Source organism: Marinifilum sp. (assembly GCF_965230805.1).
Taxonomy (GTDB): Bacteria; Bacteroidota; Bacteroidia; order Bacteroidales; family Marinifilaceae; genus Marinifilum.
Map to the genome: position 1 here is coordinate 1,326,443 of NZ_OZ246019.1, position 57,671 is coordinate 1,384,113.

A 57,671-nucleotide genomic window follows, 5' to 3' on the forward strand; every position below is an offset into this window, starting at 1 on the left:
TCGAAATTGCAGTATTATAAATGATTCGATAAACCCAAGTTGAAAATTTGGCATCTCCTTTATATGTATCAATCGCTTGGTAGGCTTTTAAAAATGCATCTTGAGCAACTTCCTCGGCATCTTCTCGATTACCCATTAATTGCAAAGCCACATTAAATGCCATTTTCTTATACTTGTCAACAAGAACCGCATATGCGCCAGGATCTCCTTCCTTTATTTTTGCAATGTAATAGCTATCTCTTCTTATTGCCATATTCAAACAAACTTTCAACCATCAACAAAAAAGAATCCTTTAAAAAGACAATCTTTTGTTGTTAAATGTTGCTTCGAAATCAAAATTTTAATGCTTTTATTAAATCATCTGTAACTTAGACGCACAAGCTTTGCATTCAGTTACAGCCTAAAATAAATAACGTGAGTTCGACGTAAAATAAGTATAAACTCTCTTTTCTCTCACTCAACAAATACAAGATAACGCAATGACTTTCATCCCGAATAATATATAGCATTAAAACTTTCTTAAAACTTTTTGTAACCCAATTAAAAGAGGTGGCGTCATAAGAATGAAAGCAAAAAATCAGTACTCGATTTTAGTTTGTAAAGTATAAATTAATTAAAAGTATAACCTTAAATCACATATTATGGATATCACACCAGTAGTAGCAATAATTTCGGTATTTGGAGTAATTCCTTTGGTTGTTTATTTAGTGCACCGTCACAAAGAAAGAAGAGCATTAATTGAAAAAGGAATGGACATAAGTTTATTGCAAGGAGAAAAGAAGTGTAGCACACTTGAAAGCTTAAAGTACGGTATTTTATTAATTGGACTAGCTGTTGGAATCTTAATTGGTAACATTTTGGATGCTTACACAAGACTAAACGAAGAAGTTTCTTACTTTTCAATGATCTTTTTATTTGGAGGCTTGGCGTTGTTAATTTTTTACAGTATTGCTAAAAAACAAGAAGAAACAGAGTAATTAAAAGCAATTCCCCAAACAAAAAATGCGCCTCATCATTGAAGCGCATTTTTTTTACATGTATTTTCGAAAGCTAAAGTATTACCGCTTTATTGTGAATTAGACTTGCTTGATGGCAATACCGGTATTATTCCCCAATATGGTAAAGAATCATTTGTTCGATAGCTCTTTGGCAAACTGGGCAAAAATGTTTCTCCTTATTCGATTTCATTTTACAATCTTGAACAGGTGAATAAATGCCCTTTGCCGAATATCCTCCACCTTCATAAACTCCTATTGTTTTTTGAAACGCCGGGGTTCTTGGAGTTGGAACGGGTGTTGATTCATCCAGCATATCTTTCCATTTCGAGTCAAAATCAACCATAGTTGTAATATTTGGTTCCCATGGCTCAATTTCCAGATTGTAAAAACCATCGTAAGCAACTTTAGAGTTGTAATACTCATCAGCCAAACCTGCAAAGCCATGCCCAAATTCATGACTTGATACTTCGTAGGTCAACTCGTTATCAGCCGAACAACTTGAATAGTAATTATAGAATCCTCCTCCACCATATCGGTCAGTATTAATCAGCACATAAATCTGATCGTAAGGTACGTTGGCGCAAATATCATGAAGGGCTTTAATATCGAAAGTTGTTAAATAGCGAGGCACATCAAAGGTATAGAAAGTAGTGTTTACCGCCGTATTCTTATAAATATTCTCTCCTGGCACATCTGTCCCCGATTCTTCTGATACAGATTCCAATGCATAGATATTAAATCGTTTTGCATATTTATTAAATGGAGGTACATCCATTAAATAACCTGCAACTCTTTTTACATCAGCCTTAAATTTATCAATTTCTTTGGTGGTATATCCTTCTGCAATAAAGGCAATATCAACACTTTCTTCCGTACTGCCTTTCCCCATAACTTTTGTAAACGGAACAGGTATTGGCTTGTCTCTGATTATAAAATAATTGGTGGGATCAATTTTATACTCCCATATTTTCTCCATTGTACCATCCCACTTTCTCGATTCCAAAACAAAGCGAGCCGTTTTTTTGGGAAATGGCATCACATTTACCTGATAGAAAGCCCTTTTCATCTCTTTTGCTTCAGCAGTGGTTTGCCATTCCTGAAACAATGAATTGAAGCCTTTGGAATAAATCAATTCGTTTGATTCAACATCATAAAGTTTAAAGCAGAAGGTTCCATACCCAAATTTATCAATCAAATTTACCGTACTACCTCCCCAATGTGGTTCTTCTTTTAATTCTTTTAAAAATACAGTTTGAGATTTAGCATCCCCACCCATCAAATAATCAATGCGCAGCGTTTTGTTCTCGAAGTATTTTTCAAATTTGTCTTGCCCTTTGCAAACAAAAGCTATGACAATAAGTACCAGAAAGAGTGAAGACTTTAGTTTCATTTTTAACTTTTTTATATGATTTTTTAAATGCCCTAATTTATTCGAACTTGATTAAAAACACAAACCAAGTTATTATTCACGAACTAAAATTGCGATGAAATTCAATTTCTCTTTGATAAAGATTTTCCTTCTACGATATCTGTACTTTAAAAATGATTTCACACTTTTCTTTTCCTGATCGAAATAGATATCTTAGGTTTTTAATTTTTACACAAATATTATTACAAAATGAAAGAACTTTTGGGAGTTCAATTAAAGAACTGGTTAATTAACGAAGGCATTTCCGATTATTGGGCCATAATCTTGCAATCGGCCATCGCCATAATTATCGTATTAATTATTGCGTGGATCTCTGATATTATTACAAAAAAAATTTTAATGTCCTTTATCACCCGTGTGGTTCGGAGAACAAAAACTCAATGGGACGATATTCTTTTAGAGAGAAAGGTTTTTAATAAAATCTCACATTTCGCACCGGCTTTAATCATACATTCAAGCGCAAGTTATATCGATCAAGAAAGTTGGAGCAAGGTTATTGAAAATGGATCAGTAATTTACATGATTGTTTTGGCTATTATGCTTGCCAATACATTTTTAAATGCCGGTAACGACATTTACAATACCATGCCTGTTAGTAAATCGCGACCAATAAAAGGCTACCTGCAGGTTATTAAAATATTTGTTTATTCATTAGGAATTATATCCATTATAGCCTTAGCATTTGGCGAAAATCCTTTAAAAATAATTGCCGGAATGGGAGCCTTTGCTGCCGTTATTCTATTGATTTTTAAAGATACCATCTTAGGGTTTGTTGCCTCCATACAACTTTCGGCCAACAAAATGGTGAATATTGGCGATTGGATTTCTATGCCATCAAAAGGCGCCGATGGAACTGTGATTGATATTAGTTTGAACACGGTTAAAGTTCAAAACTGGGACAAAACAATTAGTACAATTCCTACCTATGCTTTGGTTTCAGAATCATTTAACAATTGGAAAGGAATGGAAGAATCGGGAGGTAGAAGAATTAAAAGACATTTAAACCTTGATGTAAAGTCGATTTACTTTCTTTCCGGGGATGACATGAACAAGTTTGAGAAAATCAAATTGATTCAGGATTATATGAAGGAAAAGAAGGAAGAAATTAAAGCTGCCAATCCCGAAGGTGAGATCCCTGTAAATCAGAGAAGGTTAACCAACATTGGTACATTTAGAAAATACATAGAGGAATATCTGCACAATCATCCAAAAATTCATAAAAATATGACCTTTCTGGTTCGCCAATTACAACCATCAGAAAAAGGTTTGCCAATTGAGATCTATGTATTCTCTAACGATCAGGCCTGGGCAAATTACGAAGCGATACAAGCAGATATTTTCGATCATATTTTTGCCATTGTTCCTGAATTTGGTCTGAAAGTATTCCAAAATCCAACTGGGGATGATTTCCAAAAACTGATGAACTAAAAAACTAATGAAAAATATATTTAAGAAGCTTACTTTTTTCGAATCACTAGGTTGGTTTGGAAACATTATTCTTAGCATTGGAGTTATTCCACAGGTTGTGCAAACCTGGAAAACACATGATGTGGATAGTTTTAACTGGCCTTTTCTGCTGATGTGGGCTTTTGGTGTGCTGTTTACTTTTATCTATATTGTGAATGGTGATTTAGAGTCTGGCAAAAGACAATATCCCCTTTGGTTAAATTATTTGGTAAATATTATAGCTACTTTTTATTTGTGCTATGCCAAATTGATATACTCCTAAATTTTAAACTAAGCTTAAACCAAAATTGATATGAAGAAATTATTTACACTTTTCATTATACTTAGTAGTTTTTATTCATTTGCTCAAACAAAGGTAGGTGGTGTTGAATTGCCATCGGAAATGATGGTGAAAGAAACACAAATGCATTTACAAGGTGCAGGAACCAGAGTAAAACTTTGGATGGATATGTATGCAATGGGTTTGTATTTGGAAAATAAAACCACAGATGCAACACAAATCATTAATGACGATAAGTGCATGGGAATTAGACTTGAAATTATTTCTGGCTTAATTACTGCTGAAAAAATGGAAAAAGCAATAAGGGATGGATTTAAAAATTCAACCCAAAACAATATCAAACCAATTGAATCCAAAATAAATGATTTCCTCTCCGTTTTTTTAAGCGGAGTAGAAAAGAAAGATGTGTTTGAATTTGTTTACAATCCTTCGGAAGGAAGCTTGGTTTACAAAAATGGAGAACTTAAAAAGGCAATTGATGGATTGGATTTTAAAAAAGCACTTTTTGGCATTTGGCTTTGCGATAAACCTGCCGATAAAAATTTAAAAGAAGATTTGCTTACAGAAATGGAGTGATTTTCCAATCACTCCATTATACTTTTCTTCTTACTTCCAGGAATACCCAATTCCTACTCCGAACCAATGATATATTCCATCCTTGTTTAGGAGGGGATAATAATTTATATTGAAGAATACACCTTTGTTTTTAGGTGTTATTCTAAGGCCGGCTTTCGCATATGGCATAATTCCGAAATTATTGATATCTTCCAGCAGTGCATTATCTTCACCTTCAGAATCATCGTGAATTATTGCGGATGTTAAACCAAGTCCGTATTCGAATGCGAATTTATTCTTCCCTATTAAGCCATTTACTTCCAATGGAATTAATGTTGCCATAGGTAAATATGATATTCCTCCCCTCATTCCGAGTCCATCATTACCTGGTTTAAATCGAAAGTCATAATTCACCGAACCAATACCACCGCTTCCCAATAATTCTGCATATACAACTTGCCTTTTGTTTATTATTTGACTGAATGCATTAAGAGATATTATTACTAATAATAATGTTAGTGCTATTTTATAATTTTTCATATTTTTATGATTTATCTTAAAACTTGCTTAAATATGAATAAAGTTTATGTTTTACTTATGGTGTTCAGCTTTATATCTTGTCGTGCGCCTCAATTCTCTCACATTTATCATTCTGCATACACCAGTTTAGATTTACGAAATGGCAATTGGCTTGTTAATTGCACCGAAAGTGATATGAATTTAACAAACGAAGATTCATTTGCTGAGATAACAGTAAAGTACTTCACAAAATTAGGTATTGACTCTATTGATAATGCGAGAAAATTAACCCTTCATTACATAACTCCAGAACACTTAACTTTCATCCCTTCTACAGAAGTGTTAAACTTACTTAAACAAACCACCAAATACAATTATTTAGTTAATATTAAAGCAAACAATATAAGTAATATTGATTTTGATATGGGAAGTATTGATATCGTAAAAAGAACTGTAAAAACCGAACTATGCGTTTACGATATCAATACTCAATCTTGCATTTATCATCAACAAGTTAATGCTCTGGTAAGAGCAGAGAAAAATCCTGATGAGAAATTAATCTATTTTATCGATGATCTTGAACAATTAAAATTTAAGGCTTTAAGAGAACTATTGCAAGACATAAAAAAAAGATCATTAAAATGAATTATTTCAATTACATTGCCTGTATTTTAATCTCAAAAATTTAAATATGAATCGAATCTGCATACTATTTATAATCATTATTTGCACATCATGTGTAACTCCACATTTTACTCATACTTATCAATCGGCATATACAAGTTTAGATTTACAAACCAACAATTGGTTGCTTAATTGCAATAGCGGTGGAATGCATCCTGTTAATGATAAAATTTTTACAAAAAAAGCCATAAACGGTTTTTCCAAAATGGGTATAGATACCATTAATAATTTTAAAGACACTACTCTCAAATACATTACCCCTTCTTTGTTATCATTCAATACGCCGGAAGAAATATTAAAAGTTTTACGATCAACAACCAATTACAATTACCTTGTTAATATATTGGCAAAAGAAGTACACAATAATTACTTTTCGATGGGTGGTGCAAGCATTAAAAGAAGATCAGCTAAAATAGAAATCAAGGTTTATGATCTTGCTACCCTTAAATCCTGTTATCACAAAAAAGTAATTGCAAGCGTTCGTTTTGAAAAAGACAAAGAAAACAATATTCTGTATTTCATTGATGATGTAGATCATCTAAAAATTAAGGCTCTTCGAGAAGCTTTAAAGGATATTAAAAAGAAATCATTTACTAAATAACAGAAAAAGAGGAAGAACTTAACATCTTCCTCTTTTAACTCTCAAACATTTAAAACATTAAGCCAAGCTTTACTCCCAAAGAATGGGTGTAAAAATCTCTTACCCGATTGCGATTGTGAATTTCTCTGGTTTTCTTTACCTCTCCATCTTTAAGGTAGGTTAACTGGTAATTAAGGCTAAGGTTAAGAGAAGTTTTTTTTCCCAATTTAATGTTCCTACCATAGCCTAATTCTCCAAGTAATGTTTCCATACCATTGTACCCATCCATTGCTTTTCCGGCATTAAAAACCAGGTAATTTCTATTTGCTTTATCGCCAAAATATTTTCTAACATCTAAAACTACCGGCCACTCTGTTACCGGAGCCAATTCCAAACCAATTCCAAACCCTACACTTAAATTATTTGTAACAAACCAGGCATTGGTGTACCTAAAGCCAAAAAAGTTCTCTGGTGTATTAATTACATGAACACTATTGCCCTGTTTATTTTTTGCCAAATACTCTTTTAAATGTTCTTCATCATTAATATGCACAAAATACAATCCACTTTCGGTGTATTTGTAAAGGCTGTCACCAACTTGAATTTCGCCATTTTCATTTAAAAGGCTGGCGAATTCATCATCAGCAACCAATGTTTCAAGTTCTTCGTTAATATCTTCTTCGTTTGAAGATTTTAACTTATCCGTTTTGGGGATAACATTCTGCAATACGGGCCTATTATTTCGTTTCTGAAGATAATTATTAATTTTTTCTTCGTCTTCACCATTAACCATTGGTCTAAACGAAAGAAAACCTTAGTTGTACAAGTTATCCATCTGTAAAAAAGTACTATCAAGATCTTGACTTTTCATCCTGTCAATCTCATTGTTAAGTCCTCTTTTCGATGCAAACTTCAATCTTCCATTTTACAATGAGTAATCAATTACCTGTGCAGTTACTTCTTGATTTTCTTCATTTAAAGAATCTGTTATTTCATTATTATCACATGCGTTAAATACAAATAATTAAGGAAGAAATAAGTAATAGATTATTTTTCTCATTTTAATAAAATTTCATAGGCAAACTACCATTCTTTATACAAGTGTCAATTGTACAAATCACCTTATTTAGGTAGCTTTGCAATTGCAGAGTAGCATAGCTACCAAGTCGCTTTGTTGTTAGGATGGCATTAGATTATCTAAAACACAAAGCGGCTTTTATTTTCTTAAAGTCAATACATTATTATAAAAACATCTAAATCTTTTTAATAAAAAGCTTAAACATTTTTTAATAAAATCAAGGTTTTATTTTAAAAAGTCTTGATGTTTTTCAGAAAATACTTGGATTTTATTATTCACTTACAATTATACTTTCTTGTGAATTGGATATTTTCTCAAATTTGGCACTAGCCAATTCATCTTTAAATAGTTTTCCCGGGCGGAAATTAACTTTTACCCCATTAATATGGCTGGCATTTAAGTCTTCTGCTTTTTCTACAGCTTCACTTTTTGCTGTTAAGCCCATATTGCCAAATTCTCCCAGATCTACTGTGTAACCGTCGAGCAAAGTTTTTGGGACAATTTGAAGGAATCCTTCTATAACCGACATAATATCCATCTCATTTAAACTAGAACGATCGGCAATTTCTTCTGCTATAAAACGAATGTTTCTCTTTCCTTTTGTGTTAATAGATGCATAATACTTTGCAGGTGCTTGTCGGTCTCTCGGGTTTTTACGCCCAATACTCTTAAAATTAATACTCATTTTTAAAGGTTTTTAAATTAGTATTTTGTTTTTTAGAATTGTTTTAAGTTAACATTTTTCAAAAATAACAACATTGTTTTCATTTGCAAAATTTTTTTATTGTTATTATATAAATACGTAATTTCAGCTTTTAATCACGTAATTTCGGTTTCTAGTCACGTAATTTTATCTATTTGAGAAATCTATCAATAAAAAATAAAATTAAAACCAATACATGAATATCTTACTTAATCATGTAACACATACCATAAATTCCTTCAATTAAAAAAAACGTATTTTATTACGACTTATGCTTTTGCTTTGACTGTATCTATTTTATTCGACAACAGGTGCAATTCCGCTCTAAATAATGCTTTTGCCAAGGGGGTTCGAAAAAAAACTTTATCTTAGCACCCACACCAAACTTACCGTTCTTTGGAACGAAACTCTTAACGATTAAGAATCTGTTTCTTAAGGTATTGCCAAGTGCTTTGCAATTTACACCTGGTTATGTGAAACAAAAACAAGGATAATGAGTACCAAAAGATTTTCGAAGATTATTGGTTCGGGCAGCTATTTGCCAACCATTCAAGTTAAGAATGATCACTTTTTAAATCATGATTTTTTTGAACCAAACGGACAAAAAATTGAAACTCCAAACGAGGAAATAATTGAAAAATTCCGCGAAATAACCGGAATTGAAGAAAGAAAATATGCTACTGAAAAGCAACAAGCTTCTGACTTAGCATATTTGGCAGCCAAAGATGCACTAGAATCATCAAATATTGACAAAGAGAGCATCGACTATATATTAGTAGCGCACAACTACGGAGATATCAAGCCAAACTCAACTTTAACCAACCAACTACCGTGTTTGGCAGCAAAAGTGAAGAATCTTTTACAAATTGAAAACCCAAAATGTATTGCCTATGATATCCTATTTGGCTGTCCGGGTTGGGTGCAGTTAATGATACAAGCCAATTACTACATTAAATCGGGTGATGCCAACAGAGTGTTGGTGATTGGTGCAGAAACCCTTTCTCGTGTTTGCGATCCGCACGACCGAGACAGTATGATTTATTCGGACGGTGCCGGTGCAACTATTCTTGAAGCTGTAGCATCGGATGAAGAAACAGGAATCTTATCGCATGCCATGAGAACCGACACAAAAGATCAAGCCTATTTCTTAAGATCTGACATTTCGGACAATGCTGATTATGAACGAAACAGCAATAGCCATTTCATTAAAATGTTTGGTCGCAAGATTTACGAATATGCCATTACCAACGTACCTGGCGTAGTAAAGGAAAGCATCGACAAGTCGGGATTGCATATCAAAGACATTAAGAAAATCCTGATCCATCAGGCAAACGAAAAAATGGACGAAGCCATTGGGAAACGACTGTTCAGATTGTACAAAGAAAGAGAAGTTCCCGAAGATATCATGCCTATTATTCTTCAAAAAATGGGAAATAATTCGGTAGCTACCGTGCCTGTTCTTTACGATCAGATTGCCAAAGGAACATTAAATGGCCACGAATTAAAGCCTGGCGACTATCTTGTTTTTGCATCGGTAGGTGCAGGAATGAATATTAACTCTTTTGTGTATAAAGTATAGCCTAATCTTTATTTAAAAGTTAAAACTCATCTGTTTTTTTCAAAAGATTTACCTAAAAATATTGGTTTCAAAATATATTTTTCTATATTAGCAGGGTTGAATCTGATGAAAGCCAGAAGATAGAAGGGATTGAAGAGACATAAGATGCCATCAGATTTAATTTACAAATTTGAATCTAACCCTAAATTACTATAGATATTACCCGAATCAATACCTGTTGATTCGGGTAGTTTTTTTGCTCTTTATGCAGAGAAAGAATCCAAATTGACACTCTTAAGCGGGTAGCCTAAAAAATTCCTTTATCTTTCGGCTCTAATTTTAGTCCGATGAACCAAGTATACCAGATATCTCTTATTGCCTGCCTTATTTTTGCCATATTACTATTTACAGGATTAGCTTATAGCTCTATCATTTTTTATAAAGAAAAAGAGCAGAGGGCAGCATTTAGGTCTTTATTATTATGCCTGCTGTTGCCTCCCGTTTACTTTATAAGTTGGTATTACAATTGGCAAATTGTTGCCTTTGTTCTTACTCTTGATCTTTTGTTTACAGGCATCTTGTTTTTTATTCCTTTCGGGAAAAAGGAAAACATTACCGATGAAGCTCCCAAAAATCAGATTGATGAAAGGGATATCATGTTTGCACGAAATGAACTAAAAGAGAATACCAAGCGATACGAAGAATACTATTCTAAAAATCCCGATAAACTGGCTCCGGACAATAAATTTAGAGAAGAACCTGGCTTAACGGCCGAAAAATCTATATTCTATAACGAATTAGCATGCAAAGCTGCCAATGCAAGTTTCTTTACTGTTGAGCAATTTCATAAAGCAGTTGATGGCAAAATCAATCCAATTCAATCTAATGTTAGCAAAACTGATTTGAGTAAGTTCCTAAAAAACTGGAGCAAAAAGCTGGGAGCACTAAATGTTGGCATTGCAGAACTACAAAACTACCACTTTTATTCTCATAAAGGAAGAGGCGAAGAATATGGAAATCCTATCGAAAGTAAGCATACTTATGCTCTTGCTTTTACCGTTGAAATGAACCAGGAAATGGTTGCATCAGCTCCTCAATCACCAATTGTTATGGAGTCGGCTCAACAATATTTAGAGGCAGGCCGAATAGCCATTCAATTGGCACAGTTTCTAAGAAGTTTAGGCTTTTCGGCCAGAGCGCACATCGATGGTAACTACCAGGTAGTTTGTCCGTTGGTTGCTCGTGATGCAGGATTAGGCGAAATCGGAAGAATGGGCTTGCTTATGACTCCTAACGAAGGTCCACGAGTTAGATTAGGAGTAGTAACAACCGAATTTGAGCTAGAAGCCGATAAAAGACATAAAGACCATTCGATGCTGGATTTTTGTGTAAAGTGTAAAAAATGTGCCGACGTTTGCCCAAGTAAATCCATTTCTTTTGATGAGCCCAAAACGGTAAATGGCGTTAAACGCTGGCAAATTAATTCGGAATCGTGTTTTACCTATTGGTGCAAGGCAGGAACCGATTGTGGACGATGTATGGCTTGTTGTCCCTATTCTCACCCCGACAATTTTCTGCACAACTTTATTCGATTTGGGATTAAGAACTCATCCCTTTTCAGGATTTTGGCAGTTCATCTGGATGATTTCTTTTATGGCAGAAAACCCAAATCAGCAAATCTTCCAAACTGGATCCCTGAAAATAAAAAAGCGCAGAAATAATTATATCTGCGCTCTTTTTAATTCCCTTGTATTATGACGATAAGTCTTAAACTCTTTTGTCCTTTTGAGTTTAATTTATTGATACTGCTTTGCTGTATTAAAATCGTTGCACTTTTTGTATAAATTGTAAAGAGCATTCTTCACATTTTTATTGGGCTTGGCTTTATAGGCTATTAATAACATGGGCTCCGCTTCGCGCATTTTTTTTCGGTACACAGCCAACTTTTGCTTGCATTTCTGATAATCATCATCCGTAGGTTTTGCCAAAGCTTCATATTTTTCAACTGCTTTATCGTAAGCTGCATTTGCCTTTAAAAACAGAATCATACCCAAATTCATATTCGAAGCCGCATCATCAGGTTTACACGCTATGGCCTTGCGATATTCTACTTTTGCATTCTCGATATCTTTTAACTTTTGGTGCGAAACCGCTTTAAAATAGTGATACTTGTGATTATTTGGATACCATTTTATTAGCTCTTCACAAACAGGCAGTAATTTTTCAAATTGCTTCGAGTTCATATACAGATACGACAAACTTTTTACTGCCTTTTTATGTTCGTGTGGCATATTTTTCTTTTTAGCCAGTAGAACATATTCCTGCCCTTCAATATCCTTTTCTGATTTATAAATTGCCATACATTTTGCGTAAAAGCTGGGTCCGGGAGTTCCCATTTCCATAGCTTTTCGATAGTTCTTTTTTGCCTCTTCAATATTTCCCAACTCTTGATTACAAACACCAATATAACCATAAGCCCACGACCTCTGCATTTCGTCTCCAATACCACTATCAACCAATTTCTGATAATCACTTAAAGCTTCTTGATAATTTTCTTCGAAAAACTTACTGTTAGCCTTGTTCAATTGGCTATCAAAATCTTGTGCATAAACAAATACCGACAGCATTAAAAATATTGATGTTAATAATCCCTTCATAGTTCAATTTCTTTTATATTCTTCTATTACCTTGACGTTTAATATGGGCTTTAGGGTGAATGTATCTACAAATTTAGTTATAAAAAAACGCAGAAAACATATCTCTGCGTAAGCTTATTTTGATCTCGCAAGATTATTTTCTTTGCCTTACCGCCTCATAAACCATTAGTGATGCAGCAACAGATACATTCAGCGATTCAATTTCACCTAAAATAGGAACCTTCACTTTTTCATCTGCCAATCGAAGTAATGCCTCATCGATACCTGTATCCTCCGATCCCATAATAATGGCAGTTGCCAAAGTTAAATCAGCATCGGTATAATACTTCTCGGCCTTTTCGGTTGAAGCTACAATTCTGATTCCTTCTTTCTTCAAATTACGAACAAGAGTCTTCAAGTTTTGTACCCTACAAACCGGAATTTGGTACAAGGCTCCGGCTGATGTTTTGATAGAATCAGGGGTTATCTTAGCCGAATTCTTAAATGGAATAATAATGGCATCAACACCGGCACACTCGGCAGAGCGAGCAATGGCTCCAAAGTTTCTTACATCCGTAATCTGATCCAAAATCAGGATCAAAGGAGTTCTACCCTCTGCCATAATCTGTGGCACCACATCTTCAACTTCCTGGTAAGCAATCGGAGCAATTAAGGTAACAACCCCTTGGTTATTTTTTTGATTTAAGGAGTTGATTTTTTCACCTGGTACAAATTGGTACTCCACTCCTTCATCACGAATCAAATCGAATAAATCCTGATACAAGCGACCAGTTAATCCTTTACGGATTAATACTTTTTCAATTTCTTTACCACTTTTAATTGCTTCCATTGTTGCTCTAATCCCGAACAACATTTCTTGTTTTTGCTTAGCCATTTATCTAATTCCTTGATTTTTACTTAATTGCGGTTTCTCTTTGTAGCTTAGGTGTCTCCACAAGCATTCCAATGGTCCCATCTGGTAATACTTCAACCATATCGATGATGATGTCATTTGAAAAATCCAGATCCCGAGCATCCAAAAAAGCAATTCAAATCTGGTATACTCGCCAAATAATCCAAATCCGTAACTATAAAAAATGATGGAACAAATTACGGATTGGCAAAGGTAGTTTGTAAAAGCCAATCGACCAACTGCTTCGAAAGCTTTCATTAAAAATTTCAGCACATTTAATTCATAGATCAAAATGATTAAGCCTATGTAACCAAGCGCAGTAAACACACTCGAAAAGTAGTTGTATTGATATCCATATTTAAAATAGTGAACCACTTCCCATCGGTTTTGAATCATTTCCTGAACTCCATGATTGGAAATGAGTGTTCCTACTCCTATCCCAACTAAAGCCATAACAGCATAAAATAATTTTGTTTTTTTTGCCGATAAGATTCCTCGATTCAGAAGTACCATTCCCAATAGCATCATGCCTGTGGTCCTCCAAATGGATAGCAGAAAGAAGGAGCCTATCTGATAATTCAGATTCAATTGAGCCCTTTTTACAAAGATATCGAACCACGAACCATTCTGGTACAAATCAATTTCGGCAGATATTACCTCATCCGAAGGGAAAAATTCAGCCAACGATTCTTCCACCATGCTTTCAGGCATTGTCTCAAAAAACCTTCCGATGACATAAAAAAACAAGATGGGAACCAAATATAAAAATGCAAAAAGAACCAATTTCCAAACATCCTTCATTTTACGCATCAACACAACGATTAGGCCAATAATCGAATAGGATACCAGGATATCTCCAAACCAAATAAAATAGGCATGTATCATTCCAAAAAGCAGAAGCCACATCATTCTTCGGGTGTGAATTTTTGAACCATCTATTCCTTTTTCTGTCAAACGATTAACAAATAAAAGAATACCGGCACCAAACAAAATAGAGAAGATCGTCATGAACTTTAGCTCTGCAAACACATGAACCAACCAATAGGCAAAACTGTCCAATCCACTCATTTCTCCCAACACCAGCGGATTGGCAAATGATGAATCGGGCAAAGCAAAAAGTTGAATGTTAATAAATAGAATTCCTAAAAGGGCAAATCCACGTAAAATATCAAGAGATTGAATTCTTTCTTTTAGGCTAGTTGGGGCAGCATGTGGGTCTTGCATTTTTTTTCTTTTCAAGGTAAGAAGAAAGAATGAAACGCTAAGTCGCCAAGACGCTAAGTTTTTAATCCCTAAAAATTAAGATGATCTATAATTTTCGTCGTTCCTTCGTGTTGAAAAATATTTCTTCCTGTCTTCGTGCTCAAATTACTCCCCTCTTTCAGCAACTAACTCTTCAAGCTGTTCATTGTATTCTTCCCAAGCCATCATTTCATTCTCAAGCTCTTGCTTTGCATCCTCGTATTTAGCAAAAAGAGTTTGATCTTGCATTTTCTCAGGATTAGAAAGTAAATCCTCCATTTCTGCAATTTGCTCTTCGTATTTGGCAATGTTTTCTTCTGCTTTGGCAACATTGCGCTCCATTTTTGTAATTTTTTTGCTCAGCTCTTTTCTTTCCAGATAGTTCAATTTATTCTCGGATGGAGCTTCTTCTGTTTTCTCCTGAACAATAGCTTTCTTCACCTCTAATTCTTGAAGTGATTCCATTCTTTTGGCTCTAAGGAAATCATAAATCCCGCCAAGGTGTTCCTTGATTTTTTTATTTGCAAACTCATAAACTTTTGAAGCCAATCCATCCAAAAATTCACGGTCGTGAGAAACCACAATCACGCTTCCTTCGAATTGCGATAAAGCCTCTTTCAACACATCCTTCGATTTCATATCCAAATGGTTGGTAGGCTCATCGAGCACCAATAAGTTTACGGGTTCAAGAAGTAGGCGAATCATTGCCAAACGGGATCTTTCCCCTCCTGATAGCACTTTTACCTTTTTATCAACATCCTCGCCTCTAAACATGAAAGCGCCCAGAATATCTCTGATTTTTGTTCTTACATCGCCAACGGCAACATCATCAATGGTATCGAAAACACTTTTGTTTTCATCTAATAGCTGAGCTTGATTCTGAGCAAAATATCCAATTTTTACATTGTGTCCTATCTTACACAAACCACTGTATTCAAGCTCTCCCATCAAAACCTTAACCAGTGTTGATTTCCCTTCTCCGTTTTTTCCAACAAAGGCAAGTTTCTCTCCTCTTTCAATAACGAATTCAAGCTCACTTAACACCAAATGATCGCCATAAGCTTTACTCAAATTCTTGGCTTCACAAACCAAATCGCCTGAGCGTGGAGCAGGTGGAAATTTCAAATTCAATTTCGACATATCCTCTTCATCCACCTCAATCCTGTCCAGCTTTTCGAGTTGCTTAATTCGTGATTGCACCTGAACTGCTTTGGTTGCCTTATACCTAAATCTTTCAATAAAATCCTCGGTATCCTTAATCATTTTTTGCTGATTAATGTAGGCTTTCATTTGTTGCTCTCTGCGTTCAGCGTGCAAAACAACATATTCCGAATAAGGAACTTTATAATCGTATATTTTTCCAACAGAAATCTCCACCGTTCTATTGGTGATGTTATCCAAAAATGCACGGTCGTGCGATACCAAAACCACCGCTCCTGGATATACTTTTAAAAAATCCTCAAGCCATTGAATCGATTCAATATCCAAGTGGTTGGTAGGCTCATCTAACAGAAATACATCCGGACAACGAAGAAGAATTTTTGCCAGTTCGATACGCATTCTCCATCCTCCACTAAATTCTTCGGTTTGCCGGAAAAAATCTGTCCGCTTAAAGCCAAGTCCTATAAGAGTCTTCTCAGCTTCGGCATCCACATTCTCACCCCCCATCATGTGGTAACGGTCGTTTTTATCGCTTAAGCGATTAATCAGTTTCATGTACTCTTCCGACTCGTAATCGGTGCGCTCAGCGATTTCGGCATTAATTTTTACAATCTCTTTTTCAAGACCTAAAACTTCCTCAAAAGCAGTAAGGGTTTCCTCCATCACCGTTCTACCATCAACATGATTCATTTGCTGTGGCAGATATCCAATCTTAATCTCGGAAGGTATGGACACATTCCCTTTGGTAGCCCCCTGTAATCCTGCAAATATCTTCAACAAGGTTGATTTGCCAGCTCCATTCTTTCCAACAAGGCCAATTCTATCCCTTGAATTCACAAGAAAACTAACCTCTCTGAAAAGAGTAAAGCCACCAAATTCAACTGTAAGATTATTTATAGAGATCATTCTATTCCGATTTTAGATGTGGCGACAAAAATAGTGAACTATTGTGAATGAGCAATGAATAATCTCAAAATGAGGTGTAAACATTTTACTTATTTAGTTCTTTATTTTTTTACAATACAAAACTATTAACTGCTTCATTTACACCTTCCCGGACAAGCTGTCTCACGTCAAGGACACAGGGCAGCACGTCAAGGACAGAGGGTAAGCCGTCAAGGACTGAAAGCTGCTGTCAATGACAAGGAACAAACAATGCCCTATGATTACTGATTGCTGACAAATTATTTCTGACAACTGCTCTTTGGTAACTGTTCGCTGGTAAGTGATACCTGTTCACTAATCTCAGCTTTTTTCAACATTTCCGATCGTATGATATTTTCTTTCACCTCAGTCATTACGATATTTTCCGCCTCGGCAAATGATATATCATACACCCGATTAACTTTAGTATATTCTTTGGGGAAGCGAAAAAGTAATTTATCATACAATCGATCCAGATCTTTCTTTTTAGGATATTGAAACTCCATTTTTAATTCGAATCTACGAACCAAAGCCTCATCAATCATATCAATCTGATTGGTAGCTGCAATCATTACCGAATTTTTAGGCAAATGATCCATCATTTGAATCATTCCATTCACCACACGTTTCATTTCACTGCTATCGGTATTGTCGTAGTTTCGTTCTTTCCCCAAAGAATCAAATTCATCGAAAAACAATACAGCCTCCTGTGTTTCCACCATTTTAAAAGCTGAAGCAATATTTCTTGAAGTCTCTCCCAATTTCGAAGAAACAATATTTCCCAGGTGAATCGTTTTGATCTTTTTATTTAGAGTATTGGCAATTGCCTTAGCTGTCATGCTTTTACCACAACCCGACTTACCAAAAAGCAGTATTTTATTCATAACCGGTAAACCATACTTGCTCAAAATTTCAATATGCTCATATTCTCTTAAAAACTGAGAAATCTGTACAAAGAGTCTTTCGTCAAAAACTACATCATTTAAGTCAACTTTTCCATTATTGGGTATAAACAAATGATTCATGCTAAATTATTGTGTTTCTTATAGTTTGTTGTTGCATTTATAATTCTGCAAACTTAGTACTTTATCCTTAAAGCCAAAACTATCATTTTGAGAGTTATCGAAAAGAATTACTTTTGCAAATTATTATTAAAATCTATTGTAACCTGTTGAAGTGTAAACTCTAATACCCGTTTAATTATGAAACCAGTATGATTAAAATAATTAAACACACATGATAACGATTATTTTGATCTTGCGGCTTCCATCTACCAAATGGAAGAAAATTATAAAGGAATCGAAATAAGTATTAAATTCTCGAAAGAATGAAACTTATTTCATGCTAAAATTTAAATAATTACGTTAGGTTAGAAATGAGCTATATTAGGTACTTGTATTTAGAGGAAGAAAAGCAATTGATAGTTGCTTGTGGCAGGAAGGTAGTTGATAGAAAAATTTTAGTGTCGGAGTTTCAAAGCATGTTTCATAAACTAAACATTGATTCTCCTGTTGATGTTTTATTGGATATAAAAAACATTCATCTAAAAGCATCAACACAAGCTAATAAAATCTACACCGATTATTTTCTGGGCAATAGAGTGTATGTCAATGTTCATAGGGTAGCGGTATTGGCCGACAGTCCAAGCCAGGTAGTGCAAACAATGCTTTTTATGGATGGCATTACTAATTTGGAAACAAGAATTAAGATATTCAATACCGAAAAGTCGGCCAGCAATTGGTTAAGTAGTAATAATCAAAACGAAAAAATTCTTTGTGCACACAAAGCTTTATCAGGGGCTAAAAATGCTTCCTAAAAGAAAGGAGAACGATAAAAGTTCTCCTTTTCTTATTCTTTCGAATAATCTTGATAGATCGCTTTTTCAAACTCAATCCAATGCTCATCTGTCATTCTATCAGGAGTAAACAAACAAATTCCTTTTGCTCCATTCACCATCGATTCACGAATGGCTTCTCCAATCTCATCAGGCAATAATCCATGATTTTCAGGATCATCTTCTTTGGCTTTAGAGTCGGGTTTAGGACAAATAAACAAACCACTGTAAACCGCACGTTCTCCATTTAAACTTTCCACCGATTCCTTACACATTTTACCAATCCATTCGGTTCCTTCCAAATAAAAATCGTTATAATTCATTGGAAAAAATGCGTCCAAATTCCATCGATCCCACTCTTGGCGAACCATTTTTACTGCATGCGAATGTGGCCCGGGAAACACTGCTGCTGTAATGTCTTTTCCTTGAGCATGAACATCTTCAACCAAACGGTTTACAATCTTTGTAATCAAATCCTGGCGAAACTGTTTCCATTCTTGTAATTCTCTGGCTTCAGCCTGATTGGTAATTTCGATTCCTGTTTTTGCCTTAAAATCTGCCTTGCACTTGTCACAATAGCAATAATCATATTCAGGATATTCTTTATCCATTACCAAAGCATATTTGTCCCATAATCCTTTTGCAAGAATCACATCCGGGAAGCGAATATAATCTAAATGCACACCATCCACCTCAGGCAAACGAGCAATGGCAACATATAAATTAGATAGATATTGATAAACCTCCTCCCTGTTCGGACACAAAAAAGTGTAATGATCCACATAGGCAGGTTTATCGTAGGCCGATTCTCCATTTCCGTTTACTGCATACCATTCGGCTGGTATATTTTTGTCTCTGCCTTGCACCATTGTAGGTATCCAGGTATGAAACTTTAGCCCAATGCTTTTGGCGATTTTTCCCACACGCTGATATACTGCAGGATCATGCCCTCCATTATACATCAGCCCATCAATACCCTTTTCTTTTAAATTGGTAAATTTTTCCAACAACTCGGTATCCGTTGCTTCGCCGGGTCCGCCTAACCAGGCAAAACATGGAACTTTTATTGCTTGCCTGGTACTACACGACACCAAAAGCAACAAACTGATAACAGCAAGTAACTTGTTCATAGTAAGAGTTTAATAAGATTTATGGCTTTGGAATACACGCTAAAGGTAGAAAAATTAGTATTATTTATTGCCTTTAGAATTTAACTTTTGACTATTCAACTGCACCACTGTTCGACTTTTTGACCATCCGTCTTTTCGACTATTCCACTTTTTATATCTTTGTGCCCAAATTAAAAATATACGACAAGTGGGAAGAAGAAGAAACAGAAAACCCCTTCTGCAAAACATTAAAATTGAGAAGTTAGCCGCCGAAGGAAAGGCCATCGCAAAAGTGGAAGAAAAAGTATTGTTTGTTACAAACGTAATTCCGGGTGATGTAGTGGATGTACAGGTTACCAAAAAACGAAAAAATTATTTGGAAGGTAATCCTGTTTTCTTTCACGAGCATTCGCCACTAAAGAAAGATGCTTTTTGCGAGCACTTTGGAGTTTGTGGCGGTTGTAAATGGCAAAACCTGCCTTACCAAGAGCAATTAAAATTCAAGCAGCAAGAGGTTATCGACAACCTGGAAAGAATTGGAAAACTTAATTTACCCGAAGTGAATAAAATCTTGGCCTCTGCCAAAACAGAATTCTATCGTAACAAATTGGAATATACTTTCTCTAGCAAACGATATTTAAGCAATGAAGAAATAGCCAGTGGCAAAGATTTAAATCGAACTCCAGCAGTTGGGTTCCATGTTCCTCGATTGTTCGATAAAGTAGTTGACATCAACAAATGCCACCTGCAACCCGAACCCTCGAATGCCATCCGCTTGGCAATTAAAGAATTTGCTTTTGCCAATGATTTAAGCTTTTTCGACATTCGCAACCAAGAAGGTTTTCTAAGGACTTTAATTATTAGAACGGCTTCTACAGGCGAGAATATGGTGATTGTTACCTTCTATCACGAAGATATTGAGAAAAGAGAAGCATTATTGAATCATTTGGTTGAGAAATTCCCCGAAATTACATCTTTAATGTATGTGATTAACCAGAAAGCCAACGATACCATTACCGATCAGGAAGTTGTATTGTTTAAAGGTCGTGATCACATCTTCGAGAAAATGGAAGATTTAAAATTTAAAATCGGTCCAAAATCATTCTATCAAACCAATTCCGATCAGGCTTACGAATTGTATGGCAAAACACGCGAATTTGCAAAGCTAACGGGCAAGGAAGTGGTTTACGATTTATACACCGGAACCGGAACCATTGCCAACTTTCTTGCCAAACAGGCCAAGCAAGTTATCGGCATCGAGTATGTACCCGAAGCCATCGAGGATGCCAAGGTAAACTCAGAAATCAACGGAATAAACAACACTAAATTCTTTGCCGGTGACATGAAAAAAGTTCTTACCAAAGAATTTATCAAACTTCACGGTCAGCCCGATACCATGATTGTTGATCCTCCTCGTGCAGGCATGCATGCTGATGTTGTGGAAACCATTCTTCACGCTGCTCCAAAACGAATTGTTTACGTAAGCTGCAACTCGGCAACCCAGGCACGCGATTTAGCCATGATGGACGAAGCCTACAAAGTAACCAAAGTACAAGCTGTAGACATGTTCCCACACACACATCATGTTGAGAATATAGTGCAGTTAGAGAAACGTTAAGTTTTTTAATTAAACCATAAAAAGCTTGCAGGGATATTCTTTGCAAGCTTTTTATGGTGATAAGAGCACTCAAAAATCCCTGTACAGCTTAAAACTCATTTTATAATTAAACAGGTGAAGCTCTATTTCGTAAGATTAAAACACTCTGTGGCTCTCCCTGTCCTTTTGAGGTTTTATCATTTGCAGCAAAAGATTCATCACAAATAAATGCTGCAAGTCTGAATGACACACAGGTTTATAGCATGCTGTGCCAAAATCACCTCGATCTGCGCATTTTTTTTTACCATTCTGCTCTAAAATATGCTATTCTGCGGCATATTTGGCTCTTCTTCGGCTAAACACTAGTAGTGTCTCAAATTTTGTGTTAATGATAATATTTCAAATCATGCGAGTTTCTGGCAAAGCAGGAAGCACATTCTTTTTAATTAAATAAACGGTTTAAGCTGGAACCAATTCATATCATTCTTTAATTACTTGCAGATTATTCTTTACATATCTTCCTTAAATTAATTAGGAAAAATTTAACTTGCCTTTCTCTATTTTGTTGATTAAATTTGATTTACAAATCACCCTGCTTACCATATAAAAACCGATGACTGCTTAAGACTTACATTTTTACCAGCTAACTACTTGAATAATGAAAGGACTTAAATTCCAAACCAGACTTATATTAGGTTTTTCAACCATTCTTTTTTTTAGTTTCGTGATTGGAATCATATCATTTATCGAAATCAAAAATATAGGTGATAAAACAGAATCGATCTATCGTCATCCTTTGGCTGTTAGTAATTCAGTGCGCGACATCAATATTAGTATAAATGCCATACATCGCTCGATGAAAGATGTAGTGCTTGCCAAAAATCAAGAAGAACTGCACGAGTCTATTCTGTTGGTTGGTAAGCATGACAAGCAGATATATAAATCATTTAAAATTGTTCAGGAAAGATTTTTAGGTAAAAAAGAAGTGGTTAATGATGCCTATCAGGCTTATCGCGATTGGGAAAAAATACGTGACGAAGTGGTCATGTTAAAAAGAGGAGGACAGGATGAGCGAGCAGCTGACATAACTCGTGGTCGCGGAGCTTTCCAAGTAAATCTGCTATTCGAAAAAACCAAAATTCTTACCGACTTTGCTCAAGACAAAGCCGATGAATTCTATCAAAGCACCCTTAAATCAGAGAAAAAAAGTTTGGCAATTCTGATCACAAATATTTCTTTAATATTATTTATTAGTGTTGTTACGGCCTTTTGGCTGTCGAAAAGCATCTCGCAACCCATTCGTAAATTTATTAATGAAATCAGTTCAATTTTTTCACACGAAAATGAGTTGATTAAAAACTTAAGCAATAAAAACGAACTCGACATTTTAAGTATTGCATCTAAAAAATTAAAATCATCATACAAAAAGCTGAATGATTTTAACAAAGAATTGGATAAACAAATTGAGCAACGCACAGCAGAATTAAAAGAGGCAAAAGAAAAGGCCGAAGAGAGCGAGCGATTAAAAACGGCTTTTCTTGCAAACATGTCTCACGAAATCAGAACCCCTTTAAATTCGATTCTCGGATTTTCTGAATTTTTGAAAAACGAGGATCTCCCTAAGGAGAAAAAAGAACTGTACCTAAGCATGATTGATAATGGTGGCCAAAGGTTGTTGACTATTATTACTGATATTGTTGATATTTCTAAAATAGAGGCTCGTCAATTTAATTTGATCTATGAAACTGCCATGCTTAATGAAATTATTAATAACCTGCAACAACAGTTTTCCATAAGTACCAATAAAAAGGAATTAAAACTTAAATCGATGAAGTCTTTAAACGATTCTTCAAGCTATATTTCTACCGATACCACAAGACTTTCGCAGGTAATCTCAAATTTATTGGAGAATTCGATAAAATTTACCGATCAGGGCGAAATCGAATTTGGTTACGAAATCAAGAATAACAATTTGCTTTTTCATGTAAAGGATACCGGAATTGGGATACCAAAAGATTTCCATCATTTAATATTCGAGAGATTTAGACAAACCGATAACCAAAACGCTAAATTGCACACCGGAACCGGATTAGGTCTTTCTATTGCAAAAGGAATTGTTACACTTTTTGGCGGGAAGATATGGGTTGAATCGGAAAAAGGAATTGGATCCTCTTTTTATTTCGAGATTCCATATCTTCCTAAATCTTCAAATGATGAAGAAAAGAAGAAGAGAACCAGTCTATTCGCAAATCATCAATAAAGCATTCCTGTTTTAAAAATCGAAACAGATAAAATATCAATCATGATCAAGACTATTGATGATTGAATGAATAATCCTTAATTTTAATTCCACCAATAAAAAAAATACTTACAATATGCTAATCGTTATATCACCTGCCAAAACATTAGATTTTGAATCGCCGGTAAACACCAAGCTTTATTCCAAGGCAAGCTTTACCAAGGATGCAGAACAATTAATTAAAATACTTCGAAACCTAAAAGTGGACGAAATTTCGGACTTAATGGGCATTAGTGCTAAACTGGCTCAATTAAACTTTGAACGATTTCATCAATGGCATCTGCCATTCACAACTGATAATTCGAAACAATCATTACTTGCATTTAAAGGTGATGTTTATACAGGTATTGATGCCGATACATTTACTGAGAAAGATTTTGAAGTTGCACAAGAAAAATTACGCATTCTTTCGGGTCTTTACGGCGTTTTAAAACCAATGGATTTAATTCAAGCTTATCGCTTGGAAATGGGCAAAAAATTGAAAAACCAAAAAGGGGCTAATCTATATCAGTTTTGGGGTGATAAAATCACAAAATCAATCAATAAAGATTTAAAAGAGTACCATCACAAACATTTAATAAATCTGGCTTCGGATGAGTACTTTAAATCGATAAAAGCCAAAGAAATAAATGCCGAAATTATTACGCCTGCCTTTAAAGATTTAAAGAATGGACAGTACAAAATGATCAGTTTCTTTGCCAAAAAAGCTCGCGGATTAATGACTCGGTTCGTTATTCAGAATCAAATTACAAATCCGGAAGATTTAAAAGCATTTGATTTAGATGGATACATTTTCAACCCGAATCTATCGAAAGAAAATTCACCCGTTTTTACACGCGATCATTAGTGAATTATTGCATTATTAAAAAGAGTTTTGGGTCTTGTTTTTACCTGCAAATTTTACTATGTTTAAATGCAACACAATCCGAGTATTAACCTATTAATCTGTTTGGTATGAGCACCGAAAACTATATAGTGAAGTATGGAAGTCTTCTTAAAGAAGAAACCTTAGAAGTTATTGATGATAAAATATTGCCCAATACCATAGTGCTGGAAGCCACAAATCCATTTCCCGGATATTATGAATATTATGATGGTTTTCAAAAAGATGTTCAACCACATTACATCTATTTGGTATTAGATAGAAAATATGATTTGGAAGAATTTACGCGAGCAACTCAAAAAATAATGAGTTATTTCGAGGTTAAATTTCATGCAGCAATTGGCAGCCTTACAATTTTCAACGATGTTTACTACACAATTCGTATTCGTAGAATAAACGCTTACGATCAGATTAAGGAACTACAGGAGTGTTATCAGTCCGAAGGCATAAATTTTAAAACCAATGGGGCAATTCCTCACAACTCTAAAGCAATGATTCAATTGGATAAGTTTTTTGCATTGGATGTAATTGAGGAAGCATTTTATAAAGACCATATAGAGCCAAATCACGGGTATTTTACCATTCCTAAGAAGCTAAATTGGAAGCAATTTGAGCAACTAACAAAACAGGTGAAGTATAATATGGAAATGATTCATTTTGATGTTTCGTTAGGCTTTATTTACAACAACTTTTTGGTTATTGATATGATTCGTGTTTATGCTGAGAATTTAGATCTTGATTTAATGAAAAAAATCCGATCAAAATATATCGAGAGAATTAAATAACGTGAGTTCGACGTAAAATTCTATCCACAGAAAGTCAGATTTAATCAGGATTTTCTTAAAAAAATCAGTGCAAACTGTAACAATTATTTTAGTCGAAATTAGCTTAATAGATTTAAAATACCGGCGATCGAACTGCTTTAATTCTCTTTCTTCTTTTCTTGATATCAACTGACAAAGGAAAAGAGAACGAAACTTCATGAGCACCGGTGTTGGTATGTATTAATTTCGAGATTGCATAATCGTAACTATAAGCTACTTTAAAACGTTCCGTTACAAATCCGGCCATGGCAATAAAGGAGTCGTAATTTGGCTCAAAATTCTGATTAAACCACAATCCAAACACAATAGAACTCTTGCTTGCATAAAGCCCGTAGTTCATTTGCGAAAAATCACCTTGCTGTTGATAAAGCAAAGCAGGTGCAATCACCCAATTGTCGGCATATCTTTGGCTTCTTCCACCCAATACAAACTCTGCTCCAGCATGAACGGTATATTTTATCTGCAATTTATCTTCTTGTTCATCATCAAAACTTAAGTCGGGCTTTGACAAATGGTGAGCGGCAATCCCAAAATAAAAATCCTTGTAATAAGCAATCGTTCCCAAAGAGAAATCCCAACCGTCTTTTCTGCGGGTTATTGGATCACCCGATGAATTGTGTGGAAATATATTACCATAAATGGGCGAAACCTGATCGGGAAATACAAGATTTTGCCAGTCCACTTTCTTTTGCATGAATGCAGCTTGAATAGCCGGTCGAACAATAAACTCATCATTAATTCTTAGGTAAAAGGAATACATCCCTGCAAAAGTTGTAGTTTTAAGTGCCCCATCACCCTGATCATCTTGAATGAGCATTAGCCCTATTCCTCCGTTTAAAGTCTCGTAAAAATTATCAAAGGCCACACTATAGCTTACGTAAGGCAAATCGAGGTTTGGCCATTGATTGCGATAATTCAAACTTACATTAGCATTATTTGTAGATCCCGCCAATGCCGGATTTAGGTATAGTTTATTTGCATAAAACTGCGAGAATCGAATATCCTGAGCAAAACCATGCATCATCGATATCAAAAATAGCACACAAAAAGCAAACAGAGTTTTCTTCATCTATTCTCAAATTTATAAATCCAAAGAGTTAATAGCTTAAGCAAGTGATCCTAATTATAAAACTAAAATCACTCGTAAAATAAATTTATTCTATTGATTTAATAAAGCTTTCTGCCAATTATCTAATCAGCATGAAAGTTCCTTTGTTGGTTAATTCTCCATTAATAAACACCATCCAAACATAAGCACCTGACGGGCACATCTTTCCGTTGTATTTACCATCCCAACCTCCATTACGACCAACTTGATCTGTTTTGTAAAGAAGTTCTCCCCAACGATTGTATACGTACATTTCATATTTTTCAATATCATAGTTGATATCCTTTAAATAGAAACGATCATTTTCGTTGTTAGAGTTAGGAGTAAATGCATTGGGAGATTCCAGTCCTACAGGTTTTACTTCTAAACTTACCGAATCAACAGCAACACAACCTAAATTATCCCTTACTTTCAACTCATAAGTACCTGTCTCCGATGCTTCATATCGCTGCAAAATAGTTCCATCCTGCCATTCGAAGAAATATGGAGAATATTCTAGTGGAAGATTCGGTGCAATAATTACGCTTTGTCCTTCGTGAATTGTTACCGGCCTGCCTTCAAGCAATTCTATTTCTTTTGGTCCATCAAAAATCAGATTGTTTCTTAAATCAAGTTTTGGTGTTGGATTGATAACAAATCGTTGCTGGTCGCCACAGCCATGCTCATTTTCTACGGTTAACAGATATTTACCCGGCTGATCGATTATTCTGGCTTCATCGGCATAACCATCATTCCAAATCGGGTTATCCATATCGGCAATATTGACTTGAAACTGATCACCTTCGCATGCAAATACATCTTCATCCAGCTTAGGATCTGCCACCATATGCACAATCACTTCATCCTCAGAATTACATCCGTAAAGATCAGTAACATTAATCTTGTAGGTATAGGTGCCCTCGGGAGCATTAATGATTTTAGGACTTCTTGTATACGGATCATCTAAATGATCTGCATTTGTCCAGCTAACGTCTTCTGCATTGCCCACGATATCAGTAAGTAATTTCAATTGATTACACTGTCCCACTGTTGTATCGGGAATTGTAGAAACCACTGGCAAAGGAGCAACAGTTAGTTCAACCAAATCCATATTGGTACAACCATGTTCGTCCATTACGGTAGCAATCAGCACCTGTGATTCGCCAGGAGTAAATATAGGACTCATTGAATTCGCATCATCTAAATTAGTAGCTGGCGACCACTGAATGTTATTTTCATTGGTCTTGGCTGTTAAAGTAAATGGCTTGCAGCTTCCAATGGTTGTATCGTCAGTAATATTCACAACAGGCAAGGCATCCACCTGAATTATTGTTTTGCCTGTTACATTCGAACATCCATTCTCATCGGTATATGAATAGTGAATATTGTAAGTTCCGGGTCCTTTGTCTGCCGGGTCAAATACTTCTTCCGAAATATCATCAACCCAATAAATACCTCCTTCAGGATAGCCTCCGGATAGAGTGAAGCTTTCTTCACAAACCCCTTTCGATTCGAAAGCTGCCAAGTTAACTGTTGGCAATGCATGCAAGACAACCACAGAGTCTACTTTCGATTCACAGCCAGTAGCCACATCTGAAATATAAATGGACAGTTGACCTTCGTCTTCTTCTCCCCAAGTTACTCTTGTTCTTAACCCCTGTTGAGGACCGGCAAAAATTCCGCCATCAACATCCCAACCATATTCATTTTCATTTACCTGATTGGTTACATAAGTTACACGATCTTCTTTAGCACATAGTTTCATTCTACCAAATATTGCGGTATTAGGCAATTCGTGAACTATTAACTCGGTTGGCTTGGTGGATCTTGAATCCGTACAACGATCCGACACAATACAAGTATAGTATCCGTTATCTAACGGATCCGACTCTAAAATATGATATACCGAACTTGTTTCTCCAGAAATATCCACCCCATCTAACTTCCATTGATAAGTTACATCGTTCCCCTCAACATCAGCCACTAGCGTAACTTCCTCGTTCGAACAAACTTCAATATCAGCAATTTCGGACAGAATTCGCAGTTGAGCAATCACTGTAAGCGTCATTTTATCGCTAATAACACTTGTACAATAATTTGAAACCTCACAAGTATAACTTGCATCATCGTTAAGTTGAATTGATGTTAAACTTAAAACTGGAGACGTTTTACCCGGAATATCAACTCCATCTTTTTGCCATTGATACTTCAATTTTTCACCTGTCGCTTCAACACTAAACTCTACCAATGATTCATTCTCACAAACCTCATCGCTTTCACTAATACTAGTAATCTTTGGCAATTCAGTTACTTCCAGTGAACCAGTTGTTGAAACATCACCACATACACCGGTAACCTGCACTTCGTAATCACCTTCATGGATTATCTCTGTTGAGGTATAATTCAAAGTTTTATCATCTGAAATTTTAACTCCTTCAAAATACCATTCAAATTGAATATCTTTTGCTCCAGTTACATTTGGAGTCCAACTTAACATTTCACCTTCGCAAACAGGTCGGTTCCCGAGTGGTGCAATTAGTGTTGTATTTTCATACACTCGTACTGTTATTTTTTGGATGATTCCACCTGCCGGAGCACCTTCACCTTCTATTATACAGGTATAAACTCCTGCATCAGCCGTGGTTAGTTCAGGAATGTACAAGTTAAGATCTGTAAAAGGCAAAACGGTTTCACCTTTCTTCCAAACAACATTATTAACTTGTCCTGTTGCATCAATATTTAAGGATAATGGCTCTCCCTCACATTTCTCTTCTAAATCGGCCAAACCTTCAACAATAACTACAGGCTCTTTTACGGTTAATTTACCAGATGCCAACCTTGTTCCGCAAGAACCGGTTATTGTACAATGGTAATAACCCGCATCGCTTAACTGTATATCTTTAAAACTTATTGTTGGTCCGTTTACTGCAAGTGGAGTAATAACACCGTCTTTTTCGTGTGTCCAGCTATAAGTAAGCTTATGCCCTGTAATATCCACAGTCATATCATAATCCTCTCCAACAAATTTTACATCATTGGCAAGTGTAGTATTCAATATTGTAGCAGGATCAACTGTCAATTGTGCTGTTTCTGTAAGTTCTTCACCACAGGAATTGTCATTGGTAACAACACACTTAATAGTATAGGTACCGGGAGTAAAAGCATCGGCTGGCAAAACATCTGAACCACTCATTAACAATGCCGAAATGGTAACACCTGTTTCAACATCATCAATATACCACTTGTAATGTAAACTACGACCTGTTGCCTTGGCTCTAAACACCACATCTTCCCACTGACATACAGTTTTATCAGCAATAGATTCGAGTGTTGGAGTGGGGTTAACAACTTGCGCTCCAACAGAAACATCTTCACCACATTTATTTTTAACAGTTACTTTGTAGTTACCTTCCATTGTTGTTGTGGCAGCTCCCAAATAGTACCTTTTACTGTCATCTTCTACAGTTCCTGACACTGCTGCCGGAACTTGCCATGTAATGTTATCAAATGAACCATTTACAACGATTGATCCCATTTCCAAATCTTTACCTTCACAAATAGCAGATAAATCTTCGATACCAAGGGTAATTTCAGGAGTATGAATAACTGTAAGCTCAGTCTTATACTCAATACTGTTTCCACAGTTATCGGTAACAGTACAAATGTAAGTACCTGCATCAGTATCACTAAGTGAGCTAATCAAATAGCTCGTTGTTGCCGAACTTATAGTAGCTCCCTGATGTGTCCAGGCATATGATTTTACATCACCAGTTAGCTGAACCTCCAGGTTCAACTCATCGCCAAGACATAATTCTGTTGTTTTATCCCAATTATTTACTCTTGCAATTGGGTCGAAAACATTCACATATCCTGAAACCGATTCTGTTGAACAACCATCGGATACTTCAACTTTATATTGTCCTGATTCACTCTTGTTTGATGGAGTAAATGTATAATCATCAGTGTTTTCTAGGGGAATCTCAACATTATCTTTATACCATTTATAGGTTAGCGAAAGTGTCGGGTCGATATTATTTATGCTTACTGATAAAGTTTGAGAATTGTTCGTACACATCTCGCTACCATTTGCCCAAGCATTTAAGCTTAGTTTTTCATGATGATAAACAGTAAAATTACTTGATTTATCAGGACAAATGCCTCCATTACCAACTATCACTTTGTAATCTCCATTATCATCTGCTCCAATATTTAGCATTGTTGTTGTTGAAACTTCTGTTGTTGCATCCTTCATCCATGAATAAGTTAAAGGTGTTGTTCCGGAAGTTACATTCAGTGTAATTTGTTTACTTTCATCGAAACACAAATCTTGATCTAAAACAGGATCAAATACAACTGGTTCAAATACTTCAACTTTCACTTCGTTTGAAGTTTCATCGGCACTTGAACCATCTTTTACGATACAACGGAATGCCCATGAATTCATAGCAGTTGTAACATTTGGAACAGTTAGAGTAGATATTTTTCCTGTTCCATCAACAGACGCAATCATACCATGATTTCCAACAGCGACTGCGAACCCACTACCTTCATCATATTGCCATTCATAAGTAAATCCTGAATTGGTACCTATTATCTCAAATTTCACATCCTCATTTTCACAAGCCTGAAGGTTGGTTGGTTGAGTGAAGATTTTGATTAATGCATTAACAGTTAATGTTGCTGTAGCACTTGCGACATCTGTTGAACAAGTATTGCTAACCAGACATCGGTATTGATTATTATTAAATAAAGTGTTAGCTGTTGTAATTGTTAAACTTGCAAGATTACTTCCAGAATAAGTTGCATCATCCACTAAATCATCCCAATCTGAACCATTCCAGACTTGCCATTGATAAGTTATTGGCACTCCTGAAATTTCATCACCTGTTGCAGTTAATTCAAAGGTAGCATTTTCACCATCTGAAATTGTAATATCAGCAGGTTGAGAAGTAATTGTTACTCCCTGATTTACTATTAATTCTGCAACATCACTGGTTAGACTATTTCCACATGCATCGGTAATTATGCAATAATAGGTATTACCATCAATTGCTGTTGCTGGTGTATATTTATTACCATCAACTACCACAGCTGTTACTGCTATTCCATTTTCTAACCATTGGTAACTTAAAGGTGCGTAACCTGAAGCAGTAACCGAAAATTCAGGTATTGGCTCTCCTTCACAAATTGTAAAATCTGACGGCTGAGTATTAATAGCCAATTCATCACGTACAGTAAAAGTAAATATTCTGCGTTCAGTTTTACATGTATTAGAAACTTCACATTCATAAACAATGTCTGTATTTATTTCATCAACATAGTATGATGAAGTTGTAGATAAAACATCTCCGGGAGTTCCAGATACATACCATTTATACTCTATTTCATCACCATCTGCTGTTACAGATAAGTTTCTTGATACACCCTTACAAACTTCTTCTGTAATATCTACTGCCGGAGCTACAATAGAAACTTTTTCCCAAATTGTTAAATCAACTTTATTTGTTGTCTTTGCAGTACCAGTACCAATTGCAACTTTACAATAGAATTCCCAACCGTTCATTGCTGTAGTTACAGGATCAATAGTTAATTGTCCACCTGAAACCCAAGCTGGATCAGCAGGTTGATCTCCAGTACCATCATTATAAAACCAGTTATAAGTATCAACAGCCGCTACTGTTCCTACAGTAAATGTAACAGGATCACCTTCACACAATTTTTGATCTAATGGCTGTGCTGTTATGTGATTATCAGTAGTAATGTTCAATATGGCTTTATCACTAAACACTTCAGGATCACAAACACCTCCATCGCTTGTAACTTTACATCGATATTCTTTTCCGTTAAATGTTCCAATTAGCGCTTTACTTACTGTTAATTCTGCTGTATTTACGTTAGAATAGTTAAGAGTTTCTAATAGGTCATCCCATCCTGAACCATTCCAAACCTGCCACTGATAGGTGTAATTTGGTTCTCCAGAAGCTGTTACGCTAAAATGTGCTGTCCCATTATCAGCAATTGATTGATGATCAGGATCTGTTACTGTAAGAGGTTCTACAACTGTTAATACTGCACTTTTTGAAGTAACTATATTACAAACATTCGAAACCTCACAATAATATGATTCACCATCAACTGGATGATTTTCAGTATAAGAATTACCTGTTGCTCCAACAATAGATCCTGAACTATTGTACCATTGGTAAGAAATATCATCTCCTCCTCCAGATACTATAAAATCAGGATCTGCTTCTGTAGAACACATTGTCCAATCAGCAGGATCACTTACTGTAGCTAGTTCTAACACATCAACCACGAATGTTCTTGTTTCCTTGTTACAATTCTGGTCGTTATAAACATCTACCTTATAAGTTGCCTCATCTCCAGTAGTAACTTTAGCAATACTAAAAGTAGCACTAGTTGACAATACTGTTGCCTCTTCTCCAACTTCATACCACTTGTATTTTAAGTTTTCACCTGTAGCTTCAACTGTTATTGAAAAAGGTGCATCAACACAAGCAGTAAGACCTGGATTATCCAATGTAGTCACTACTATGTTTTCCCATACATCAACCGATACTTCATTAGATGGTTGGCCTGTACTAATTCCATCACTTACAATACATCGAACTCCCCATGACTCCATTGCTTGTGTTGCATTTGGTACTGTATAAGTAGAAACCAATACATCTGATTCTGAATAAGCATCTATGAAATTATTATCTCCATTATGATATTGCCATTGATAGGTTAATCCTGTTGCTTTCGTTCCTGTTATTTCAAATACAATATTTTCACCCTCACATACTACTTGATCTTCTGGTTGGGCAGAAATTTTATTTACAGAATTGATAGTAAGTATTGCAGCATTACTTATAGCATTTGATCCACAAACTGTTCCATCGCTGTTTACCACACATCTGTATTGGTTTCCGTCAAAATCAGCTTTAAGTGCATTTGTAATTAATAACTCTGAGGTTTTCGCACCTGAATATTTCCCACCATCAAAAATATCATTCCAACCCGAACCAGAATTTTCCTGCCACTGGTAGGTATAATTTGGTTCACCTGTTGCCACAACGCCAAATTTTGCATTGGCACCATCTGCAATATTCTGATCTAATGGATTTGTAACTGCAACTTCTTTTATAATTGTAAGTGTTGCTTTTTTTGAAATTACTTTTCCACAATCTCCAGACTTGCCAGTTACTTCACAATAATAGGTTTCACCATCAAGCAAATTAGTTTCAGTAAATGTTGCATTTGTTGCACCTAGAATTTCACCTTTACTATTATACCACTTATAATTTGGGCCTCCCTCTGCATCGGCAACAACTGTAAAATCAATAGATATCTCTGTCTCACATACTGTTCGATCTTTAGGATCATCTGTAATACTTGGATTTTTATTTATATTAACATTAAATGTTAAAGTTTTATTTCCACATACCAAATCATTACTTAGCTCGCAAGTATACTCACCATCATCTTCACCAATTTTAACATGCTTCAACTCAATGATGGGAGAGTTTGGAAATTCCTTAGCTGGGTGATCTGTTTGTGTCCACTTGTAGTCTATTTTATCATCACCTGCATTAGCTGTCACGAATAAAGAAATTGTACCATCCTCACATATTGTTGTTGTGGCATCAGATTGAGCTGTTACTACAATATTGTTTGTAATATCTACACTAATTAAAACTGAATCTGCAGGACAATAAGCAGCATTAACTTTTGCAGTATAAATTCCATTATCAGAAGAACTAGCAAGATCAATCACAAAATCAGTAGGTTCTGCATTTCCATCAGTAATTTCAACAGCATCTTTCCACCACGAAATACCATTGTGTTCCCCACTTTCGGTGATGTTTAACTCGACGAGACCTGCGCATTTTTCCACACTATTAACAAGAGTACTTAATATTGGCTTCTCGTGAACTTGAACAATGTACTTTTTCTCCAAATAATCACAACCTCCCAGACTGGTTACTTTTGCAGTATAAGTATAAGGAGTAAGTCTTGGTGCTAAGGCATCTATTTTAACCAGGGTTTTATTATCCAAATCTGCAATATGATTGTTTGAATCATCGTACCATTCCAAAGTATATTCATCGCCATCAATTTCAATGTTAAATTCTTGTTCTACATTTTCACAAATGTCAAATGTTTCATCAGCTGGAGAAACAATTGAGATATGTTCGTTTACCGTAAGCTTTCTCTGAATTGTAACATCGCTACCACAAATAAGATGAATAACGCAATAATAAACGCCTTCATCAGCTTTTGACACAGGATCAATTTCCAAATAGTCGTTATTGCCAATTGATGCACTGTTTATATCGCTGAAGTACCATTGAAATGTTGGTGTTCCAACATAATCGATATCTAATCTAAATTTTTCTCCTTCACAAAGTGGTGGTATATCAGAAGCTGTATTAGGAGTATTTACTTTTTGCATCGAAAGAGTAGCTGATTCTGTTTTGGAATTACACTGATCTGAAACAGTACATGTATATATTCCCAGATCACTTTCTTCAACATTATCAATTGCCAGAGCTGTCTCATCAGTACCAACTATAGCTCCTGCTTCATTAGTCCAGGAATACTTTATTTCAGACAAAGCAGACATCTCTTCAACTTTGGCAACAAAACTTACATTTTCGCCCAAACATGTTCCAATGTCATCAATAGTTAAAGCTCCAAACTCAGGAATGATATTCCAGGTAAATTCATGAGTAAAATTTTCTGTTCCACAATTAGGTACAGCAATAAACTGCCAACTTCCTTCGTTTGTTGTATTTACTTCGAAAGTATATGGATTTGTTATCGAGATTTCTGTTCCATCCGGCTTTATTGCTTTGTACTCTGCAACCGCTCCATTATCATTAAAAGTAACAGTTACGTTAGTTGGATTACAAAATGGACCAGTTTCATCTGTTGTAATATCAGTCACAACCATTTTAGCCACAACAATTAAATCAGCTACAGAAACTTCTGAATCACATCGGTTCGAAACAGTTACCTTATAAGTTCCTTCATCGCCAGTTGCAATTGGCGAAATTATTTTCTGTCCTCCGGTGGTTTCAGTATCGATAGTACCATCTTTTTCCCATACGAACTTATAATATGAATTTGCTTCGCTTACTCCTACTCCAAAAGTATGCGTAGTAGTTCCTTCACAAAGAGTAACATCATCAAGAGGATCATCAATAGTCACAAGTGGAACAACATCCAAATCTCTTACTGATAAAGCAGCATCATTGTGACACACAACATCGCTACCTGCGGTTGAGTACACACTTGAAACACTAACTGAAAAAATCGACTCTCTGTTATCCATTGTTGCCGGAACAGTAAGAATTGAACCTGTTTCAGCAAGATCTGTAGTTCCTTCTTTCCAAGAGTAAACTAAAATCCCATCTCCGGTAGCATCGGCAGTAATAATAATATCATCACCTTCACATAAATCGGTATTAGGAGTTAGAGCAGTAAGCTCAGGAGCTGATAAAACATTCAATGTAATTTCATCGGAAGCTAAACCACAACCATTTTCTGCTTCACATCTAACAGTATATATACCAGCCGGATTATCAGCAGCAAAAACAAATGGATTCCCAACAAAATCAGGATAGGCAGCTCCATTTACATACCATTTTACTTGCCCGGCATCTCCTGTAACCGAAGCATCTAAAGTAGCGGTTGTACCAAAGCAGAAATTAGTTTTATCTGCTCTAATTTTAACTGTGGCTGCTCTATCAACCAAAACAGATAAATCAGCATGAACATTATCAGAAGATGATCCACATTGCTTATATTCTTCCTTAAAACTAATTGTGCATCTATAGTCTCCTTCATTTTCTTGTTGAGGATCAAGGAATATTAATTCATGAGTTTTGGTTCCGGAAAGTTCATCCACAACATCCTCTAAGTCAATATAATTCTCGGTTCCCTTTTCCTTTTTTGCCCAAGAATATTTGTACCAACTTGTATCTCCATTCGAAACATCAAGCGAATTTCTAACAGCCTCACAAAACTGGAATGTTTTTCCACTATTTGAATAACTATAATTAGGAACTACTCTGGCAACAAAAACAGCAGTATCTTGAACTGCTTGCACCAAAGTAATACTGTCAAGTGCAAAAGCGGAGTGAATTCCTGAAGAATTATTATTCAAAATTTTCAATATCGCATTAGAAGCCCCTTTGGGTTTCCATAAAGCTGATACTGATTGCCATTCGTTGGTTTTTTCAACTTTAAAGTTATCGACAATAACATCATCATTAACCATTATTTTTAAATTCTGCGGTGAAGTATAGCTAGCTTTATCATCTACACTTCTTCCGTACAGTTTTACAATGTAGTTAAAACCATCTACAACATCTACCGAAGTTCCTCTGTAAATTATATCTCCATAATTGTCTGATATGGCCATAAACATATAGTCATTATCCATATCCGTAAAAGCAGGATATTTAAAAGAAGGGTCAGCTTCTGTTGTTTGACGAACCGTTGTATACTCACCAGGATTTCGCAAGTTTCCATGTACTTCTGAATAATCAGAATCTACTGTTTTCTCAAAAAATGAACCGTTAAATAACTGATCCATTGCAGGATCTCGATAAGATCCCACCACATAATACGAGGTTTCCTCATTTGGTGCATCCACCAAAAGAGGGCCATTGGGGTTTATGGGATCACCTTTAAAATCGTTCACATACCACTCATAGTAATCCGGTCTTGGATCTTTAATGCTTACTTGAATCTTATCATCGTAACTTTCACAGATTAAATCCAATTTGCCATCAACATACACATCAAGCTCCGGAAGAATCTTAGAAATCTCTTTTGTAAATCCTGAATAATAACCAGCAGCTCCAACAACACCTGACTCCACCAGCCAGGCAACATTAATAGCCTTATTACTGTAAAATCGGTAGCTCCCCGTTAAGTTTTTATCTAATTTATAAATTTCCCATTGTGGGACTCCTGCAATTTGGGTAGTTGAACTCACAATATCACTTATTGGATACAAAGTTTTATCACCGTCTTTTGAATAACTTACTACTGCTCCGGTTTGGGTTAATATGGTGATTACACCATTAACACTTTGTTTGGCCAGGATCTCTGCGTAAGGAACGGTTACTTCGCGAATACCACTAGTAGAAACAGGAGGAATAAAATTCATCCCTACTGTAGGACCAATTTTTGAGCTACTACCAGATAAAGTTTGATAAACGTACACATTTTTATCGGTTAAGATGTATGCATTTCCATTCACATCATAAGGGTCATTCAGAATCAGATAGTCACCTTTCTTTGCAATGGTTCCTGCTGGACTACCGTTCACTTCCACTGAAACATTGTCTTCAGTAGCAACAATAATAGGTCTTTCAGTAGTGGAGTTCCCCTTACCCCGTAAGATGATGTATTCGTTTCTAACCTGATCAATGGGTACAATTTGGTCAACACCTATATCCTGACCAGAAGGTCCTGCTGTCCATGAACCACTGTTTACAACAATTGGTTTTGATGAAGTAACAGAAGTACCATTCATAGCATTCTTATCTTTATCCTGAAAGCCCGAAAGATCATGATCCACACCAACAATGTAACTCTCTCCTTTGTTTAAGGTTCTGGTAATAACAGTAGTTGGATCAACCGATTGTGCTTGCAACTGATTCGTAGTAGAATTAAACTCAGTTAATCCAGATACTTTAATATTGCTGAAGTTTACAAGCGTATTGTCTTCGATTGCCATTACAGATATAAAATGGCTTCGTCGGTGGGTTGCACTATTTTTATCAGTGTATACATGCCCCGACAAAAATTCAGTACCATAAGCGTAAGTTCCTTTTGTTGTTAGAGAACTTCCCTGATCTTTTGTAGAATGCCTCATGTTAACAAAGAATGGCGCATCAGGAGAATAAAACCTGAGTCCTTCACTTGTTAGAACTTTGTTTAGCTCTTTAGCTCCTACAACGTTCTCAGGAAAATCGTATGTATGCGGATACTTGGTGATAACTCCTTTTTCATCTCCCGCAGAATTGTAAAAAGCATAAGATTTAGGCGATTGGTTACTTATAGTTACTTGGTCTATTAAGTCATCATATCCTCGATAAATGTATACTGTGATGTCTTTTACAGAGTTGGTTGATAAAATTGCCCTGTGATAACCAATATCTTTTGGAACAGATGATCCATTATAAAAGGGCGGTACATAATGTTCGTAATCATATTGAGCAAAACCAGAAACCGGAAATGCAAACAGAACCAGAATAAAAATGGACTTTAATAAATAATGAAATCGAGTAAAATTTAAACCAATAATCATATCTTAAAATTCAGGATTTAGTAAAAGTTATTGTAAATCTTTTCCGGAGTAAGAAAAACCTTATTACGATGATCCCTATTCCTTACAAAGACTAATTCAATGATATTGAGAACAATTCAAATATCAACTGATGTACATTGTATATATGGCTAATATTATTCCGCAAATCTACTTTTTAAACTGATAAAAGCATACTTTTGTTACATATTTAATAAAAGTATTTAGTGCAGTCTCAACAAAAAAACGACCCTTCTTTCGAAAGACCGTTTTTAAACAATTATTATAATATTACGATTACTACTTGATCTGTTAATAATTTCCCTTCAATTGCCAGATGCAAGCCTCAAGATCAAAATAATCATTCCCATGTATGTTAACAATTATTTTAATCCTCTCATTTCATAACAGATTCAACCTCATCTACTGATATTGGAATTCTTTTACCAATTAACCTATTACCTGTTTCCGTAACCAAAACATCATCCTCTAAACGAATACCTCCAAAGTTGCGATATTCATTTACTTTATCGTAATTGATAAACTCAGTATATAATCCTTCATTTTGAAACTTATCAATTAAAGCCGGAATAAAGTAAATTCCAGGTTCATTCGTTAATACAAATCCTGGCTTCAACTCCTTACCCAAACGTAAATATGCTGTTCCAAATTGATCGATTCTTTGAACTTCATCATCATATCCTACGTAGTTTTCCCCATAGTCTTCCATATCATGAACATCAAGCCCCATCATATGCCCCAAACCATGTGGCATAAACAATGCATGAGCACCTGCTTTTACAGCTTCATCAACATCACCTTTCATTAAACCTAGTTTTTTCAATCCTGTTGCCAGAACTTTGCAAACCTCAAGATGAATGCTCTGGTATGTAACACCCGGACGAATCAACTCATTACCAGTGTTAATTCCCTCGAGCACGATTTCATAAATTTCTTTTTGCTTTTGAGAGAACTTACCCCCAACTGGAATCGTTCTTGTGTTATCCGAAGCGTAATGAGAATCTGTTTCGGCGCCACAATCCACCAATAATAAGTCACCAGCTTTTAACAAATTACCATGTTCATGATTGTGAAGGGTCTCACCTCTTTTTGAAACAATAGCGGGGAATGATAACAAACCACCTGCACGCAGAGCAATAGCCTCACACTCACCTGCAATTTCTCTTTCGTACACTCCATCTTTCGCCATTTTCATAGCTGTAGTATGAATTTCATATCCAATAGCTGCTGCTCTTTCTAATTCTTTGATCTCATACTCATCCTTAATTTCGCGCAAAGCAACAACTGCTTTTATAAAATCCAATGAGGAGTTCTCTTTAATGGCATGTAGAGGAGTACCTAGCATCTCGTGAATTAAAATTTTATTCTCAGCGCGGTAAACCGGCAAGAAATGAATTTTACGTCCTGCTTTCACCGCATCTGCAACAAATATTTTGAATTCAGCAAAAGGAGCAGTATTTACCAAACCGAATTCAGCCGCCTGATCTACAACACTTGGCTGAGGTCCCATCCAAATGATATCATCAATATCTACATCATTACCAAACACATAATCTTTGTTTTCATCAATATCGAAAACACCTGCGAAACCAGGATGATCAATACCAAAGAAATACAGGAATGTACTATCCTGACGGTAATGATAAATATTACCGGCATAATTCATTGGAGCATCTGGATTGCCCAAAACAATGGCAATTCCATCTTTCATAGATGCTCTTAATTTCTCGCGTCTGTTTATATAAACTTCTTTTGGAAACATGTTAATAGTATTTAAATTTTAAGATTTTGTAAGATACAAAAATAGCAAGCTTTTACTTCATTTTTTGTCTTTTATCAATTTATAAACGCATTATCCTAAAATTAGTCCAGTATCATAAGAAAACAGGTATTATTTATAAAGTCCTCTAAAATCTCAAACAAAGGGGAGCTGATATAGGGCAATTGCGAGCTTAATCACAAAAAGATCAAGGAGTGAAAGAATTTTGCAAACTGAATCATGCCCGTTTCAGAGTAAAACTGGAATATATAGATGCTCTCCGCCAATTACTAATCTAAATTTGGCATAGCATGCCGGATATGGAAGAAATTTTTGGTTCAGAAATGGTATTGGTTCATGAAAAAAGGCTCCCGTTTAAGAAGCCTTTAAAGTAACACAAAATATTCTTATAATTTTATTTCTCTATCAACTGTTTGATCCAATGATATAAATGTTTCAGTTTTTGATACTCCATCAATATTCTGAAGTGTATTAATTAAAACATCCATAAGATGTTGGTTATCTCTGCACAGCATTTTCACCAAAAATGTATAATTTCCAGTTGTAAAATGACACTCCACAATTTCAGGAATAGCTTCGATACTGTCAACAACCGTTTTATACTGATGTGCATGATCCAGAATAATCCCGACAAATGCACAAACTTCGTATCCCAAGGCACGAGGTTTTACAATAAATCTAGACCCATCAATAATTCCGGCATCCTCAAGTTTTTTTACTCGCTGATGAATGGCAGCTCCTGAAATCCCGCACTCTCTTGCAATTTCAAGAAATGGTATACGAGCATTTTTGATCAAATAAGATAATATCTTCTGATCTACTTCATCAATTTGAATCTTCATATTCTAACAGTTAGGGTAAATCATAAAAGGCTTATCACTTTCATTCCTTCAAAACCTTATTACAAATCATTACAATAAAGGCAAAATTAATAATAATTTATAAGCTGCATGAAATCTATCTGCCTTTAGTTGCAAATTAAGAACAAATCCATTCTTTTTCTATAGATAGTGTGACTACCATACGATTAACCCTTAAAACTAATTTGAATGTGATTCAATTAGGATATCTCTGTAATAAAAAATTAATTTTGTGGTGTAATACTGGTATGAACACCTTATATAAACTGAGTTTGAGGTAAAATAAAGAGTTTAAGATGAATAAACTAAAACCTTTAATGCTTGTAGGAACAGGGTCTGATGTGGGGAAAAGCATCGTAAACACGGGATTCTGTCGTATTTTATTGCAAGATGGATATAATCCTGCTCCCTTTAAGGCACAAAATATGTCTTTGAATTCTTTTGCAACACCAGAAGGGTTTGAAATCGGTCGTGCTCAAGCTGTTCAAGCCGAAGCATGCGGTATCAGTTGTCATACCGACATGAATCCAATCCTTTTAAAACCGACCAATGATAAAAGCTCGCAAGTTGTCTTAAATGGGAAACCTGTGGGAACACAAACCGCCTATGATTACTTTATGAGTAATAACAAATCAGCCTTATTCGAAGAAGCCAAAGCTGCATTTTATCGATTAGAACAGCAATACAATCCTATTGTTTTAGAGGGGGCTGGAAGCATATCTGAACTCAATTTAAAGTCAAGGGATATTACCAATATGAAAATGGCTGTTGAAACCGATGCAGTTACCTATTTAATTGCTGATATTGACAAAGGTGGTGTATTTGCAAGCGTTTATGGAAACATTGCCCTTCTTGACGAAGAAGAAAGAAATCAAATCAAAGGAATCCTAATCAACAAATTCCGTGGAGACATCCATTTGTTTAAAGAAGGAAAAAACATTCTTGAAGACTTAACCGGCAAACCTGTTATTGGTGTACTTCCTTATTTCAGAGACATTCACATAGAGGAAGAAGATTCGGTAAGTTTGGAGAAAAAATTTAGTAATGCCCAAACAGGGAAAGTAAACTGTGCAGTAATACTGCTACCACGCATGGCAAACTTTACCGATTTTAATGTGCTGGAACAAGACCCACGTGTGCATTTGTACTATACCAATAACTTTAAGGAAATTGAAAATGCTGACATTGTAATTATCCCGGGAAGCAAAAATACCATATCTGACCTACAAGAACTGAAGAACAAGGGTATAGCCAAAGCCATTATAAATGCATATAAGAATGGGAAAAAAGTGATAGGTATTTGTGGTGGATATCAAATGATGGGAAGTGTAATCGCTGATCCAAAAGGAGTAGAAGGTAACATCAAGAAAATTAATGGTTTAGGATTATTACCTATCAAAACGGTAATTACAGAAGAAAAGTTAACTGAACAATGCGAGTTTTTTTTTAAAAATTATAATGACACCTGTGTAGGCTATGAGATTCACATGGGGAAAAGCTCTGCATTGGAAGATGAAAACTACTTAAATAATTTGTCAAACGGCAAGCAAGAAGGATACACCCTGGATGAAAACTGCTGGGGTTCTTACATTCATGGAATCCTTGACAATTCTGTTGTAATCAAGGATTTATTGTCAGGTTTCGAAGCGATATCCGAGAATGAATTCAATTACAAGACTTTCAAAGAAGAACAGTACGACAAATTGGCTGATGTAATCCGCAAAAGCGTTGACATGAAATTATTTTACAAGCATTTATCACAAGAATAAAATGACAATAATAAACAGGTTTATTATTACAGGCGGTCCTGGATCCGGAAAATCAAGTCTTTTAAATGCTCTAAAAAATCAAGGGTACAAGGGATTTGAAGAAATATCTCGCATAATAATCCGTGAGCAGCAAGAAATAAATGGGGATAAACTTCCATGGAAAAACCTTGCTGATTTTGCTGAGATCTGCTACGAAAGGATGCTGAAACAGCTGGATGATTACAATTCGAGAAGCTACTGCTTTTACGACAGAGGAATTCCGGATATCATCGCATATGTTCGACGCGGAGGCCTTCAGGTTCCTTCAAAATATTTTGAAAATTGCAACCAATATCACCCCAGTGTTTTCATTACACCACCATGGCAGCAAATTTTTATTAACGATGCAGAACGCCCGGAATCATTTAAGGATTCAATGGAAATCTATCAATATTTGAAAAATACATACAAAGAACTGGGCTTCCAGATCATTGAGCTACCAAAAGCATCAATAAAGAAAAGAGTTGAATTTATTGAAGCTTATTTGTCATCCTGCAAAGACTGACTTATTCCTGCAATCACTGCTTTGGCCAGAAGTTCGCCAAAAAGAACATGTTTGCCACAGTAAACCACATCAGGGCCATTTCCACAAGCAATTGCGGTGGAATCGGTTCCGGTTCCGGTTGCAAGCTGTCCCGAAACTCTGCTCATAACTTTCATATCCTGCATACAAGCAGCCTTCGCTTCTGCAACCATCATTACACATTCAACCATAGCCGCTTCGGATAAACATGCATTGGTAAGAATTAAGATATTAATGGTTCCAAGCTTTCTGCATTCCTCATTCATAAACTTGTAGTCTGCAATATCTCCTGCCCTACGAGCATTCGACACCCCTGCAGTCACCAGTGCATCTATCCAAATGCCTTGCTCCTCTACCCGAACACAACAAAAAGATTTCATAAATGCCGCAGTCATCATTCCCACACAAACTCCACTCCATTCATTTGCTTTTGCCATTTTTCCCAAAGTCAGTTCCGGTTTTTCGAACTCTGTACGCTTATCATTAAAATTTGCATCAACATTGGTATTTAAAAAGTGATTCGCCATTTGGAATCCACCATTTAAAATCGACGAACTGAGCATTCTTACAGACCTCTCGAACCTAACATGAAGAAACTTCTCATTACATTCTATATGGTAATTCATGATTCACTCATTTTTCAGATTTTGAATAAAAGCAAAATCAACAGCTTGTTTATACTTTTTAATTCCAACCGATTTTTTAATGAGTTTATATACTTTTTTCTCATTCTCAAAATGCTTGGCAAAATATTCCCAAAACGGTTTCATTTTTTGCATAATCTGGCTTTCCCCTTGGAGGTATGATGCATACAATTGAAAAATTTCATCATGAACAGCTTTTAGTTTGCACTTCATTTCATCGCATGCAGGAATCTCAAATCCTTTGATCTTTGCAGGCAACCAATAGTCTTGCAAAACTCCGCGTCCGATCATTACATGCTGTAAATCTGGCAAAGAATCCCTTACTATTTTAAAATCAACCAAAGTATTTATATCTCCATTGTATGCCAAATAATTACCATATCTCGCAAATAAATCCACAAATCGATTGAGATTTGCCTTTCCTTTATATAACTGTTTTCCTATGCGTGGATGAACAATCACTTCTGCAAGCCCATTCTGTTTTAAAATAGGGAGTATTAGATCAATCTCCTTATCATCCTGTAATCCCAATCGTAATTTTACCGATAATTTGATTTTTTTTCGGAAAGTGGTTTTTAGGATTTCTTCCACATTATCGGGATAAAGTAATATTCCTGACCCCTTGCTCTTTTTTGTTACCATTGGATACGGACATCCCATATTCCAATTCATTTCCGAGAAGCCCAGATTTGAGAAATAATCTTCAAAATAACTGAACTCTTTAGCTGTTCCGCACAAAAATTGGGGAATTAAACCTTTATTTCTTTCATTAAAAGGCTCCACTTCACGTTTATGAGCAGTTTTAACAATTCCATCGTTCTGCAAAACAAGAAAAGGAGTATAGAACTGATCTATACTCCCAATATGCTTTTGAAAAGCCAGTCTGAATACCCAATCGGTATATCCCTGTACAGGAGCGAGTGATAATTTCATTGAATGCAATTTATCGTCCGAAGCTCAAAACACCTAAAAGCTGTTTCCTTTGGCGATAATATATTAATCCGTCTTCTGTTGCAATGCTTTTTACAAATTTGTCAATCATGGTATCGTAGATGGTTCCAAATTTAAACCGTTCCGGAGGATACAATTCCGGATTGTGCATATCTTCAAGACGAGAGAGGTACATTCTTCCCACCATTTCGCCACTTAAATCGTTACGATACATTCCCTGTGCAATTCCCTTTTGAATGTTGATCTGAATTTTATCGAAAATAAACCCCATTCTAACTTCCATATGCTTCGCGTAGATCTCAGGAAAATAATTTTCGAGCTCCATGGTTATCGAAGGAGTTACATGCTCAAACTTATCATTTATCTCCTGACTCACTATAAATAAAATGTCAATGGCATTTTGTCCATCAAAATTGTACTCCAGAAAAATAGCCTCGAAACTTTTTCTTTCATACTCAAGGATTTTTTCAACCAATTCCTCCTTTGAATTAACAAAACTTGATATATCCCTCTCCGACACACCAAAATCTATAATCTTTTCAAAAGAGAAATCTTTCAATCCATTTTTTAGCAAAAAGGCTCGTACCTTTTCAATAATACGCACAAATTCCTTATCCATATGTTCTTATCACTATCAATTTTTGCGAATTGTAATACATACAATTCTCTTTTTTTAATATCCCCTAAATTAAGAAAAAAAGCACAGAAATTTTCGGCTTAACCAAATACTTTGGAATCACCCATGCTTTATCCCATACGTATCAAGTATGCAATTTTAATATTTTTGTTAGAGTTCGGAAAAAATTATTCATCATTTAAGGGCTCTTCATTGATAAAAATGGGTGATTCATAAAAATTGGGGGTGTAGAAGTCTTAGATTTTAAAACATATAGTATCTTTACCGCTGAATGGATACTTTTAATACATAGGGTGATTGAAAGTTCTTTTTCATAAGTAAATTTAAGTAGTAGTTTTTGGGCGGCTAGTCACCGCCCATTTTTTGCCTTCTATTTGATTCTCTTTTGTGTAAAATAACGTCCGTATTCCAGTTTATCTGTTCGAATAAATACTCCAGTTAGGTCACAAGCCTTTCATTAGATAGAAAACCCTCCAGTTGTGAAGGCTGATTCTCTAGTTGGAACCCTGTCATATTCTCAAATAGCCAAAGTAGATGATCGACTGCAATCAGATTTACCTGTATGTAGCAAAAATTACCCCCCTATAGTAAAACTCCTCAACAAATATAGAGCTTTCAATAGCCTAACTATTTTTTCCTGAGGTGAATTTCTTAATGTTTATTCAAATCATTAATACATACTAAATATCCAAATAATGTGAGTTTAATAGAAGGCACAATTTTTGCGTTTATAAAATCATTCACTAGTGGGCGATTTAAATTAAAAAACGTTCTTTGAAATTCTTTGTTAGTCGTACTTGTAGCGATTTCTGATAGCGTGACGATTTGAATTGAATTATGGATATTTTGCATATAAACAAGCAATTATCCATGAACCAAGGCAAAATATATCTTCGCTCAACTTACAGATTTTTTACCTACACGTATTTTTGACAGAATCGTTGAAAAACACAAGGGAAATAAGCATGTAAGAACCTTTAGCTGTTGGAATCAAATGCTATGTATGGTATTTGAACAGCTTACTTCAAGAGACAGTATGAGAGATTTGCTTCTCAGTCTTGAGGCTCATAAATCCAAGTACTATCATCTTGGCTTTGGTTCAACTGTATCGCGAAGGAACTTTGGTAATGCCAATGAAAAACGTAGCTATAAAATCTTTGAAGAATTTGCATATGTTCTCATAGAAGAAGCACGCAAAAGCTGCTATAGATCGGACTTTGAGATCAATGTTGAAGGTAATGTTTATGCATTTGATTCATCAACAATAGATCTCTGCCTCAGTGTATTTTGGTGGGCTGAGTTTAGGAAAACAAAAGGTGGCATTAAGCTGCACACTCTGTATGATGTTAAAACATCAATACCTACGTTCCTGTATATCTCAAATGCCAAAATGCACGATGTCAATGCTCTTGATCTGATCTCATATGAGCCTGGAAGCTTTTATTTGATTGATAAAGCTTACATTGATTTTGGGAGACTGTACAATCTTCATAAACAGTGAGCTTTTTTCGTAACACGAGTAACCGTTGCACAACCAAGTAATATTTCTAAAAAATAAGATAAAAGCCATAAAAGTATGCGGATTTGCAAGCTTTTAAGGCTTTGTTTTTTCTGTGTTTTTAGCTTGTGCTTTAAATTATTAAGTGCTTAAATTAACTCTAATTAAGCCAATACACTTCTTCAGGGAATGAAACAGAACAATGGCCTGATTTGTCATTGTTTCAGCTGTTTTATTCATAAATTTCATTAGTTTTTTAAGGTTATAGGCTGTTGCAGACATGTGCATTACCTTATTGGCCTGGGCAATTCCTATAGTGTTGATTTTTCGAAGTCCCATAAATTGTGTTAAGGTTCCGAAAACAGGCTCGACTGTAGATTGCCGTTTGCCTTTCATGTATCTGCCGAACTTGCTCTTCACCCTTTTGTTGTTGCGTTTATACTGCTCAACGTAAACAGTTATTGCGATACGTTTTTCATGACTTTTGCCCAGGCATTTCTTCTTGATAGGACAGTTTTTGCAATCGCTTCGTTTGGTCAGATAATGATTCTGAAGAGAGTTGGTTACCATTTTTGTTTTTCGAAAAGTAACTTTCTTTCCCATGGGACAAATCCAGTAGTTTTCCTCTTTACAGAAAGTAAATCCTTCGGGTCCTCCCTTGTAAGTTCCGTGTGGAGGTATGTAGCTGATAATGTTTTCCTTTTCCAGAAAAGCATAGTTTTCTCCGCTACTGTAACCGGCATCGGCAAGAAGGGTTGTCCACAACAAGCCTTGATTTTTAAGTCTTCGCTTTAAACGCTTTGTGGCATCCTGCAAGTATTGATTGTCTTTTTTATCAGCATGGTAGGCTTTTACATCGGTGATCACATGATTGGCAGTATCAACACTGATATTATTTAGATAATTCAGCTTTCTGGCTTTGCCAGGTTTTACGCTGATTCTTGCATCGGGATCGGTTGGACTGTAATGGGTTTTATTACTGGTATACTTGGCTCCTTTGTTGGCAGCTCCCGGACGTTGATCCTGATTCTTTTGCCAATTACGATTGCGGGATTTTATTTCCTGCAATTCTCTTTTATCGGCTGTAATGATTTGCTGATTGCGAGAAGCCTTATTCTTTTTAGGCTTTCTATCTTCTCTACTCTGGTAGCGAGCTTTTTGAAGATAAGCCTCCAGCTGTTCTTCAGGAACTTTCAGTTCCAAACTATCCATGCTGGCATTGGCTTTTATTGGTGCTGAATCCATGGCCTGAGTATGACCTGCAACCATTCCCTTGTCTACACACATGCTTAAAATATGAGTAAAAACCTCTTCAAATATCTTTTCGGGAAACAGTTGTCTTGTTCTGCTTAAAGTACTGTGCCATGGCAATTGCTCATCGATATCAAATCCTAAGAAAAATAGGATATCCAATCGCATGGAGCAGTGTTCAATTAACTGTCTGTCACTTATGATATTTTCTAAATACCCAACTAACAGAGTTTATAAAAAACAACAGGATCAATGCTCTTCTGTCCACATTTCCCGTAGTAAGCTTGAGTCTTTTTGTATAAAAAGGATAAATCTAAAACTGATCTTAATCTTCGATAGAAATTATTTTCAGGAACTCTTCCGGAGAGTTGAAAGCTGGAAAATAACTTCTCTTGGTAAAGTTTCTTTCCTTGCATTTTTATTTACAAGTTAAGCTATTATCATTGCTAAGTAAAGTTATTATTGTTAGTTTTATTAACAAGTTATCAAGAGTTGTGCAACAGGCACACGAGCGAAAAATAATATGCGATTTAAAAGAATGTATTCCAGTTCGGTTGACAAATCAACCGGAGTAAAATACGATCAAATCGGTAAGCTGAAATCCTACTACCCAAGCAGGGACTACCCAGAAAAGCTTCGGCGAATCAAGTACTATGATTGTGAAACGGATAAGGAGCTAATTTTCCTTACCAACAACATGGAACTTGAACCTACTGAAGTCGCTTATCTGTATAAAAAACGCTGGGGGGTAGAGCTGTTTTTCAAGTGGATGAAACAACACCTTAAGATAAAACCCTTTTGGGGAACAACTATTAATGCTGTAAAAATCCAAATGTATTGTGCGATCATCGCCTACTGTCTTGTTGCCATAATTGGTAACAGATTGAAAGTTGATCGCTCAATCTACGAAATACTACAAATCCTTAGCATATCTCTACTCGACAAAACTCCTGTAAGAGAGGTGCTTACCAAATACGATTGCAAAAATGTCAAAGAACTAAATAATAAACAATTAATAATCAGTGGGTTTTAATCGCCCACCAATGCCTTTTTCATTCAAATTAATTTGGATTTGCACAGCTCTCGGCCAAAGAAGCACGTAAGCGAAAAAAGGAACTAAAAATGCAGGAAGTTCAACAACTGGTTGAAAACAGACAATTTACTTTTAAAGCAGATACGCTAACAACATCTACAGGCTATTATAAAAATTTAAACTATAATTATGATCTTAGCCTTAGCCCGGATTCCGTTCATGTATACCTTCCTTATTGGGTTAGGGTATATATGGCTCGAATAAATGATGAAGGAGGATTTAAGCGTAGTGAATCAATCGATAAATTAAAACTAAAACACAGAAAAAACTAGGTTATCAGATCAGTTTCACCACCCAAAACGAAGATGAGAATTACTTCTTTACATTTGATGTATCCAATCAGGAATTTGCTTATTTAAAAATAAGCTCTACAAAGAAAAGTTTTATTTCCTACGATGGGACCATTCACGCCATCAACCAGCAATAACAGTTAACTCTTGAGAAATGTAAACATCTTTTTTTTAAATTCTTGTTTCTTGTTCACTAGTGTCCGGTAAAAAGTAACCGGGTCGAACATTTTCACGAACTACCCGGTTTGTTTACTTTTGAGTTACCACACAAAAAAGTAAGACATGGGTAAAAGTACAAATTTTAGCGGACAGCCTATATTTAATCAGCTGTTAACGTTCATTGACAAGAGTGAGATTAGAAAAATAGCGAAGAAACATGGTAGCGAACGCTACGTGAAGAAGTTCACAACCTATAATCATTTGGTTGTTATGCTTTTTGTCGTATTTGAAGGTTATCATTCAATACGAGAAGTAATACTAGGTTTACTCGCCAATGCACATAAACTGTCTCACCTAGGATTAAGTTACCTTGTGAAGCGCAGTACCTTTTCAGAAGCAAACAAAAGGCGCAACAGCAGTGTATTCGAGGATATATACATGACAGTGTATAAAAAGCATGCTTCAAGTTTAGCGGACAGCCACCTAAGCGACACTGATTTAAAGCGGTTGTATATTATGGATTCATCAACCATATCCCTTTTCAAAGACATCTTGAAGGGGGTTGGTCGTAATCCCAAAAGCGGCAAGAAGAAAGGTGGCATTAAAGCCCACACCATAATCTAAGCAACAGAAAATGTACCCTGCCTGATAAGATATAGCGAAGCGGCACGACACAACCATATGTTCCTAGAGGAAGTTATGAACCTGCCTTCGGGCTCAATCATTACATTCGACAAAGGATATGTTGATTACGCCCGCTACGAAGCATTTTCCGAAAAGTCGATATGGTATGTGACCCGTTTGAAGGATAATGCCCAATATGAAGCAAGGGAAGAATTTGATATCCCCGACGATGCGGATTCGGGTGTCCTAAAAGACGAGGAAGTGATCCTTTATTACGGAAAAAACAAAGAACAGGAACACCGGGCAAGAAGGGATTGCCTATTGGGACAGCGAAAACGAACGTCTGTTTGAGTTTATAACCAACAATTTCGATTTGACAGCAGAAAAGATTGCACTTATTTATAAAAAGCGTTGGCAGATAGAACTGCTATTTAAACAGCTAAAGCAGAACTTCCCTCTAAAATATTTTTTAGGGGACAATGAAAATGCAATCGTAATACAAATATGGGCGGCAATGCTTGCTAACCTGTTGATTACCCTAGTAAAGAGTAAAGTTAAACGTAGCTGGGCATTTTCAAACCTGGTGTCCATCATAAGGCAACAGCTGATGAATTATATCAACATATACTTATTTCTCGAAAATCCGGAGAAGAGTTGGATCTTAGTAATAAAAGAAGACAAGCACAAATACCAAAACTCGCTATTTCCCGATATTTAGGGGGCTTACTTTTGAAAAACAAAAATGCTGACATTGAATATCAGCATCTTGAATATGAATAATTAATAATATTCTGGTTTACCGGACAACAATGATTAAATTTACTCTCCTTTATATTTATTCAAAATGCTGTTTCTATCCTTGTAGCCAACTGAAAGTTTGGAGTTCCTACTAAATAAAGCTCTTCAACTCCTGTTTTGTATAAAAAGGTATTGTACACATTTTTTGTAGACTTGTTTAAAATTTATTATTTTTAATAATAAAGTCTTTTAATCAAGCACTTCCATATGAATCAAGAACATCAAAAAAGCATCACCGAATTACTAACTGAAATTGCGCGCTTGAAAAATCAAATCAATTCTATTAATCGAGATAATGATTTTTTTGGAAGATATCATAACATTCTTTCTAATGAAAAAATTGTTGCTTTCGATTGGAATTTTAATGATAATCAAATTGTATGGTCAGATGATGCTGAAAAAGTATTCAATTTGAAAGAAAATCAATTAGGATATAGCCGTGAAAGTTTCTTACAATGCATTCATCCGGAAGATACACCTTACTTTATTGACAAACTATCCATGTGTTTTTGCAATCAATCCACAAATTATGAATCCACTTTTAGATTAGCTAAAAATTCTGAAAGCGAAACCTGGATTAAAATAAGTTGCCAAATTTTGTACAATGAAAAAGGTGAGCCACTCAACACAATAGGAATATTAAAAGACATTACCCCCTTAAAGCGAACAGAAGAAGCCCAACACCTTAACGATCTTAGATATCAAACACTCTTCAATTATTCACCGGTGCCATTATGGGAAGAGGAGTTTTCGGAACTTTACCAATATTTAAATCATCTAAAATCAGAAGGTGTAGATAACTTTGAGAAATATTTTACAGATCATCCACAAGCATTAGCACTTTGCTCACAAAAAGTAAAAATAACTGATGTTAACATAGCAACACTTAAGCTTCATAATGCCGATTCAAAAGAAGAACTTCTTGGTAACTTAGATAAAGTATTCACCCAAAAATCTTACGAAGTATTTAAAGATGAAGTTGTTTCTCTTGCCAATGGCAGAAAAGAATTTGAAACTGAGGGCGAAATTAAAACCATAAATGGAGTGGCCAAGCATATACATCTTAAACTCTTAGTTGATTACAATTCGAAAGATCGCGCAAAAGCAATACTAGCAACAATTGACATCACCGATAGAAAGAAAGCCGATATAGCTCTTGCCGAAAGTGAAAAGAAATTTAGAACCTCTTTTGAATCTTCTGATGTAGGAATGGCAATCGTTGGAAGTGACAAAAAGTTTTTATCAGTGAATATTGCTTTTTCAAGGATGATAGGACTTGATATTAATGAGTTAAAAAACAAAACTTTTCTCAATATAACTCATCCTGATGATTTAAACATCAGCAAACAAAAATACTCCCAAAGCCTAAATGACAAACATCCTTTTACAATAGAAAAGCGCTACTTAAACAATACTCGTAAAGTAAGATGGGGATTAACCACCATTAGCCCCATTTTTAACTCTTATGGAGAACATATTAATTCTATTCTTCATGTACAGGACATTACAGAACGAAAAATAGCAGAAGAAAATCTTATAAAAAGCAGCAACGAATACGAAGCTTTAGCTGAAGAATATAAAACCCAAAATGAAGAGTTAATAGAAGCAATAGCCATTGCAGAACGCAGCGATCGTTTAAAATCGGAGTTCTTGCAAAATCTATCGCATGAAATTAGAACTCCTATGAATGCCATTCTTGGTTTTACTGAATTTCTAGAACTTGAAAGTATTTCATCTGAAAAACGAAATCAATATATCGGCATAATTAAAAATAGTGGTTTTCAACTTTTAAGAATTATTGATGATATTCTTGAAATTTCGGCATTAGAAACAAAGCATGTACAGTTAATTGAAGATGATTTTAATCTAAACAACTTACTTACCGAACTTTTCACCATTTTTCAACCCCAGTCCAAAAAACAAAAACTAGCACTTTATCTTCACAAAGATTTAAACGACGATTGCTGTGAGATTCGATCTGACGAATTAAAATTGAAGAAAATCCTAATAAATTTGATTGAAAATGCTTTGAAATTTACCAATTCGGGCTCTATTGAGATAGGATACTACTCGAATAAGTCAAACTTGGAATTATATGTAAAAGATACTGGTATCGGAATAGAACCTGAAAGACATACTCATATTTTTGAACGTTTCTCGCAAGCCGAAGGAGACATCAGTAAAAAACTTGGAGGTTTGGGACTCGGCTTATCAATTGTTAAAGAAAATGTAAAACTCCTTAAGGGAAACATTAGGCTTATTTCGGAACTTGGCAAAGGGAGTATGTTTATAATCTCCCTGCCAAACTGCTTAATATCAACACATATTAGAAGTACTGAAGAAGAAAAAGATAAGAAACAGTACAATATATTAATCGCTGAAGATGAAGAGATAAATTATTTTTATTTTAAATCTTTGATGGAAAAAATTGCTCCACATTGCAAACTTGAACATGCCAAAAACGGTACAGAAGCCTTAGAAATGTGTAAAGAAAAAGATTTTGACATTGTTTTTATGGATATTAAAATGCCTGAAATGAATGGCTATGAAGCCACCGCTAAGATCAAAAAGATAAAACCCAATCAAAATATCGTTGCGCAAACAGCTTATTCAACCAACGAAGATAAAATAAAAGCTCGAGTTGCAGGATGTAACGAATTTCTATCAAAACCACTTAGCTTAAAAAACGTGCAAAATCTCTTAGATAAATATTTGTTTAAATGACCAGATTGGATCACAAGAAAGCTAATTCAATTGAGTCGTATTACTTATCTGTATGTAAATCCTTTTAAACTTGCCAAGCCACCAAGCGAGGTTTCTTTATATGACAATGATAAATCTAAACCTGTTTTCATCATAGTCTCAGTTACCTGGTCAAAACTTATTCGGCGTCTACAATCTGATAATAAAGCATACGTATTGTGATTTAAAGCACGAGCCGCAGCAAATACATTACGCTCAATACATGGAATTTGAACCAAACCTAAAACGGGATCACAGGTTAATCCCAAATGACTCCATTGCTAACTTCTTTATATTCAGAAGAAAATGCTTCTGCTGAATCTTTTAATGCTAAAATTAAGGCCTTCAGAACTGCTTTTAGAGGTGTGAGAGAAGTTGAATTATTCCTATTCAGACTTTCCAAAATTTATGCATGAAATATACACGCCCCACAAGTTTTCCGCTTGATCCCAAGTTTTCCGCTTGATCCAAAATTTGACTGGTGGGGATAAAAACAAAAAAGACGAGATGGGAAAAACCCAAGTCGTCTTATCATGTCGGGGTGGCAGGATTCGAACCTGCGACCTCCTGCTCCCAAAGCAGGCGCGATAACCGGGCTACGCTACACCCCGAATAATTCGGTACTCTATTCGATAAAAAAGAGAAGCTTTTAAACTCCTCTAAAATTTTCGGTCGGGGTGGCAGGATTCGAACCTGCGACCTCCTGCTCCCAAAGCAGGCGCGATAACCGGGCTACGCTACACCCCGAAAATCTGCGGAGAGAGGGGGATTCGAACCCCCGGTACCGATTGCTCAGTACGCCAGTTTAGCAAACTGGTGGTTTCAGCCACTCACCCACCTCTCCTTTTGTTTGCGGTAGCAAAAGTATGTAAAAATTTCAGATGTGCAAAATATTTTTTTTCACAATGCATAAAAATTTTCAATGCTTTGATTATAGTAAATTATAAATCAATGAGATTGACTCTTATTTTTTTTGAAATAAATTTGAAAAAAAGCCGAAAAGGAGACAAATCCTTTTCGGCTTAGCATCAAAAATCTTATATTTTTCTATTTCTTTTTCCCTTTGTCTTTAGGATTTGCAATATTTTCTCTCATGCTTGTATCGGCCTCAATATTTTTCATGCGGTAATAATCCATAATTCCCAATTGACCATTTCTGAAAGCATCTGCCATTGCTCTTGGAACCTCAGCTTCTGCCTCAATAACTTTTGCACGCATCTCCTGAGCCAATGCTTTATTCTCTTGTTCAGATGCTACAGCCATTGCTCTACGTTCCTCCGCTTTTGCCTGCGCAATTTTTAAATCTGCATCTGCCTGATCGGTTTGAAGAACAGCACCAATGTTTTTACCTATATCAATATCTGCAATATCAATCGATAAGATTTCGAATGCAGTTCCTGCATCAAGACCTTTCTCCAATACAACTCTTGAAATATTGTCAGGATTTTCAAGTACCGACTTATGAGTTTCTGAAGAACCTATTGAGGAAACAATCCCCTCACCCACACGAGCAAGAACCGTTTCTTCACCAGCACCACCAACCAATTGGCGAATATTAGCTCGAACGGTAACTCTCGCTTTTGCAATCAACTGAATACCATCTTTAGAAACTGCAGTAACCGGAGGCGTATTAATTACCTTCGGAATTACACTCATTTGAACTGCTTCGTACACATCACGACCAGCCAAATCGATTGCTGTTGCCATTTTAAATCCTAATTCGATATTTGCCTTTGAGGCAGATACCAATGCATGTGTAACCTGAGAAACATGACCTCCTGCCAAGTAGTGAGCTTCCAATTCATCTCTATTTAACTTTAACCCAGCCTTGGTTCCCTCAATCAGTGCACTTACAATCACTTTAGGTGGTACTTTACGCCAACGCATAAGAATTAATTGTAGCAAACTAATACGCACTTTAGAAAGTTGAGCTGAAAACCATAATCCTAATGGTACAAAATACAAAAATATCGCCATTAGGACGACAACACCAATTAACAAGAGAACAGATATTCCTAATCCTATTTCCACCATATTCAAATTTTTATTTAAGTTTTACAATAACCACTTTATCCACTATATCAATAACTTCAACTTCTGATCTCTCATCAATATATGTTCCTAAAGATTTTGCTTCCATTATCCTCTTATTCACTTTTATTTTCCCCATTGGAGCAAGTCTAGATACACATATTCCTCTATCACCAATATTAACATCTATGTCATCTAATTTATCTACTTTTGAATCAATTTCAGCATTCAATTTTATTTTGTTCCAGGTATTTGTTTTTAAAACAACTACAATTGATAAAATATTAAGAACAACAGTCCCAAAAACGGTAATATGTCCAATAGTTGCACCATATTGATGATAGGATAAATATATTCCTCCAACCAATAAAACAATACCCCCAAGAGCAGCAAAAGTAACTCCTGGAATAACAAAAAATTCCAATAACAATAGAAGAACTCCTAAAAGAATCAGTAAAATAATAATTAAAGCTGTCATTTAATTTTGATATCTAAAATTATACAATCGTTACCTTTAAGCCCTTCTTTGTTAATCCATCTCTCATTGGCCTGATAACACTCATTTTTCCTTTTTTTACATCACATTTTCCTTTGTAATGTGTGATGTATGCACATTGCTCAGCTTGCTCGGGATCATGCTTGCAAACATCTATCAATGCTCCTATAACAAAATCAAATGTATGATGATCATCGTTATGCAAAAGCAAGGTATTACGATTAATGATATCATCCAAGACTTCATTTTCTTCATTCAAATACTTTTCATCAAAATTACTCATAGATCCATAATTTATTGGCGAAGTATTTCTAAGGCCTGTTGAATAGTAAGCTTATCATTTCCAGAGTATGCAACAGTAAAGGCATCCCTCAATCCTGCCTCCCTTAATTCCATTTTCAATTTACTTACTTTGCTGTAAGAATCAAAGCTACCCACAGTACAAATCGTATATCCTCTATAATCTTTGGTATATTCAATGGGATACTTGGAAAATGCTCTTAGTGTATTTTTCACATCCTGCGGTATATCTTCGGAGTATGCTCCAACCTGCACTTTAAATGCTATTTTTCCAGTTTCTAATTTCTTGACTACAGGACTTATACTTGGCGTTGATTTTGCAACAACCCTTGGCTGATAGTTTTGGTCGGTTACTTTTATAGCTAATCCTAAGTTCGTTTTCTTGCCATCTTTGTAGGCAATAACAAAAGCATTTGGGAATAATTGTCGTATTTCAGGGATTGCAGACTTGGCAGAGGCAAATGTTGGATAATTCCC

General features: G+C 35.5%; 46 protein-coding genes, 3 tRNA genes and 1 pseudogene (2 of these 50 running past the window's edge). 22 read left to right on the forward strand and 28 right to left on the reverse strand.

Translation table 11 applies throughout. The features are described 5' to 3' along the window. A protein-coding gene (locus tag ACO05S_RS05205) for an RNA polymerase sigma factor (protein ID WP_421920472.1) crosses the window boundary here: on the reverse strand, positions 1-253 show its beginning. It extends 323 nt beyond the left edge of the window; 253 of the gene's 576 nt are visible here — the first part of the coding sequence; the start codon lies at positions 251-253; its stop codon lies beyond the left edge, outside the window. Positions 254-641: 388 nt separating this feature from the next. Between ACO05S_RS05205 and ACO05S_RS05210 the strand changes: the two genes are divergently transcribed. Then, positions 642-977 (forward strand): DUF6249 domain-containing protein, encoded by a 336-nt coding sequence (locus ACO05S_RS05210; protein ID WP_421920473.1) that lies wholly within the window; start codon positions 642-644, stop codon positions 975-977. 127 nt (positions 978-1,104) lie between these two features. Here ACO05S_RS05210 and ACO05S_RS05215 read toward each other — a convergent pair whose 3' ends face one another. Then, on the reverse strand, positions 1,105-2,388 hold the full coding sequence (locus tag ACO05S_RS05215; protein ID WP_421920474.1) for a M64 family metallopeptidase: 1,284 nt from the start codon (positions 2,386-2,388) through the stop codon (positions 1,105-1,107). Between the two features lie 228 nt (positions 2,389-2,616). Here ACO05S_RS05215 and ACO05S_RS05220 point away from each other — a divergent pair, with 228 nt between their 5' ends. The 3 genes from ACO05S_RS05220 to ACO05S_RS05230 are packed head-to-tail and all read left to right on the forward strand — an operon-like array spanning position 2,617 to position 4,750. Then, positions 2,617-3,855: a mechanosensitive ion channel family protein gene (locus tag ACO05S_RS05220; protein WP_421920475.1), complete on the forward strand. Its 1,239-nt coding sequence runs from the start codon at positions 2,617-2,619 to the stop codon at positions 3,853-3,855. Between the two features lie 7 nt (positions 3,856-3,862). Further along, positions 3,863-4,156: a PQ-loop domain-containing transporter gene (locus tag ACO05S_RS05225; protein ID WP_421920476.1), complete on the forward strand. Its 294-nt coding sequence runs from the start codon at positions 3,863-3,865 to the stop codon at positions 4,154-4,156. 30 nt (positions 4,157-4,186) lie between these two features. After that, a complete protein-coding gene (locus tag ACO05S_RS05230; protein ID WP_421920477.1) occupies positions 4,187-4,750 on the forward strand; it encodes a chalcone isomerase family protein in 564 nt (187 codons plus the stop codon). Between the two features lie 30 nt (positions 4,751-4,780). Here the strand turns inward: ACO05S_RS05230 and ACO05S_RS05235 are convergent, their stop codons facing one another. Next, positions 4,781-5,269, reverse strand: coding sequence for a hypothetical protein (locus tag ACO05S_RS05235; RefSeq protein WP_421920478.1), 489 nt, complete (start codon positions 5,267-5,269; stop codon positions 4,781-4,783). 33 nt (positions 5,270-5,302) lie between these two features. On the opposite strand from ACO05S_RS05235, the gene ACO05S_RS05240 reads away from it, so the two are divergent. Together ACO05S_RS05240 and ACO05S_RS05245 are read left to right on the forward strand one after the other, a co-directional pair. Next, a complete protein-coding gene (locus ACO05S_RS05240) occupies positions 5,303-5,893 on the forward strand; it encodes a hypothetical protein (protein WP_421920479.1) in 591 nt (196 codons plus the stop codon). 46 nt (positions 5,894-5,939) lie between these two features. Next, positions 5,940-6,533, forward strand: coding sequence for a hypothetical protein (locus tag ACO05S_RS05245; RefSeq protein ID WP_421920480.1), 594 nt, complete (start codon positions 5,940-5,942; stop codon positions 6,531-6,533). 49 nt (positions 6,534-6,582) lie between these two features. Here ACO05S_RS05245 and ACO05S_RS05250 read toward each other — a convergent pair whose 3' ends face one another. Together ACO05S_RS05250 and ACO05S_RS05255 are read right to left on the reverse strand one after the other, a co-directional pair. Then, on the reverse strand, positions 6,583-7,305 hold the full coding sequence (locus tag ACO05S_RS05250; protein WP_421920481.1) for a hypothetical protein: 723 nt from the start codon (positions 7,303-7,305) through the stop codon (positions 6,583-6,585). Positions 7,306-7,861: 556 nt separating this feature from the next. Further along, entirely contained in the window at positions 7,862-8,275 is a 414-nt protein-coding gene (locus tag ACO05S_RS05255) for an HU family DNA-binding protein (RefSeq protein ID WP_421920482.1), read from the reverse strand. Between the two features lie 511 nt (positions 8,276-8,786). Here ACO05S_RS05255 and ACO05S_RS05260 point away from each other — a divergent pair. Next, positions 8,787-9,872: a 3-oxoacyl-ACP synthase III family protein gene (locus ACO05S_RS05260; protein WP_421920483.1), complete on the forward strand. Its 1,086-nt coding sequence runs from the start codon at positions 8,787-8,789 to the stop codon at positions 9,870-9,872. 326 nt (positions 9,873-10,198) lie between these two features. Then, on the forward strand, positions 10,199-11,572 hold the full coding sequence (locus ACO05S_RS05265; RefSeq protein ID WP_421920484.1) for a 4Fe-4S dicluster domain-containing protein: 1,374 nt from the start codon (positions 10,199-10,201) through the stop codon (positions 11,570-11,572). A gap of 75 nt (positions 11,573-11,647) precedes the next feature. Here ACO05S_RS05265 and ACO05S_RS05270 read toward each other — a convergent pair whose 3' ends face one another. From ACO05S_RS05270 to ACO05S_RS05290, 5 genes are all read right to left on the reverse strand, one after another. Continuing rightward, positions 11,648-12,508, reverse strand: coding sequence for a tetratricopeptide repeat protein (locus tag ACO05S_RS05270; RefSeq protein WP_421920485.1), 861 nt, complete (start codon positions 12,506-12,508; stop codon positions 11,648-11,650). A gap of 133 nt (positions 12,509-12,641) precedes the next feature. Next, on the reverse strand, positions 12,642-13,382 hold the full coding sequence (gene rlmB, locus ACO05S_RS05275; RefSeq protein ID WP_421920486.1) for a 23S rRNA (guanosine(2251)-2'-O)-methyltransferase RlmB: 741 nt from the start codon (positions 13,380-13,382) through the stop codon (positions 12,642-12,644). Next, positions 13,383-14,624 carry a DUF418 domain-containing protein gene (locus ACO05S_RS05280; RefSeq protein WP_421920487.1) on the reverse strand — a complete coding sequence of 414 codons (1,242 nt, stop codon included), beginning with the start codon at positions 14,622-14,624 and terminating at the stop codon, positions 13,383-13,385. It lies immediately after the preceding gene. A 144-nt stretch (positions 14,625-14,768) separates the two neighbouring features. Then, the gene (locus tag ACO05S_RS05285; protein WP_421920488.1) at positions 14,769-16,709 is read right to left on the reverse strand and encodes an ABC-F family ATP-binding cassette domain-containing protein; all 1,941 of its coding nucleotides are present in this window, start codon (positions 16,707-16,709) and stop codon (positions 14,769-14,771) included. Between the two features lie 278 nt (positions 16,710-16,987). Continuing rightward, positions 16,988-17,752, reverse strand: coding sequence for an AAA family ATPase (locus ACO05S_RS05290; RefSeq protein WP_421920489.1), 765 nt, complete (start codon positions 17,750-17,752; stop codon positions 16,988-16,990). Positions 17,753-18,102: 350 nt separating this feature from the next. Here ACO05S_RS05290 and ACO05S_RS05295 point away from each other — a divergent pair, with 350 nt between their 5' ends. Then, a complete protein-coding gene (locus ACO05S_RS05295; RefSeq protein WP_421920490.1) occupies positions 18,103-18,543 on the forward strand; it encodes a hypothetical protein in 441 nt (146 codons plus the stop codon). A gap of 32 nt (positions 18,544-18,575) precedes the next feature. Here the strand turns inward: ACO05S_RS05295 and ACO05S_RS05300 are convergent, their stop codons facing one another. Next, positions 18,576-19,691, reverse strand: coding sequence for a hypothetical protein (locus ACO05S_RS05300; RefSeq protein WP_421920491.1), 1,116 nt, complete (start codon positions 19,689-19,691; stop codon positions 18,576-18,578). A 187-nt stretch (positions 19,692-19,878) separates the two neighbouring features. Here ACO05S_RS05300 and rlmD point away from each other — a divergent pair, with 187 nt between their 5' ends. The 4 genes from rlmD (at position 19,879) to ACO05S_RS05320 (ending at position 25,234) form a co-directional block, all read left to right on the forward strand. Further along, complete coding sequence (gene rlmD / locus ACO05S_RS05305; RefSeq protein WP_421920492.1) at positions 19,879-21,288, forward strand: 23S rRNA (uracil(1939)-C(5))-methyltransferase RlmD; 1,410 nt, start codon at positions 19,879-19,881, stop codon at positions 21,286-21,288. A gap of 637 nt (positions 21,289-21,925) precedes the next feature. Further along, positions 21,926-23,527, forward strand: a complete 1,602-nt coding sequence (locus ACO05S_RS05310; RefSeq protein ID WP_421920493.1) for an ATP-binding protein — start codon at positions 21,926-21,928, stop codon at positions 23,525-23,527. A 115-nt stretch (positions 23,528-23,642) separates the two neighbouring features. Then, positions 23,643-24,413: a peroxide stress protein YaaA gene (gene yaaA / locus ACO05S_RS05315; protein ID WP_421920494.1), complete on the forward strand. Its 771-nt coding sequence runs from the start codon at positions 23,643-23,645 to the stop codon at positions 24,411-24,413. A 107-nt stretch (positions 24,414-24,520) separates the two neighbouring features. Next, positions 24,521-25,234, forward strand: a complete 714-nt coding sequence (locus ACO05S_RS05320) for a hypothetical protein (protein ID WP_421920495.1) — start codon at positions 24,521-24,523, stop codon at positions 25,232-25,234. A 112-nt stretch (positions 25,235-25,346) separates the two neighbouring features. Here ACO05S_RS05320 and ACO05S_RS05325 read toward each other — a convergent pair whose 3' ends face one another. The 4 genes from ACO05S_RS05325 to ACO05S_RS05340 all read right to left on the reverse strand — a co-directional run bounded on the left by ACO05S_RS05325 (position 25,347) and on the right by ACO05S_RS05340 (position 41,331). Next, positions 25,347-26,342 carry a type IX secretion system membrane protein PorP/SprF gene (locus ACO05S_RS05325; RefSeq protein ID WP_421920496.1) on the reverse strand — a complete coding sequence of 332 codons (996 nt, stop codon included), beginning with the start codon at positions 26,340-26,342 and terminating at the stop codon, positions 25,347-25,349. A 118-nt stretch (positions 26,343-26,460) separates the two neighbouring features. Beyond that, positions 26,461-38,691 carry a T9SS type B sorting domain-containing protein gene (locus ACO05S_RS05330; protein WP_421920497.1) on the reverse strand — a complete coding sequence of 4,077 codons (12,231 nt, stop codon included), beginning with the start codon at positions 38,689-38,691 and terminating at the stop codon, positions 26,461-26,463. Positions 38,692-39,085: 394 nt separating this feature from the next. After that, positions 39,086-40,471, reverse strand: a complete 1,386-nt coding sequence (locus tag ACO05S_RS05335) for an aminopeptidase P family protein (protein WP_421920498.1) — start codon at positions 40,469-40,471, stop codon at positions 39,086-39,088. Between the two features lie 404 nt (positions 40,472-40,875). Next, the gene (locus ACO05S_RS05340) at positions 40,876-41,331 is read right to left on the reverse strand and encodes an Lrp/AsnC ligand binding domain-containing protein (protein WP_421920499.1); all 456 of its coding nucleotides are present in this window, start codon (positions 41,329-41,331) and stop codon (positions 40,876-40,878) included. A 314-nt stretch (positions 41,332-41,645) separates the two neighbouring features. Here ACO05S_RS05340 and ACO05S_RS05345 point away from each other — a divergent pair, with 314 nt between their 5' ends. After that, the gene (locus ACO05S_RS05345; RefSeq protein WP_421920500.1) at positions 41,646-43,118 is read left to right on the forward strand and encodes a cobyric acid synthase; all 1,473 of its coding nucleotides are present in this window, start codon (positions 41,646-41,648) and stop codon (positions 43,116-43,118) included. A 1-nt stretch (position 43,119) separates the two neighbouring features. Continuing rightward, positions 43,120-43,662, forward strand: coding sequence for an AAA family ATPase (locus ACO05S_RS05350; protein WP_421920501.1), 543 nt, complete (start codon positions 43,120-43,122; stop codon positions 43,660-43,662). On the opposite strand, the gene ACO05S_RS05355 is transcribed toward ACO05S_RS05350, so the two are convergent. From ACO05S_RS05355 to ACO05S_RS05365, 3 genes are read right to left on the reverse strand one after another with little or no spacing between them, the layout of a single operon-like run. After that, positions 43,638-44,306 carry an adenosylcobinamide amidohydrolase gene (locus ACO05S_RS05355; protein WP_421920502.1) on the reverse strand — a complete coding sequence of 223 codons (669 nt, stop codon included), beginning with the start codon at positions 44,304-44,306 and terminating at the stop codon, positions 43,638-43,640. The two genes, ACO05S_RS05350 and ACO05S_RS05355, sit on opposite strands and share 25 nt — an antisense overlap. 3 nt (positions 44,307-44,309) lie before the next feature. Further along, positions 44,310-45,257, reverse strand: a complete 948-nt coding sequence (locus tag ACO05S_RS05360) for a tRNA-dihydrouridine synthase (RefSeq protein WP_421920503.1) — start codon at positions 45,255-45,257, stop codon at positions 44,310-44,312. A gap of 10 nt (positions 45,258-45,267) precedes the next feature. Next, positions 45,268-45,894 (reverse strand): hypothetical protein, encoded by a 627-nt coding sequence (locus ACO05S_RS05365; RefSeq protein WP_421920504.1) that lies wholly within the window; start codon positions 45,892-45,894, stop codon positions 45,268-45,270. Between the two features lie 907 nt (positions 45,895-46,801). Here ACO05S_RS05365 and ACO05S_RS05370 point away from each other — a divergent pair. Further along, complete coding sequence (locus tag ACO05S_RS05370) at positions 46,802-47,413, forward strand: IS4 family transposase (protein WP_421921277.1); 612 nt, start codon at positions 46,802-46,804, stop codon at positions 47,411-47,413. A 138-nt stretch (positions 47,414-47,551) separates the two neighbouring features. Here ACO05S_RS05370 and ACO05S_RS05375 read toward each other — a convergent pair whose 3' ends face one another. Both ACO05S_RS05375 and ACO05S_RS05380 read right to left on the reverse strand, forming a co-directional pair. Beyond that, positions 47,552-48,829, reverse strand: coding sequence for a transposase (locus ACO05S_RS05375; protein ID WP_421920505.1), 1,278 nt, complete (start codon positions 48,827-48,829; stop codon positions 47,552-47,554). Between the two features lie 53 nt (positions 48,830-48,882). Further along, the gene (locus ACO05S_RS05380; RefSeq protein WP_421920506.1) at positions 48,883-49,077 is read right to left on the reverse strand and encodes a hypothetical protein; all 195 of its coding nucleotides are present in this window, start codon (positions 49,075-49,077) and stop codon (positions 48,883-48,885) included. A 107-nt stretch (positions 49,078-49,184) separates the two neighbouring features. Between ACO05S_RS05380 and ACO05S_RS05385 the strand changes: the two genes are divergently transcribed. From ACO05S_RS05385 to ACO05S_RS05410, 6 genes and pseudogenes are all read left to right on the forward strand, one after another. Beyond that, positions 49,185-49,694 (forward strand): transposase, encoded by a 510-nt coding sequence (locus ACO05S_RS05385; protein WP_421920507.1) that lies wholly within the window; start codon positions 49,185-49,187, stop codon positions 49,692-49,694. Positions 49,695-49,783: 89 nt separating this feature from the next. Then, positions 49,784-50,181 (forward strand): annotated as a pseudogene (locus ACO05S_RS05390) (DUF4251 domain-containing protein). A 145-nt stretch (positions 50,182-50,326) separates the two neighbouring features. After that, a complete protein-coding gene (locus ACO05S_RS05395; RefSeq protein ID WP_421920508.1) occupies positions 50,327-50,827 on the forward strand; it encodes a DUF4372 domain-containing protein in 501 nt (166 codons plus the stop codon). A 57-nt stretch (positions 50,828-50,884) separates the two neighbouring features. After that, the gene (locus ACO05S_RS05400; protein ID WP_421920509.1) at positions 50,885-51,178 is read left to right on the forward strand and encodes a hypothetical protein; all 294 of its coding nucleotides are present in this window, start codon (positions 50,885-50,887) and stop codon (positions 51,176-51,178) included. After that, on the forward strand, positions 51,171-51,545 hold the full coding sequence (locus tag ACO05S_RS05405) for a transposase (RefSeq protein WP_421921278.1): 375 nt from the start codon (positions 51,171-51,173) through the stop codon (positions 51,543-51,545). Before ACO05S_RS05400 ends, ACO05S_RS05405 begins: the two co-directional genes overlap by 8 nt. 287 nt (positions 51,546-51,832) lie before the next feature. Beyond that, positions 51,833-54,349, forward strand: coding sequence for a PAS domain S-box protein (locus ACO05S_RS05410; RefSeq protein WP_421920510.1), 2,517 nt, complete (start codon positions 51,833-51,835; stop codon positions 54,347-54,349). Positions 54,350-54,393: 44 nt separating this feature from the next. On the opposite strand, the gene ACO05S_RS05415 is transcribed toward ACO05S_RS05410, so the two are convergent. From ACO05S_RS05415 to ACO05S_RS05450, 8 genes are all read right to left on the reverse strand, one after another. After that, the gene (locus tag ACO05S_RS05415) at positions 54,394-54,636 is read right to left on the reverse strand and encodes an L-serine ammonia-lyase, iron-sulfur-dependent, subunit beta (RefSeq protein ID WP_421920511.1); all 243 of its coding nucleotides are present in this window, start codon (positions 54,634-54,636) and stop codon (positions 54,394-54,396) included. A gap of 267 nt (positions 54,637-54,903) precedes the next feature. After that, positions 54,904-54,978 (reverse strand) — tRNA-Pro (locus ACO05S_RS05420). 61 nt (positions 54,979-55,039) lie between these two features. Next, a tRNA-Pro gene (locus tag ACO05S_RS05425) sits at positions 55,040-55,114 on the reverse strand. Between the two features lie 8 nt (positions 55,115-55,122). Then, positions 55,123-55,211, reverse strand: a tRNA-Ser gene (locus tag ACO05S_RS05430). A gap of 203 nt (positions 55,212-55,414) precedes the next feature. Continuing rightward, positions 55,415-56,401 carry a flotillin-like protein FloA gene (floA, locus tag ACO05S_RS05435; protein WP_421920512.1) on the reverse strand — a complete coding sequence of 329 codons (987 nt, stop codon included), beginning with the start codon at positions 56,399-56,401 and terminating at the stop codon, positions 55,415-55,417. A 10-nt stretch (positions 56,402-56,411) separates the two neighbouring features. Beyond that, positions 56,412-56,876 (reverse strand): hypothetical protein, encoded by a 465-nt coding sequence (locus ACO05S_RS05440; RefSeq protein ID WP_421920513.1) that lies wholly within the window; start codon positions 56,874-56,876, stop codon positions 56,412-56,414. 19 nt (positions 56,877-56,895) lie between these two features. Next, positions 56,896-57,177: an ATP-dependent Clp protease adaptor ClpS gene (locus ACO05S_RS05445; protein WP_421920514.1), complete on the reverse strand. Its 282-nt coding sequence runs from the start codon at positions 57,175-57,177 to the stop codon at positions 56,896-56,898. An 11-nt stretch (positions 57,178-57,188) separates the two neighbouring features. Continuing rightward, on the reverse strand, positions 57,189-57,671 hold the 3' portion of the coding sequence (locus ACO05S_RS05450) for a hypothetical protein (RefSeq protein ID WP_421920515.1). The gene runs 1,704 nt beyond the window's last position; the window shows 483 of its 2,187 coding nt (coding positions 1,705-2,187); its start codon lies off the right edge, out of view; the stop codon is at positions 57,189-57,191.

Excerpts from the sequence above, each read along its gene's own strand:
- ACO05S_RS05260 (WP_421920483.1), top strand. The coding sequence starts at position 8,787 with ATGAGTACCAAAAGATTTTCGAAGATTATTGGTTCGGGCAGCTATTTG.
- ACO05S_RS05360 (WP_421920503.1), bottom strand. The coding sequence starts at position 45,257 with ATGAAATTATCACTCGCTCCTGTACAGGGATATACCGATTGGGTATTC.
- ACO05S_RS05325 (WP_421920496.1), bottom strand. The coding sequence starts at position 26,342 with ATGAAGAAAACTCTGTTTGCTTTTTGTGTGCTATTTTTGATATCGATG.
- yaaA (WP_421920494.1), top strand. The coding sequence starts at position 23,643 with ATGCTAATCGTTATATCACCTGCCAAAACATTAGATTTTGAATCGCCG.
- ACO05S_RS05215 (WP_421920474.1), bottom strand. The coding sequence starts at position 2,388 with ATGAAACTAAAGTCTTCACTCTTTCTGGTACTTATTGTCATAGCTTTT.
- ACO05S_RS05265 (WP_421920484.1), top strand. The coding sequence starts at position 10,199 with ATGAACCAAGTATACCAGATATCTCTTATTGCCTGCCTTATTTTTGCC.
- ACO05S_RS05385 (WP_421920507.1), top strand. The coding sequence starts at position 49,185 with ATGCGATTTAAAAGAATGTATTCCAGTTCGGTTGACAAATCAACCGGA.
- ACO05S_RS05285 (WP_421920488.1), bottom strand. The coding sequence starts at position 16,709 with ATGATCTCTATAAATAATCTTACAGTTGAATTTGGTGGCTTTACTCTT.
- floA (WP_421920512.1), bottom strand. The coding sequence starts at position 56,401 with ATGGTGGAAATAGGATTAGGAATATCTGTTCTCTTGTTAATTGGTGTT.
- ACO05S_RS05440 (WP_421920513.1), bottom strand. The coding sequence starts at position 56,876 with ATGACAGCTTTAATTATTATTTTACTGATTCTTTTAGGAGTTCTTCTA.
- ACO05S_RS05320 (WP_421920495.1), top strand. The coding sequence starts at position 24,521 with ATGAGCACCGAAAACTATATAGTGAAGTATGGAAGTCTTCTTAAAGAA.
- ACO05S_RS05310 (WP_421920493.1), top strand. The coding sequence starts at position 21,926 with ATGAAAGGACTTAAATTCCAAACCAGACTTATATTAGGTTTTTCAACC.
- ACO05S_RS05410 (WP_421920510.1), top strand. The coding sequence starts at position 51,833 with ATGAATCAAGAACATCAAAAAAGCATCACCGAATTACTAACTGAAATT.
- ACO05S_RS05280 (WP_421920487.1), bottom strand. The coding sequence starts at position 14,624 with ATGCAAGACCCACATGCTGCCCCAACTAGCCTAAAAGAAAGAATTCAA.
- ACO05S_RS05255 (WP_421920482.1), bottom strand. The coding sequence starts at position 8,275 with ATGAGTATTAATTTTAAGAGTATTGGGCGTAAAAACCCGAGAGACCGA.
- ACO05S_RS05350 (WP_421920501.1), top strand. The coding sequence starts at position 43,120 with ATGACAATAATAAACAGGTTTATTATTACAGGCGGTCCTGGATCCGGA.
- ACO05S_RS05245 (WP_421920480.1), top strand. The coding sequence starts at position 5,940 with ATGAATCGAATCTGCATACTATTTATAATCATTATTTGCACATCATGT.
- ACO05S_RS05365 (WP_421920504.1), bottom strand. The coding sequence starts at position 45,894 with ATGGATAAGGAATTTGTGCGTATTATTGAAAAGGTACGAGCCTTTTTG.
- rlmB (WP_421920486.1), bottom strand. The coding sequence starts at position 13,382 with ATGGCTAAGCAAAAACAAGAAATGTTGTTCGGGATTAGAGCAACAATG.
- ACO05S_RS05380 (WP_421920506.1), bottom strand. The coding sequence starts at position 49,077 with ATGCAAGGAAAGAAACTTTACCAAGAGAAGTTATTTTCCAGCTTTCAA.
- ACO05S_RS05225 (WP_421920476.1), top strand. The coding sequence starts at position 3,863 with ATGAAAAATATATTTAAGAAGCTTACTTTTTTCGAATCACTAGGTTGG.
- ACO05S_RS05230 (WP_421920477.1), top strand. The coding sequence starts at position 4,187 with ATGAAGAAATTATTTACACTTTTCATTATACTTAGTAGTTTTTATTCA.
- ACO05S_RS05270 (WP_421920485.1), bottom strand. The coding sequence starts at position 12,508 with ATGAAGGGATTATTAACATCAATATTTTTAATGCTGTCGGTATTTGTT.
- ACO05S_RS05335 (WP_421920498.1), bottom strand. The coding sequence starts at position 40,471 with ATGTTTCCAAAAGAAGTTTATATAAACAGACGCGAGAAATTAAGAGCA.
- ACO05S_RS05220 (WP_421920475.1), top strand. The coding sequence starts at position 2,617 with ATGAAAGAACTTTTGGGAGTTCAATTAAAGAACTGGTTAATTAACGAA.
- ACO05S_RS05330 (WP_421920497.1), bottom strand. The coding sequence starts at position 38,691 with ATGATTATTGGTTTAAATTTTACTCGATTTCATTATTTATTAAAGTCC.
- ACO05S_RS05240 (WP_421920479.1), top strand. The coding sequence starts at position 5,303 with ATGAATAAAGTTTATGTTTTACTTATGGTGTTCAGCTTTATATCTTGT.
- ACO05S_RS05340 (WP_421920499.1), bottom strand. The coding sequence starts at position 41,331 with ATGAAGATTCAAATTGATGAAGTAGATCAGAAGATATTATCTTATTTG.
- ACO05S_RS05445 (WP_421920514.1), bottom strand. The coding sequence starts at position 57,177 with ATGAGTAATTTTGATGAAAAGTATTTGAATGAAGAAAATGAAGTCTTG.
- ACO05S_RS05250 (WP_421920481.1), bottom strand. The coding sequence starts at position 7,305 with ATGGTTAATGGTGAAGACGAAGAAAAAATTAATAATTATCTTCAGAAA.
- ACO05S_RS05235 (WP_421920478.1), bottom strand. The coding sequence starts at position 5,269 with ATGAAAAATTATAAAATAGCACTAACATTATTATTAGTAATAATATCT.
- ACO05S_RS05295 (WP_421920490.1), top strand. The coding sequence starts at position 18,103 with ATGAGCTATATTAGGTACTTGTATTTAGAGGAAGAAAAGCAATTGATA.
- ACO05S_RS05400 (WP_421920509.1), top strand. The coding sequence starts at position 50,885 with ATGTTCCTAGAGGAAGTTATGAACCTGCCTTCGGGCTCAATCATTACA.
- ACO05S_RS05210 (WP_421920473.1), top strand. The coding sequence starts at position 642 with ATGGATATCACACCAGTAGTAGCAATAATTTCGGTATTTGGAGTAATT.
- ACO05S_RS05290 (WP_421920489.1), bottom strand. The coding sequence starts at position 17,752 with ATGAATCATTTGTTTATACCCAATAATGGAAAAGTTGACTTAAATGAT.
- ACO05S_RS05375 (WP_421920505.1), bottom strand. The coding sequence starts at position 48,829 with ATGCGATTGGATATCCTATTTTTCTTAGGATTTGATATCGATGAGCAA.
- ACO05S_RS05395 (WP_421920508.1), top strand. The coding sequence starts at position 50,327 with ATGGGTAAAAGTACAAATTTTAGCGGACAGCCTATATTTAATCAGCTG.
- ACO05S_RS05345 (WP_421920500.1), top strand. The coding sequence starts at position 41,646 with ATGAATAAACTAAAACCTTTAATGCTTGTAGGAACAGGGTCTGATGTG.
- ACO05S_RS05300 (WP_421920491.1), bottom strand. The coding sequence starts at position 19,691 with ATGAACAAGTTACTTGCTGTTATCAGTTTGTTGCTTTTGGTGTCGTGT.
- ACO05S_RS05355 (WP_421920502.1), bottom strand. The coding sequence starts at position 44,306 with ATGAATTACCATATAGAATGTAATGAGAAGTTTCTTCATGTTAGGTTC.